At 65.8% G+C, this 55,935-nt stretch carries 58 protein-coding genes (2 of these 58 only partly in view); 6 read left to right on the forward strand and 52 right to left on the reverse strand.

The genetic code is table 11. The annotated features are described in order from the left end of the window. Positions 1–820, forward strand: partial view of a C13 family peptidase gene (locus tag CIW53_RS14335; protein WP_149365400.1) — the 3' portion only. 188 nt of this gene lie to the left of the window's left edge; the window shows 820 of its 1,008 coding nt (coding positions 189–1,008); its start codon lies beyond the left edge, outside the window; the stop codon is at positions 818–820. 55 nt (positions 821–875) lie between these two features. Here the strand turns inward: CIW53_RS14335 and CIW53_RS14340 are convergent, their stop codons facing one another. The 19 genes from CIW53_RS14340 to CIW53_RS14430 all read right to left on the reverse strand — a co-directional run bounded on the left by CIW53_RS14340 (position 876) and on the right by CIW53_RS14430 (position 15,109). Continuing rightward, complete coding sequence (locus CIW53_RS14340; RefSeq protein ID WP_149365401.1) at positions 876–1,235, reverse strand: DUF4386 domain-containing protein; 360 nt, start codon at positions 1,233–1,235, stop codon at positions 876–878. A 358-nt stretch (positions 1,236–1,593) separates the two neighbouring features. After that, the gene (locus CIW53_RS14345; RefSeq protein ID WP_343192552.1) at positions 1,594–1,947 is read right to left on the reverse strand and encodes a GFA family protein; all 354 of its coding nucleotides are present in this window, start codon (positions 1,945–1,947) and stop codon (positions 1,594–1,596) included. Positions 1,948–1,985: 38 nt separating this feature from the next. Further along, entirely contained in the window at positions 1,986–2,678 is a 693-nt protein-coding gene (locus tag CIW53_RS14350) for a phytanoyl-CoA dioxygenase family protein (protein WP_149365403.1), read from the reverse strand. Positions 2,679–2,786: 108 nt separating this feature from the next. Then, positions 2,787–3,416 (reverse strand): bifunctional phosphoribosyl-AMP cyclohydrolase/phosphoribosyl-ATP diphosphatase HisIE, encoded by a 630-nt coding sequence (hisIE, locus tag CIW53_RS14355; protein ID WP_149365404.1) that lies wholly within the window; start codon positions 3,414–3,416, stop codon positions 2,787–2,789. A gap of 20 nt (positions 3,417–3,436) precedes the next feature. Next, positions 3,437–4,207 carry an imidazole glycerol phosphate synthase subunit HisF gene (gene hisF / locus CIW53_RS14360; protein WP_149365405.1) on the reverse strand — a complete coding sequence of 257 codons (771 nt, stop codon included), beginning with the start codon at positions 4,205–4,207 and terminating at the stop codon, positions 3,437–3,439. Continuing rightward, a complete protein-coding gene (gene hisA, locus CIW53_RS14365; protein WP_149365406.1) occupies positions 4,201–4,929 on the reverse strand; it encodes a 1-(5-phosphoribosyl)-5-[(5-phosphoribosylamino)methylideneamino]imidazole-4-carboxamide isomerase in 729 nt (242 codons plus the stop codon). Before hisA ends, hisF begins: the two co-directional genes overlap by 7 nt. Further along, a complete protein-coding gene (hisH, locus tag CIW53_RS14370) occupies positions 4,926–5,516 on the reverse strand; it encodes an imidazole glycerol phosphate synthase subunit HisH (protein ID WP_149365407.1) in 591 nt (196 codons plus the stop codon). The genes hisA and hisH overlap by 4 nt, the downstream gene beginning before the upstream one ends. Further along, a complete protein-coding gene (gene hisB / locus CIW53_RS14375; RefSeq protein WP_149365408.1) occupies positions 5,516–6,586 on the reverse strand; it encodes a bifunctional histidinol-phosphatase/imidazoleglycerol-phosphate dehydratase HisB in 1,071 nt (356 codons plus the stop codon). Before hisB ends, hisH begins: the two co-directional genes overlap by 1 nt. After that, positions 6,583–7,713, reverse strand: coding sequence for a histidinol-phosphate transaminase (hisC, locus tag CIW53_RS14380; RefSeq protein ID WP_149365409.1), 1,131 nt, complete (start codon positions 7,711–7,713; stop codon positions 6,583–6,585). Before hisC ends, hisB begins: the two co-directional genes overlap by 4 nt. Then, positions 7,710–9,017: a histidinol dehydrogenase gene (hisD, locus tag CIW53_RS14385; RefSeq protein WP_149365410.1), complete on the reverse strand. Its 1,308-nt coding sequence runs from the start codon at positions 9,015–9,017 to the stop codon at positions 7,710–7,712. The genes hisC and hisD overlap by 4 nt, the downstream gene beginning before the upstream one ends. Further along, complete coding sequence (gene hisG / locus CIW53_RS14390; RefSeq protein WP_149365411.1) at positions 9,014–9,907, reverse strand: ATP phosphoribosyltransferase; 894 nt, start codon at positions 9,905–9,907, stop codon at positions 9,014–9,016. The genes hisD and hisG overlap by 4 nt, the downstream gene beginning before the upstream one ends. Continuing rightward, on the reverse strand, positions 9,904–10,242 hold the full coding sequence (locus CIW53_RS14395) for a YerC/YecD family TrpR-related protein (protein ID WP_149365412.1): 339 nt from the start codon (positions 10,240–10,242) through the stop codon (positions 9,904–9,906). The genes hisG and CIW53_RS14395 overlap by 4 nt, the downstream gene beginning before the upstream one ends. A 344-nt stretch (positions 10,243–10,586) precedes the next feature. Further along, the gene (locus CIW53_RS14400; RefSeq protein ID WP_149365413.1) at positions 10,587–10,748 is read right to left on the reverse strand and encodes a 30S ribosomal protein THX; all 162 of its coding nucleotides are present in this window, start codon (positions 10,746–10,748) and stop codon (positions 10,587–10,589) included. Between the two features lie 65 nt (positions 10,749–10,813). Further along, positions 10,814–11,758 carry a cation diffusion facilitator family transporter gene (locus CIW53_RS14405; protein ID WP_149365414.1) on the reverse strand — a complete coding sequence of 315 codons (945 nt, stop codon included), beginning with the start codon at positions 11,756–11,758 and terminating at the stop codon, positions 10,814–10,816. A 64-nt stretch (positions 11,759–11,822) separates the two neighbouring features. Then, positions 11,823–12,257, reverse strand: a complete 435-nt coding sequence (locus CIW53_RS14410) for a MerC domain-containing protein (RefSeq protein WP_149365415.1) — start codon at positions 12,255–12,257, stop codon at positions 11,823–11,825. A 92-nt stretch (positions 12,258–12,349) separates the two neighbouring features. Next, the gene (locus tag CIW53_RS14415) at positions 12,350–12,859 is read right to left on the reverse strand and encodes a transcriptional repressor (protein ID WP_149365416.1); all 510 of its coding nucleotides are present in this window, start codon (positions 12,857–12,859) and stop codon (positions 12,350–12,352) included. A 30-nt stretch (positions 12,860–12,889) separates the two neighbouring features. After that, complete coding sequence (locus CIW53_RS14420) at positions 12,890–13,168, reverse strand: hypothetical protein (protein ID WP_149365417.1); 279 nt, start codon at positions 13,166–13,168, stop codon at positions 12,890–12,892. A gap of 35 nt (positions 13,169–13,203) precedes the next feature. Then, on the reverse strand, positions 13,204–14,604 hold the full coding sequence (gltX, locus tag CIW53_RS14425) for a glutamate--tRNA ligase (RefSeq protein WP_149365418.1): 1,401 nt from the start codon (positions 14,602–14,604) through the stop codon (positions 13,204–13,206). 70 nt (positions 14,605–14,674) lie between these two features. Next, positions 14,675–15,109: a DUF4399 domain-containing protein gene (locus CIW53_RS14430; protein WP_149365419.1), complete on the reverse strand. Its 435-nt coding sequence runs from the start codon at positions 15,107–15,109 to the stop codon at positions 14,675–14,677. A 144-nt stretch (positions 15,110–15,253) separates the two neighbouring features. On the opposite strand from CIW53_RS14430, the gene CIW53_RS14435 reads away from it, so the two are divergent. Continuing rightward, positions 15,254–16,414 carry a glycosyltransferase family 1 protein gene (locus CIW53_RS14435; RefSeq protein WP_149365420.1) on the forward strand — a complete coding sequence of 387 codons (1,161 nt, stop codon included), beginning with the start codon at positions 15,254–15,256 and terminating at the stop codon, positions 16,412–16,414. Next, positions 16,383–16,946, forward strand: a complete 564-nt coding sequence (locus CIW53_RS14440; RefSeq protein WP_149365421.1) for a phosphatase PAP2 family protein — start codon at positions 16,383–16,385, stop codon at positions 16,944–16,946. Before CIW53_RS14435 ends, CIW53_RS14440 begins: the two co-directional genes overlap by 32 nt. 441 nt (positions 16,947–17,387) lie before the next feature. Here CIW53_RS14440 and accD read toward each other — a convergent pair whose 3' ends face one another. From accD to CIW53_RS14585, 30 genes are all read right to left on the reverse strand, one after another. Next, entirely contained in the window at positions 17,388–18,257 is an 870-nt protein-coding gene (gene accD, locus CIW53_RS14445) for an acetyl-CoA carboxylase, carboxyltransferase subunit beta (protein WP_149365422.1), read from the reverse strand. Positions 18,258–18,307: 50 nt separating this feature from the next. After that, positions 18,308–19,108, reverse strand: coding sequence for a tryptophan synthase subunit alpha (gene trpA / locus CIW53_RS14450; RefSeq protein ID WP_149365423.1), 801 nt, complete (start codon positions 19,106–19,108; stop codon positions 18,308–18,310). 129 nt (positions 19,109–19,237) lie between these two features. Then, on the reverse strand, positions 19,238–20,449 hold the full coding sequence (trpB, locus tag CIW53_RS14455) for a tryptophan synthase subunit beta (RefSeq protein WP_149365424.1): 1,212 nt from the start codon (positions 20,447–20,449) through the stop codon (positions 19,238–19,240). Between the two features lie 145 nt (positions 20,450–20,594). Next, on the reverse strand, positions 20,595–21,218 hold the full coding sequence (locus CIW53_RS14460; protein ID WP_149365425.1) for a phosphoribosylanthranilate isomerase: 624 nt from the start codon (positions 21,216–21,218) through the stop codon (positions 20,595–20,597). Continuing rightward, positions 21,215–21,982: a tRNA pseudouridine(38-40) synthase TruA gene (truA, locus tag CIW53_RS14465; protein WP_149365426.1), complete on the reverse strand. Its 768-nt coding sequence runs from the start codon at positions 21,980–21,982 to the stop codon at positions 21,215–21,217. Before truA ends, CIW53_RS14460 begins: the two co-directional genes overlap by 4 nt. A 107-nt stretch (positions 21,983–22,089) precedes the next feature. After that, a complete protein-coding gene (locus CIW53_RS14470) occupies positions 22,090–24,414 on the reverse strand; it encodes a FimV/HubP family polar landmark protein (RefSeq protein WP_149365427.1) in 2,325 nt (774 codons plus the stop codon). Between the two features lie 345 nt (positions 24,415–24,759). Next, positions 24,760–25,059 carry a hypothetical protein gene (locus CIW53_RS14475; RefSeq protein WP_149365428.1) on the reverse strand — a complete coding sequence of 100 codons (300 nt, stop codon included), beginning with the start codon at positions 25,057–25,059 and terminating at the stop codon, positions 24,760–24,762. A 2-nt stretch (positions 25,060–25,061) separates the two neighbouring features. Continuing rightward, positions 25,062–26,093 (reverse strand): aspartate-semialdehyde dehydrogenase, encoded by a 1,032-nt coding sequence (locus CIW53_RS14480; RefSeq protein ID WP_149365429.1) that lies wholly within the window; start codon positions 26,091–26,093, stop codon positions 25,062–25,064. A 35-nt stretch (positions 26,094–26,128) separates the two neighbouring features. Continuing rightward, entirely contained in the window at positions 26,129–27,118 is a 990-nt protein-coding gene (locus tag CIW53_RS14485) for a D-glycerate dehydrogenase (protein WP_149365430.1), read from the reverse strand. A 28-nt stretch (positions 27,119–27,146) separates the two neighbouring features. Continuing rightward, the gene (gene aroC / locus CIW53_RS14490) at positions 27,147–28,235 is read right to left on the reverse strand and encodes a chorismate synthase (RefSeq protein WP_149365431.1); all 1,089 of its coding nucleotides are present in this window, start codon (positions 28,233–28,235) and stop codon (positions 27,147–27,149) included. 93 nt (positions 28,236–28,328) lie between these two features. Further along, on the reverse strand, positions 28,329–29,627 hold the full coding sequence (locus CIW53_RS14495) for a cytochrome c oxidase assembly protein (protein ID WP_172969682.1): 1,299 nt from the start codon (positions 29,625–29,627) through the stop codon (positions 28,329–28,331). A 2-nt stretch (positions 29,628–29,629) separates the two neighbouring features. After that, positions 29,630–30,064 (reverse strand): hypothetical protein, encoded by a 435-nt coding sequence (locus CIW53_RS17695; RefSeq protein WP_172969683.1) that lies wholly within the window; start codon positions 30,062–30,064, stop codon positions 29,630–29,632. Positions 30,065–30,068: 4 nt separating this feature from the next. Next, positions 30,069–30,668, reverse strand: a complete 600-nt coding sequence (locus CIW53_RS17800; protein WP_149365433.1) for a cytochrome c oxidase subunit 3 — start codon at positions 30,666–30,668, stop codon at positions 30,069–30,071. Positions 30,669–30,671: 3 nt separating this feature from the next. Beyond that, positions 30,672–32,618 (reverse strand): cytochrome c oxidase subunit I, encoded by a 1,947-nt coding sequence (gene ctaD, locus CIW53_RS14505; protein ID WP_149365434.1) that lies wholly within the window; start codon positions 32,616–32,618, stop codon positions 30,672–30,674. An 11-nt stretch (positions 32,619–32,629) separates the two neighbouring features. Then, the gene (coxB, locus tag CIW53_RS14510; protein ID WP_149365435.1) at positions 32,630–33,649 is read right to left on the reverse strand and encodes a cytochrome c oxidase subunit II; all 1,020 of its coding nucleotides are present in this window, start codon (positions 33,647–33,649) and stop codon (positions 32,630–32,632) included. A gap of 13 nt (positions 33,650–33,662) precedes the next feature. Beyond that, complete coding sequence (locus CIW53_RS14515; RefSeq protein ID WP_149365436.1) at positions 33,663–34,223, reverse strand: c-type cytochrome; 561 nt, start codon at positions 34,221–34,223, stop codon at positions 33,663–33,665. Positions 34,224–34,232: 9 nt separating this feature from the next. Beyond that, positions 34,233–36,053 (reverse strand): PQQ-dependent dehydrogenase, methanol/ethanol family, encoded by a 1,821-nt coding sequence (locus tag CIW53_RS14520; RefSeq protein WP_197736663.1) that lies wholly within the window; start codon positions 36,051–36,053, stop codon positions 34,233–34,235. 425 nt (positions 36,054–36,478) lie between these two features. Then, the gene (locus CIW53_RS14525) at positions 36,479–37,402 is read right to left on the reverse strand and encodes a VOC family protein (protein ID WP_172969684.1); all 924 of its coding nucleotides are present in this window, start codon (positions 37,400–37,402) and stop codon (positions 36,479–36,481) included. After that, on the reverse strand, positions 37,399–38,304 hold the full coding sequence (locus tag CIW53_RS14530; RefSeq protein WP_149365438.1) for an SMP-30/gluconolactonase/LRE family protein: 906 nt from the start codon (positions 38,302–38,304) through the stop codon (positions 37,399–37,401). Before CIW53_RS14530 ends, CIW53_RS14525 begins: the two co-directional genes overlap by 4 nt. A gap of 11 nt (positions 38,305–38,315) precedes the next feature. Further along, on the reverse strand, positions 38,316–38,762 hold the full coding sequence (locus CIW53_RS14535) for a cupin domain-containing protein (protein ID WP_149365439.1): 447 nt from the start codon (positions 38,760–38,762) through the stop codon (positions 38,316–38,318). Next, positions 38,759–39,262, reverse strand: coding sequence for a DoxX family protein (locus CIW53_RS14540; protein ID WP_149365440.1), 504 nt, complete (start codon positions 39,260–39,262; stop codon positions 38,759–38,761). The genes CIW53_RS14535 and CIW53_RS14540 overlap by 4 nt, the downstream gene beginning before the upstream one ends. Next, a complete protein-coding gene (locus CIW53_RS14545; protein WP_149365441.1) occupies positions 39,259–40,860 on the reverse strand; it encodes a GMC family oxidoreductase in 1,602 nt (533 codons plus the stop codon). Before CIW53_RS14545 ends, CIW53_RS14540 begins: the two co-directional genes overlap by 4 nt. A gap of 101 nt (positions 40,861–40,961) precedes the next feature. Next, positions 40,962–41,825 carry a DUF1206 domain-containing protein gene (locus CIW53_RS14550; RefSeq protein ID WP_149365442.1) on the reverse strand — a complete coding sequence of 288 codons (864 nt, stop codon included), beginning with the start codon at positions 41,823–41,825 and terminating at the stop codon, positions 40,962–40,964. A 12-nt stretch (positions 41,826–41,837) separates the two neighbouring features. After that, positions 41,838–42,860, reverse strand: a complete 1,023-nt coding sequence (locus CIW53_RS14555) for an SDR family oxidoreductase (protein ID WP_149365443.1) — start codon at positions 42,858–42,860, stop codon at positions 41,838–41,840. Between the two features lie 380 nt (positions 42,861–43,240). Further along, positions 43,241–44,581: a glucoamylase family protein gene (locus CIW53_RS14560; RefSeq protein ID WP_149365444.1), complete on the reverse strand. Its 1,341-nt coding sequence runs from the start codon at positions 44,579–44,581 to the stop codon at positions 43,241–43,243. Further along, on the reverse strand, positions 44,578–46,014 hold the full coding sequence (locus CIW53_RS14565) for a beta-xylosidase (RefSeq protein WP_149365445.1): 1,437 nt from the start codon (positions 46,012–46,014) through the stop codon (positions 44,578–44,580). The genes CIW53_RS14560 and CIW53_RS14565 overlap by 4 nt, the downstream gene beginning before the upstream one ends. A 177-nt stretch (positions 46,015–46,191) precedes the next feature. After that, positions 46,192–46,833: a c-type cytochrome gene (locus CIW53_RS14570; protein ID WP_149365446.1), complete on the reverse strand. Its 642-nt coding sequence runs from the start codon at positions 46,831–46,833 to the stop codon at positions 46,192–46,194. A 5-nt stretch (positions 46,834–46,838) separates the two neighbouring features. Further along, positions 46,839–48,173, reverse strand: coding sequence for a cytochrome c (locus CIW53_RS14575; protein ID WP_197736664.1), 1,335 nt, complete (start codon positions 48,171–48,173; stop codon positions 46,839–46,841). A gap of 8 nt (positions 48,174–48,181) precedes the next feature. Next, on the reverse strand, positions 48,182–49,945 hold the full coding sequence (locus CIW53_RS14580; RefSeq protein ID WP_149365447.1) for a GMC family oxidoreductase: 1,764 nt from the start codon (positions 49,943–49,945) through the stop codon (positions 48,182–48,184). Positions 49,946–49,947: 2 nt separating this feature from the next. Beyond that, the gene (locus CIW53_RS14585) at positions 49,948–50,646 is read right to left on the reverse strand and encodes a gluconate 2-dehydrogenase subunit 3 family protein (protein ID WP_197736665.1); all 699 of its coding nucleotides are present in this window, start codon (positions 50,644–50,646) and stop codon (positions 49,948–49,950) included. Between the two features lie 127 nt (positions 50,647–50,773). Here CIW53_RS14585 and CIW53_RS14590 point away from each other — a divergent pair, with 127 nt between their 5' ends. Then, positions 50,774–51,682 (forward strand): Crp/Fnr family transcriptional regulator, encoded by a 909-nt coding sequence (locus CIW53_RS14590; protein WP_242451921.1) that lies wholly within the window; start codon positions 50,774–50,776, stop codon positions 51,680–51,682. Positions 51,683–51,734: 52 nt separating this feature from the next. Here CIW53_RS14590 and CIW53_RS14595 read toward each other — a convergent pair whose 3' ends face one another. Both CIW53_RS14595 and prmB read right to left on the reverse strand, forming a co-directional pair. After that, positions 51,735–52,292 carry a GNAT family protein gene (locus CIW53_RS14595; protein WP_149365448.1) on the reverse strand — a complete coding sequence of 186 codons (558 nt, stop codon included), beginning with the start codon at positions 52,290–52,292 and terminating at the stop codon, positions 51,735–51,737. Positions 52,293–52,295: 3 nt separating this feature from the next. Continuing rightward, positions 52,296–53,222 carry a 50S ribosomal protein L3 N(5)-glutamine methyltransferase gene (gene prmB / locus CIW53_RS14600; protein ID WP_149365449.1) on the reverse strand — a complete coding sequence of 309 codons (927 nt, stop codon included), beginning with the start codon at positions 53,220–53,222 and terminating at the stop codon, positions 52,296–52,298. Positions 53,223–53,396: 174 nt separating this feature from the next. On the opposite strand from prmB, the gene asd reads away from it, so the two are divergent. Together asd and CIW53_RS14610 are read left to right on the forward strand one after the other, a co-directional pair. Then, on the forward strand, positions 53,397–54,236 hold the full coding sequence (asd, locus tag CIW53_RS14605) for an archaetidylserine decarboxylase (RefSeq protein WP_149365450.1): 840 nt from the start codon (positions 53,397–53,399) through the stop codon (positions 54,234–54,236). Positions 54,237–54,365: 129 nt separating this feature from the next. Continuing rightward, complete coding sequence (locus CIW53_RS14610; protein ID WP_242451922.1) at positions 54,366–54,803, forward strand: hypothetical protein; 438 nt, start codon at positions 54,366–54,368, stop codon at positions 54,801–54,803. A 68-nt stretch (positions 54,804–54,871) separates the two neighbouring features. On the opposite strand, the gene CIW53_RS14615 is transcribed toward CIW53_RS14610, so the two are convergent. Then, positions 54,872–55,935 carry the 3' portion of a lytic transglycosylase domain-containing protein gene (locus CIW53_RS14615; RefSeq protein WP_149365451.1) on the reverse strand. It continues 412 nt past the right edge of the window, so only the last 1,064 of its 1,476 coding nucleotides appear in the window; the start codon falls outside the window, past its right edge; its stop codon occupies positions 54,872–54,874.

Below are 55,935 nucleotides of genomic sequence, written 5' to 3' on the forward strand. Positions count from 1 at the left end.
TCCCGAGCAGGCCCTCTATGCGCAGCAGCGAATGATGCGCGATGCACTGGCGGGACTCAGTCCGCGCGTACCCGGCAAACCGAACCTGTACCTGCTGACCTTCGCCGGTGACGGTGGCGAGGATGTATTCCGCAACGAAGCCGAGTACGCCGCGCGATTGTTCTCCCGGCGTTTCGGTGCCACCACCCACACCCTGGTACTGGAAAACAATCCGGCCACCCTGGCCACCCACCCGCTTGCCAACTGGAGCAATCTGGAAACCGCGCTCGCCGGCCTGACCAGGGTGATGCAGCCAGACCAGGACATCCTGCTGCTGTACGTCACCAGCCACGGCAGCGAAGATCACACCTTGCTGGTCGACATGGATCCACTTCCGCTGGACCAGATCGGCGCCCCCGATCTGGCCGGCATCCTGGCGACGCATCCGTTCAAATGGAAAGTGGTCGTCGTCAACGCCTGCTACTCCGGCGGATTCGTGCCACCCTTGCGCGGTCCCGGCACCCTGGTACTCACGGCAGCGCGCAGTGACCGCAGCTCCTTCGGCTGCGGCAGCGATTCGGACATCACCTATTTCGGCAAGGCCTGGTTGGTCGACGCATTGAACCGCACGCCGGATTTCATCGAAGCTTTCAAGCAGGCCAGCGGTGAAATCAGCCAGTGGGAGCAAAAGGACAAGCTCACGGCGTCCGAACCGCAGATCGATACCGGTCGCGGCATCGAGGCTCAGCTCACGCTGTGGCGCAAGGGTTTCACGCCCGGACCGAAGGTACCGTTCAATCCCGCGGCACCGGCACCGCTCAGCCCACCACCGACAAACTGATCGCGTGGCCAGCGCCACGCATGGATGACCATCAGCAACGACAGCACCACCTGGATCACGCCCAGCGTGATGTCCCGGAGGCATGGGTCAAAAGCCGCAATGCATCCAGCCGATGGTTCACGGCCCGCAGCGAGACCGGCACACCGACCAAGGCCAGCACCACCATAGCCATCGCCGCACCCCGATGTGCCGTCAGCAACCATCGAAACAGCAGGAACGGCAGCGGCACCATCATGAAAGCCGCGGCACCCGCACGGAACAGCACCTCGTGCGACACGATGTTCGCAAGCATTGCCCGCGGGTCGCCCGGCGCCACTATTTTTTCCGGCACGCAGCCTTGGCTGAAAAAGCCGGTCACGACCATCACGAGATAAACCGGCCCCGCCCAACGCGCGATCCTGCTTTCGTTGGCCATGCGAATTCCCGGCGATCCGTAGGTCATCCCGGCGGGCGTGAGTGGCCAGTGTCCGTGCAACAAATCGGGTTCATGAGTGCCGGAAGCAAGGCGAGATCGAAAGCGCATTCCGCCCCGGATTCGACGACTCGACGCGAAAAAGTGCTCGGAAAGCTCTCCTTGAGCGCACGGTCGCGGCCTGGATTCGCTCACTGCAGCGGGTGGTCGTTCGCGGCAACGAAGCTGACCGCAAGCCAGGCAAAGAACTCGTTGATCTGCCGGTTCTTCGGCACGATTCAGGCCTGCGTTACCTGAGCCCAAAGTCGGTCGCGTGCGCGGTGCGTCCGCCAGATCGAGTGGCTGGATGTCGCCTTGCGACTTACGCCATATGTTCGATGCCCGGCGGCATGGATACCCACGAATGCATTCGCTCTTCGTAGACCGAGACCGTCGGACCTGGGAACTTTGGGTCGGCAAAGGCGCCGACAGGAATGGCAACAGTAGCCTCCATCGCATCCGATATGTAGTAGACCGTGGATCCGCAATCAGGACAGAAGTGGAACCTGGCGCGAGACCCTTCGTCCCCCACCCGAACGTACTCGTTGCTTCTTCCGTTGGTTGTGACGACCGCCGATGAGAAACGTGCCTGGGCCCCGAAGACGCTCCCAGTTCTTCGTTGGCAAGCGAGGCAGTGGCAGACACTGACACGGACTGGCTCGGCGGTCACATGCACCTGAAGCTGGCCACAACTGCAATAAGCGATACGGTGGGTCAATCGATTTCCTTGACTGTCGTGAGTGCAAAGTCCAGCGGATCGAAGCGGCCGGTCGTGTCCATCCGTATGTCGCGGAGCTTCGCCGTTTCAAGATGTGAGGCGTGGAGCAGCTCGGCAAAATACCCGATCAGGATGGAACGACGACGTGCGCCCGTCGAGTTCACGCTGCCCGCATGCACCAGATCGGCATCAAACACCAGGATGTCGCCAGCAGAGCCTGAGAGCTGCACTGATTGGGACTCGTCATTGAAATCGAACGGCGGGTCGCCCTCCACCGGGCGATGGCTGCCGGGGACGATGCGGGTCGCGCCGGTCTCGGGGCCGAAATTGTCGAAATAAGCCAAGGCGCTCACCGTATCGCCGGTTCGATGAGCCGAGGAGTCGCGGTGCAGCCTCTGATGTCCGCCACCGGCCAAGGGCTCACGACCTTCCACCTGCGAAAGAAAGAACCGTTCACCGATAAGCTCGCCGACCACGTCCAGCATCTTCGGCAGGCGGCACACGGCCTGGATCTTCGTGTCGAGGTCCACCAGCGAGTGACGCCAGCCCGCCGTGCGCGGTACGGACCATTGGTGCGATGGTTTCACGCCCGCGTCGAACGTGGCGCGAAGCTCATCCAGCCACTCGACCGGGATTGCTCGACGGAGCAGGACATAGCTGTCCCGATGCAGTTGCTCGCGATCAACCATCGGCCATAACCCCCACTTCTTCGCCAAGCAAGCCGGCACGCATGTTGCGCAAGCCGGCCAAGCGCCGAAAGAGGACAACACAGACCGGCCCGGAGCGATCCACGATCGTTACCCGATCCGATGCCTGTCCGCCAGCACGTCCACGGCATCGGCAAGCGACAATCCCCTTGCCCGCAAGACTACGATGAGATGGAAGATCAGATCGGCAGCCTCGCCCAGCAGGTCGCCATCGCCCTGGACTACCGCAGCCAGCGCCGTCTCCACGCCCTCCTCGCCAACCTTCTGCGCGATCCGGCGAATGCCGCTCTCGAACAACATGGTGGTGTAACGACCCTCGGGCCGCTGGGCATGTCGCTGCGCCACCAGCGCATCGAGCTCGGCGAGAAAACCCAGCGGTGGCCGCACTTCGGCGCTGTCGCCGAAGCAGCTCGAGGTTCCCAGGTGGCAGGTCGGGCCATGCGGCTCGGCCCGCACCAGCAAGGTGTCGGCGTCGCAGTCGATGCGGATCGACTTCATCACCAACACGTGCCCGGAGCTTTCGCCCTTGGTCCACAGGCGTTGCTGGCTTCGGCTGTAGAACGTGACCTTGCCGCTGGCCTGCGTCTGCGCCAACGCTTCGGCATTCATGTAGCCGAGCATCAACACCTCGCCGCTGCGCCAGTGCTGCACGATCGCCGGCAACAGGCCATCGCCCTTGGCCCAGTCGAGGCGGTTGAAATCGGTACGAGAATCGATCATCGCGGATTGTCCTTCGGTGCTCACGAGCGGATCGCCACGCCCTGTCTGTGCAGATAATGCTTGAGTTCGGGGATCGCGATCGCGCCCGAATGGAACACGCTGGCCGCCAGCGCACCATCCACATCAGCCTCGATGAAAGCATCGCGGAAATGCTCCAGCGCACCGGCGCCGCCAGAAGCAATCAGCGGCACGTGGCAGATCGTGCGTGCCATCGACAGTTGTTCCAGGTCGTAGCCAAGGCGCACGCCGTCGCTGCCCATGCAATTGAGCACGATCTCGCCGGCGCCGCGTTGCTGCGCTTCGACCATCCAGTCCAGCGTGCGGCGTGGCAATGCCCGGGTCTTCGAGGTATCGCCGGTGTACTGGCGAACGTGCCATTGCCCATCGGCATCGCGCAATGAATCGACGCCGACCACCACGCACTGCACGCCGAATGCGGCAGCCAGTTCATCGATCAGCACAGGGCGTTCCAGTGCAGGCGAGTTCACCGAGATCTTGTCCGCGCCGGCATGCAGCACAGCGCGGGCCTCGTCGACCGAGCGGATGCCGCCAGCCACGCAGAACGGAATATCGATCGCGCGGGCGACTTTCTCGACCCAATCGCGGTCGACGCTGCGTCCCTCGGGACTTGCGGTGATGTCGTAGAACACCAGCTCGTCCGCACCTTCATCGCGGTAGCGCAGCGCCAGTTCGACGATCTCGCCCATCACCACGTGATCGCGGAAGCGCACGCCCTTGACCACCTTGCCGTCGCGCACGTCCAGGCAGGGAATGATGCGGCGGCTCAGCATGCCAGCGCCTCCTCGACCGTGAAGCGGCCTTCCAGCAGCGCGCGACCGAGAATCACGCCGCGCGCGCCGGCTTCGCGCGCCGCACGGATATCGTCCAGCGACCGCACGCCGCCGGAAGCCTGCACCGCCAGTTGCGGCACGCTGCCGGCAAGATGGCGATAGAGATCGAGGTTGAAGCCGGCCAGCATGCCGTCGCGGTCGATGTCCGTGCACAGCAGATGGCGCGCGCCGCGCGCGGCGAACCACGGCGCCAGCTCGTCCAGCGTACGCGCCTCGGTTTCGGTCCAGCCGGCGCTGGGCAGGGTCCAGCGGCCGTCGATACGGCGCGTGTCGAGCGCGAGCGTCAGCCGTTCCGCGCCATGCTTGTCCAACCAGCCTGCCACGAGTTCGGGATCGCGGATCGCCACGCTGCCCAGCACCACGCGCTGCACGCCGGCGTCGAACAGGCGCTGCAAGTCCGGCTCGTCGCGCACGCCGCCACCGGCCTGGACCTGCATGCCGTACGCGGCAATCGCCCTGATCACCGCGAGATTATCGAGCTGGCCCGAGCGTGCGCCATCCAGGTCGACGAGGTGCAGCCAGCGCGCACCGGCATCGGCATAACGTTGCGCCAGTTCGCGCGGATCGGCCGCATACGTGGTCTGCTGCGCGTAGTCGCCCTGCTTCAGGCGCACCACCTGGCCGCCGCGCAGGTCGATTGCGGGGATCACGTCGAAGTTCATAGTTCGAGGAAATTCCTGAGAAGCTTCGCGCCGACGGCAGCGGAACGCTCGGGATGGAATTGCATGCCGTAGTAGTTGTCGCGCGCGATCACGGCGGAAAACGCCCCACCGTAATCGCTGGTGGCGAGAGTCCAGTCACTCGCCGGCACCGCATAACTGTGCACGAAGTACGCCTGTTCATCGGCAGCCAGCCCGGCCAGCAAAGAATGCGCCTGCTTTGCGCTCAAGCGGTTCCAGCCCATGTGCGGCACGCGCAAGCCGGGTGCTTCGGCGAAACGGCGCACCGGCAACGGAATCAGCCCGAGGCATCCGGTATCGCCCTCCTCCGAATGCGCGCACAACAGCTGCATGCCCAGGCAGACGCCGAGCACCGGCTGGCTCAGCGAACGCAGCAACCCGACCAGACCCAGCTCGCGCAGCCGTGCCATGCCGGGGCCGGCAGCACCCACGCCGGGCAGGATCACCTTGTCGGCGGCGCGGATCGTCGCCGCGTCCGCGGTCAGCTCGGCATCCACGCCTAGCCGTTGCAGCGCGTAACGCACCGAACCGATATTGGTGCCACCGGCGTCGACCAGGACCACGCTCATCACAGCGCGCCCTTGGTGCTGGGCAGCTCGCTGCCCTCGCGGCGGATCGCCTGGCGCAGCGTACGCGCCACCACCTTGAAGCAGGCCTCGACCATGTGGTGCGCGTTGTCGCCGCGCACGCTGAGATGCAGGTTCGCGCCCAGGCTCTCGCACAGCGAACGGAAGAAATGCGGCACCAGTTCGGTCGGCACCTCGCCCACGCGCTCGCGCGGGAAGCTGCCCTCGAACACGAAGTACGGCCGGCCGGACAGGTCCAGCGCCGCGCTGGCCTGCGCTTCGTCCATCGGCAGGGTGAAGCCGTAGCGGCCGATGCCGCGCTTGTCGCCGAGTGCCTGCCTCAAGGCGCCACCCAGCGCCAGCGCGCAGTCCTCGATGGTGTGGTGCTCGTCGATGTGGGTGTCGCCGTCGCACCGCAGCTCCAGCGCGAAGCCGCCGTGCTTGCCGATCTGCTCCAGCATGTGGTCGAAGAAACCCAGCCCGGTGTGTACCTTCGGCTCGGCCACCCGATCCAGATCGACGCTGACCGTGATGCGGGTTTCCTTCGTGTTGCGCATCGCCGTGGCCGTGCGCGGCGCGTCCAGCAGTTGGTGCGCCAGCGCCTCCCAGTCGAGTCCGCGCGAGCCTACGCGAATACCGCGCACGCCAAGATTCGCGGCCAACTCCAGGTCCGTCTCGCGATCGCCCACCATGGCCGACGCTGCGCGGCTCCAACCATCGTCGGCGAGGTAGTGCCGCAGCAGGCCGATGCCGGGCTTGCGCGTGTCGAGACCTTCATGCGGGAAGCTGCGGTCGATCAGCACCTCGCGGAAGCGGATGCCTTGCGAGGCGAGGATGCGCAGCAGCAGTTCATGCGGCCCGGTGAAATGCGGCTCAGGGAAGCTGTCCGTGCCCAGGCCGTCCTGATTGGTCACCATCACCAGCTCGTAGCCGGCCGCGACGAAGCGCTGCAGCGCAGCGATCACGCTTGGCAGCAGGGCCAGCTTCTCGTAGCTGTCGATCTGCTCGTCGGCTGGCTCCTCGATCAGGCAGCCGTCGCGATCGACGAAGAGGATTTTGCGCCTCGGGTTCATGTCGATCCGTCGACAGAAGCCCGGCCATCCATGGCCGGACTCTCCAGAAAAGCCGCTCCACTGGCAATGCCTCGATCGGAGGTCAGCATGGCCAGCACCCGATCATTCTCCACCGGCGTACCGATGGTGATGCGCAGCGCATCGCCGAGATTCGGGTAGCGGCGCACGTCGCGCACCACGATGCCGGCGGCGAGCAGGCGCTGGTAAGCGGCGCCGGCATCGTCGAAGCGCACGGCCAGGAAATTCGCCTGCGACGGCAACACCTCGCGCACCCCGGGCAGCCGGCGCAGCGCCATCTGCATCCGCGCGCGTTCCCCGCGCACGATGCCGATGCGCTCGCGCGCGTTCGCCCGGCCCCAGCCGGACAAGGCCAGCAGCGCCGCATCCACGCTCGGCAGCGGCAACGGGTACGGCGCCATGATCCGGCGCAGCAGCGCGATCACCTCGGCGTCCGCCAGCAAGCTGCCGATGCGCACGCCGGCCAGCGCCCAGGCCTTGGACAAGGTGCGCAGCACGGCAAGGTTGTCGTAGCGATCGATCAGGTCCGCCACGCTGCCCGCGTCGCAGAACTCCACATAGGCCTCGTCCACCACCAGCAAGGCGCGACCGCTCAGCGCCTGTACCAGCCGCTCGACCGCGGCGCGCGGCACCGGCTGGCCGGTGGGGTTGTTCGGGGTGCAGATGAAGACCAGCTTCACCGCCGGGGTCAGCGCTGCCAGCACCGCGTCCACGTCCAGGGTGAAATCCGCAGCCAGCGGCACCTCGACGACGCCTGCGTCCTGCACCCGCGCGCATACCGCGTACATGCCGAACGTCGGCGGCTGGATCAGGATCGCATCGCGGCCGGCGCGGCAGAACGCGCGCACCAGCAGGTCGATCGCCTCGTCGCTGCCGCGGCCGACCAGCAACTGTTCGCACCGCACGCCGTAAAGTGCGGCCAGGGCATCGACCAGGGCCGCGGGCTGCGGCTCGGGATAGCGATTGCAGCCGAGGCCGTCGTCGCCCACCGGTGCCCACGCCGACTCGTTCGCGTTGAGGAATACATCACCGCCGCTTGCCTCCATCCGCGCCGAGGAATACGGCTGCATCGCGCGGATCTCCGGCCGCGCCAGATCGAGCACGCTCATGACCTTGCCTCCAACGTTGCCAATCGCAAGGTCACCGCGCGGCGGTGCGCCTCCAGTTGTTCGGCCGCCGCCAGAGTCGCCGTGCACGGACCGATATTGCGCAAGCCTTCTTCGCTGACTTCCTGCACGCTGATCTGCTTCTGATAGCTGGCCACCGACACGCCGCTGTAGCTGCGCGCATAGCCGTAGGTCGGCAGCACATGGTTGCTGCCGCTGCAGTAGTCGCCCACCGATTCGGGCGTCCACTGGCCGAGGAAGATCGAGCCGGCGCTCTCGATGCCGTCGAGCAAGGCGCGCGGCGCGGCCACCTGCAGGATCAGGTGCTCGGGCGCATAGCGATTGCTTACTTCAACCGCCTGCGCCAGCGAGTCGACTGCGATCAGCCGGCTCTGCGCCAGCGCCTGGCGAGCGATCGCGCCACGCGGCAATTCGGCGCACTGGCGTTCGACCTCGACGGCCGCCTGATCCAGCAATCCGGCGGACGGGCTCAGCAGGATCACCTGCGAATCCGGCCCGTGCTCGGCCTGCGACAGCAGGTCGGCGGCGACGAACACGGGGTTCGCCTCGGCGTCGGCGATCACCAGCACTTCCGACGGGCCGGCCGGCATGTCGATCGCGGCGCCGTCCGGATCGGACGACACCTGCAACTTCGCCTCGGTGACCCAGGCATTGCCGGGACCGAACAGCTTGTCGCACTTCGGCACGCTGGCGCTGCCGTAGGCCATCGCGGCGATCGCCTGCGCGCCGCCCAGCTTGAACACCTTGTGCACGCTGGTAAGGCGCGCGGCATACAGCACCGCTTCGTCGCAACGCCCGTCGGCGCGTGCGGGCGAGCAGAGCACCACTTCGCGGCAACCGGCGATATGCGCCGGCACGCCCAGCATCAGGGCAGTCGACGGCAGCGGCGCGCTGCCGGCCGGCACGTACAGGCCAACCCGGCTGATCGGGCGCAGCATGCGCTCCACCCGCACACCGGGCGCGGTATCCACCGCCACCGGTTGCGGTGCCGCCGCACGATGGAACAGTTCGATGCGTGCGGCCGCCTCGCGGATCGCCGCCTTCAGGGCCGGATCGAGAAAAGCCTCGGCCGCCGCGAACTCGGCCTCGTCCACTTCGATCGCGTCCAGTGTGCAGCGGTCGTATTTCGCGCTGAGTTCGCGCAGTGCCGTGTCGCCGTGCTCGCGCACGCTGGCGATGATCTGCTCGACGCCGTGGCGCAATTCATCCGCGCGCGACTGCGCGGGCCGTGCTAGCGCATCACGGCGTGCGGCTTCGTCCAGCACGTTCCAGTCCAGGCGCTTCATGCCAGCATCTTCTCCACCGGCAGCACGAACATCTCGCGCGCACCGGCCTTCTTGATCTCTTCCAGTTGCCGCCAGCTCACCTCGCCGGCGCACAACGCCTGCAACATCAGCTGGTCCGGCTGGCCGGCCACCGCCAGCAGGGTCGGCTGCGGACCGCCCGGCAGCAGGCGGGTGACCGCTTCCAACGTGTGGCGCGAGGTCTGCAACAGCAGCAGGCGCGATTCGCGCACCTGGATCACCCCGTCCAGCCGCTTCAGCAGCAGCTCCAGCATGTCGCCGCGCTCGTCCACCGGCAGGGTCAGCGGGCCTGCCAGCACGGCCTCGCTTTCAAGCAGCACATCGGCTTCGCGCAGCTGGTTCGCCACCAGGGTGCCGCCGCTCTGCACCAGATCGCAGATCGCGTCGGCGGTGCCCAGCTTCGGCGCAATCTCGACCGAACCTGTCAGGGTCACGACGCCGGCACTCACGCCCTGAGTGCGCAACCACTCGCCGAGCAGACCGGGATAGGAAGTGGCGATACGCCGCCCCTCCAGTTGCCGTGGCTCCTGGTAATCCAGCTCCTGCGGCACTGCGATCGACAATCGACAGCGGCCGAAACCGAGCGACCGAAGCTCGGCCAACGGCTCGGTCTCCAATCCGGCGGTCAGCTGAAATTCGTTCAGCACATTGCGCCCGACGATGCCCAGATCGCATACACCTTGCGCGATCAGGCCAGGGATGTCGTCGTCGCGTACCAGCAGCAGATCGACCGGCTCGCCTTCGCCGAAGCAGAACAGCTTGTCGCGACTCTGCCGGAAGGTCAGGCCACAGCGGGTGAGCATATCCAGCGCCGGCTCGGTGAGTCGACCGGATTTCTGCATGGCGATGCGCAAGCGGTCACGCGGCTTCATGCCCCTGCCCTTTTTGCCGCGAGCGATTGCCGCCGGGCCGCCCGTGCCGCAGCCGCCAGGTAACCGCCGCTGCCCTGGTTGAGATAGCGCGCCACCCGCCCGATCGTGGTGATGCTGACCGCGGTGCGCTCGTGGATCTCGCGATACGACACGCCCTCCAGCAGGTACGGCACCACCCGCCAGCGGTCCACCAGCACTTCAAGCTCTGCAGGCGTGCACAAGTCGTTGAGGAACGCGCCCATTTCGCTGGCGTTCTTCAGCGACAACAGCGCCTCGTAGAGGCTCTGCTCGGCAGACTCGACGGGGGTCTCTGGATCCAGCGATCGACGTTTCATAATGTACTAATGCATTAACACAGTGGCATGAAGCATACATGCCTTTTGGCAGCGCGGCAAATCCGGAGCGATTCGTGCGGGAACGAACATCGGAAAAACATGCAAGGCCCCGGGCTCCGCATTTCCGAAGGCCCCGAAAAACCCGATGACGTAAAAAGGCGGTTGGTCGAGATTCCCTTCTCTGCCGGCTCGTCGCAAGCGCGAGTGGGGCAGCGAATCCCGCGCTCGGTCGCGGATGCCGACGCCCGGTCGCGCACACCCCACCTGCGGAGAGCGGCCCTGCCCCAGAAACAAAAACCCCGCCGAAGCGGGGTTTCGTCAGTCTGATGCGGGCGTTGGCCGGCTCAGGCCGATTTCTTTTTCGGCGCGGCCTTCTTGGCAGCAGCCGGCTTGGTCACGGTCGGCTTGGCACCCACCACAGCCGGCGATACGCCGTGCGCACGGGTATTGCCGTAGCTGCCGCGATAGGTCTTGCCGCGACGGGTCTTGCGATCGCCCTTACCCATGGGAACTCCTTGATTTGTTGGATGAACGGTCGACCATCATAGCAGTGCCGGCGCAAACGCCATAGTCAGGCGTGACCGTGCCCGGCGCAGCGCTCGCTCCGATCCGGGCACTCGCCGGGATCGACCTGCACGGTCACATGCTGAATATCGAACCGCTCCAGCAACAGCCGCTTGATCGCCCGCAGGGCCTGCGTGCCGTCGGCGTGTTCATGCAGTTCGGCATGCACGGTGGCCATGCGCGAACCCGAGGCCAGCTGCCATACGTGCAGGTGATGGATGTCGCGGATGGCGGGATCGGCACCGCGCAACGAGGCTTCCACCGCCGCGGCATCCAGCCCCTCGGGAACGCCCTCCAGCAGGATATGCGCGGACAACCGCAACAGCCGCCACGCGCTGTTCAGAATCAACAAGGACACCAGCAACGACAGCACCGGATCGGCCCACAGCCAGCCGAACCAGCGAATCGCCAGGGCAGCCAGCACCGCCGCCAGCGAACCGAGCAGATCGCCCAGCACATGCAGGCTCGCCCCGGCGAGGTTGACGTCGTCATGTGCGTGCCCGTGCAGGGTGCGCAGTACCAGCGCGTTCACGAGCAAGCCGACGACGGCCACCACCAGCATCACTCCGGACAGGATCTGTCCCGGGTGCAACAGGCGGTTGACCGCCTCGTAGACGATCCAGCCCACCAGCACGAACTGGCTCAACGCATTGACGAAACCGACCAGCACTTCCATCCGGCCATAGCCGTAGCTGCGCCGGGCGTCGGCCGGCCGGGTCGCCATCCATGCGCCGATCACCGCCAGCAGCAGCGCCAATGCGTCGACCATCATGTGTCCTGCATCGGCCAGCAAGGCCAGCGAACCGGACCACGCGCCGCCGATCACTTCGGCCACCATCATCAGTACGGTCAGCACGAACGCGAACAGCAGCTTGCGGCTGCGTCCGTCGCCCGAATCCGCATGCTCGTGCGGATGTAGATGATGATGCTGGTGAGAGTGGGCAGTGTTCATGCGTGCATGCTAGGAACGGCGGCGGTCGTTACACAATCACCTGCCAACACGCAGTGCATTGCGTTCAGTGCGCGCATTGCGGGCCATGCACGTGATCGGCACCCTGGCGGCTGTCCCGGCGCAGATTCACGAAATGCGCGCTGGCCAGCAGCAGGCCGCCGCAGGTCACCAGCACACTGTGCAGGACGACCGAATAGTTCTCGGCATAAGTGACGCCGAGCAGCAACAGGGCCAGTCCCGGAGCAGCCAGCAACAGCGGCAGCGGCTGCTGGTGACGACGGAATCCGCGGATCAGCGCGATCAGCGCCAGCGCACAGGCGAACAATACGAAACCGCGCTCAAACCCTTGATCGGCCAGAAACTCCAGGCCCAGAAACGGCAGCAACGCCAGCACGAACGGCAACAGCGCACAGTGGATCGCGCACAGGAACGAAGCCGTTGCACCTATGCGATCGGCCATTTGCCACCAGCGGGATTTGTTCGAATGCCCGGTATTCATCGACCTGCACCGGCGCCGCCAGACGTGGCGACTCGTGACCGTTCGACACCATGTTACTTTATAACACTGAACAACGCCACAACCCGGAAAACTCAGGCCTTGTGGCAATGCTTGCAGGTGCCATGCACTTCCAGCGTCTGTGCCTGCGGACGGAAGCCGAGCGCCTTCGCCTGCGCCTCGATCAGTTCGGCGACCCGGTCGTCACAGACCTCCTGCGCGCTGGAACAGGTGTCGCAGATCAGGAACGGCACCTGGTGCGCTTCCGCCGGATGGTGGCAGGAAACGAACGCATTGATCGATTCGAGCTTGTGAATGAAACCGTTCTCGAGCAGGAAGTCGAGCGCACGGTAGACCGTGGGCGGTGCCGCGTTGCCGTGTTTCTCGCGCAACTGGTCGAGCAGGTCGTAGGCCTTGACCGGCTTGCGCGCGGCCGCGATCAGTTCCAGCACTTCCTTGCGCAGCGGCGTCAAGCGCAGCCCGCGCTCCTCGCTGGCGTGTTCCACCGCGCGCACGAAGCCCTTCGCATCGTGATGGTGCGGATGCGGCGTGTGCGGGCTGTTGGTGGCATCGTGACTCAAAGCAGGCACCTCGTTGTTGATCATACACCGCCATCCGCAACGACCCGGACGGGTTCAGCGCGGCAACGGCGGCGGTCCCGCGTGGGGTCGCCGACGGGGTTTCAGCAGGATCACGATCCAGCCGATCGGCCCCAGCACCCAGGCCCACAACGCACCTTCGAGCGTGCGGCCGCGCCACCAGCCGAGCGCTGCACCCATGGCGACGAACAGCAGGCTCCACCAGAACATGGCTGCCCAGGGCATCATATTCAACAGGTTGAGAAACACTTGCCAGAACGCGCCCGGCGCATCGGGATCGACGCCCTGCATCGCCCTGGCGAGCAAGTCATCCATGCCGATGCCAGTGCGCCATCGACATCAGCGCAGGCTCAACCCCGCGCCATGGCAATGGCGGCGTCGATGCGCCGCAGCGCCTCGGCGCGGCCTGCCAGATGGATCGTCTGATCGATCGACGGCGATACCTGGGTTCCGGTCATCGCCACCCGCAGCGGCTGCGCGATCTTGCCCATGCCCAGCTCGAACTTCGCGGCGAGCTGCTCGATCACGCGATGGATCGGCTCTGGCTTCCACTCGCACTCGGCCAGCAGCGGCTTCGCAGCCGCGAGCACGGCGACGGCGCTGTCGTTCTTCAGATGCTTGGCGACCGCCTTGTCGTCCCATTCGGAGATCGGCGCGTACCAGACTTTCGCGCGCTCGGCCATTTCCTTCAGCGTGTGCACGCGATCGCGCAACGCCACGATCACGTCGGCCGGCGCCGGCCCATTCGTCGCATCGATGCCGGCGCGTTGCAGGTGCCACTCGAACTCCGCCACCAGCGTCTGCGGCTCGTCGGTTTTCAGATAGTGCTGGTTGAGCCAGGCCAGCTTCTCGGTGTCGAAGCGCGAAGCCGCCTTGTTGACGTCGGCGATATCGAACAGCGCGATCATCTCCTCGCGCGAGAATATCTCCTGGTCGCCATGCGACCAGCCCAGCCGCACCAGGTAGTTCAGCAGCGCATGCGGCAGGAAGCCATCGCCGCGGTAGTCCATCACGCTGACCGCACTGGTGCGCTTGGACAGCTTCTTGCCTTCCTTGTCGAGGATCATCGGCAGGTGCGCGAACTCCGGCACCGGCGCGCCGAGCGCCTTGTAGATGTTGATCTGGCGTGGCGTGTTGTTGACGTGGTCGTCGCCGCGGATCACCTCGGTGATGCCCATGTCGATGTCGTCGACCACCACCGCGAAGTTGTAGGTCGGCCAGCCGTCGGAGCGGAAGATGACCAGGTCGTCCAGCTCGGTGTTGCTCCACTCGATGCGGCCCTTCACCTTGTCGTCGAATACCACCGAACCCTCGCTCGGGTTGCGGAAGCGGATCACCCGGTTGGGGTCATCACGGCAAGGTTCGTTGCGGTCGCGGTAATGACCGTTGTAGCGCGGCTTCTCGCCCTTGGCCATGGCGGCCTCTCGCATCGCCTCGATCTCGGCCTTGCTCTCGTAGGCGTAGTAGGCCTTGCCAGCCGCGACAAGCTCATTGGCGACCTGCTTGTATCGCTCGAGTCGCCGGGTCTGGTAGAACGGGCCTTCGTCGGCGTCCAGGCCAAGCCAGTGCATCGCATCGAGAATCGCCTTCACCGCTTCGTCGGTGGAACGCTCGCGATCGGTATCCTCGATGCGCAGGATGAACTGACCGCCGCGACGACGCGATTCCAGCCAGCAGTACAGCGCGGTGCGCGCGCCGCCGATGTGCAGGAAACCGGTGGGGCTGGGAGCGAAGCGGGTGCGTACGGTCATCGGGATATCAGCAGCGTGAAGGCGAAGCTGCCGATTTTAACCGATCTGCCGTACGCGGCCCGCGTTCCGGTCACTTCACGTGGATGGTGATCTTCTTCGACACCAGCGCCGGCTCGAACGGCACGTGATTCTGGTCGCCCAGTTCCAGTTGCAGGGTATGCGTGCCAGGTGCCAGCTTCAGCGTGGTCTGGGTCTGACCGCCGCCGAAGTGGATGTGATTGGCGTCGGCAGGAATCGGCTGGCCGGCAGCGGGCAGCTCCTTCACGTCGACCAGCAGGTGATGATGCCCGGTGTGCTCCTTGCTCACTCCGGCCGGCGCCACGCCCATGCCCTTGAGGCCGAAACGCACGGTGACTTGCTGGCCCACGGTGGCGCCATCGCCGGGCGAGATGATGTAGACCTCGGCGCCGCTGGGCGCTTGGGTGGTCGGCAGCGCCGCCGCCGCGGCGGCAGTCAGTCCGGTCAGGGCAAGTGCAAGTGCAAGTGCAAGCAAGATGCGTTTCATCGCTCGATCTCCATCGGGGGAAGTTGGTCCAGTGTAAGCGCAGCTTCGCCATGGAGGTATCTGCACGTCATCGCCGCGTAACGCACCGGCCATGTCGTCGCCATGCGGGCCGGCGAAGCTGCGCCGGACCACACGGGTATCGTCATGCGCATCGGGATCGTCAGCGAAACCTATCCACCGGAGATCAATGGCGTCGCGCTGACGGTGCACAGCCTCGCCGCCGGCCTCGCCGCCCGCGGTCACGGCATCGACCTGATCCGCCCCCGCCAGCCGCAACCATTCGTCGGCGAAACCGGCATCGAGGCACTCGACGTGCCTGGTGGTGCGCTGCCCCGCTATCCAGGCCTGCGCTTCGGCCTGCCCGCCGGCCGCAAGCTCATGCGGCGCTGGTCACGCCAGCGCCCCGATGCCGTCTACGTCGCCACCGAAGGCCCGCTCGGCTGGTCGGCCATCGGTGCAGCCAGGCGACTGGGCATTCCGGTCAGCACCGGTTTTCACACGCGTTTCGACAGCTATGCCGACCACTACGGCATCGGTCTGCTCACCCCGCTGGTGCGCGGCTATCTGTGCTGCTTTCACCAACGGTCTGCCGCCACCCTGGTACCGACCGAAACGCTCGCACGGGAGTTGCACGACATGGGCATCTGCAATGCACGCCTGCTGCGCCGCGCGGTGGATACACAACTGTTCCACCCGCGCCGGCGCGATGACGACTTGCGCGCCACCTGGGGCGTCGATGCGATCACGCCGGTGGTCCTCTACGTCGGGCGCATCGCAGCGGAAAAGAATCTCGAACTCGCGGTGCAGACATTCCGTGCGATCCAGCAGCGGGTACCGCAGGCGCGTTTTGTCTGGGTCGGCGATGGTCCGGCCCGCGCGGCGCTGGAAGCGGAGCACCCGGACTTCATCTTTGCCGGCATGCAACGCGGCGAGGCGCTGGCGCAGCACATCGCCAGTGCCGACCTGTTTCCGTTCCCCAGCCTCAGCGAGACTTTCGGCAACGTGATCATCGAGGCGCTTGCCGCCGGCCTGCCCGTGGTGGCCTATGCCAATGGCGCTGCGCGCGAACACCTTGTCGACGGCGTCAACGGCTACTGCATCGAATCGGGCGATGCCGCGGCATTCATCCAGGCGGCGACCAGGCTGGCCGGCAATCCGGGCCTGATCCGGCATATGGGCCGCGCCGCCCATGTCGGCATGGCCGGCCTTTCACCGGATGCGGTGATTCGGGATTTCGAAACCCTGCTGCGCGAGATGGCCGAGGAGAACCTGCATGAGAACGCCACCATCGGCGCCCACATCTGAGTTGTTGCCCGGACCGCGCTTTGCGCTGGAGCGGCGGGTCTGCGTGATGGCCAATCACTGGGGTGCCCGACGCACGGTGGGTCTGTGCTTCGGCCTGATCAGCCGGCTCGGCGATGGCGTGTTCTGGTACGCGCTGATGGCCGTGCTGGCCCTGCTCGGTGGACAGCGCGGTGTCGCTGCGGCAATGCACATGGCGGCAACCGGACTCGCTGCCCTGTTGCTGTACCGCTTGCTCAAGCGCTGGACGCAGCGACCGCGCCCCTATCGCGCCTGCCCTGGCGTGATCGCGCACGTGCCACCACTGGATGAGTTCAGCTTTCCCTCCGGGCATACCTTGCAGGCAGTAGGTTTCAGCATCGTCGCGTGGGCGTGGTTTCCGCCGCTGGCGCCGTTGCTGCTGGGCTTCACTGCGCTGGTCGCCGCGTCGCGGGTGATCCTCGGGCTGCACTATCCCAGTGACGTGCTCGCTGCCATCGTCATCGGCAGTGGCCTTGGCGGCGCGTCGATATGGCTGCTGCCGCCGCTGGCGTGAGCGGCCGATCCGGGTCGGTGTGGGCACGATCTGCGCACGCCGTCACAAGATCCTTTGCACTCAGGCAGATAGCCTACTTGTCCACAGGCTTTACCGGTCGCGCTCCACAATCGCTGTGGAAAACTTTGCGCAGCCACGTCGCCATTGCTCAAAACGTCGACAATCCGTAGCAAGTGATTGTCGGCAAAGCCGATCGACGGCTTGTCCACAGGCTTGTACATGAGACACGCACAATCGCTGTGGAAAACCCCTGCCGCTCACCGTCATTCGTCGTGCGCAATCCTTGATCACCGCGTAGCAAGTGCTTGATGGCAAAGCGCCGCATCGGGCTTGTCCACAGACTTTACCGGGATGATTCCACAGCGGTTGTGGAAAACCCGTCCGCCGAAACGACGATGCCGCCTCGCGGCGGCATCGCTTCGCTGCAGCACCCACGACCAGTCAGGCCGCGCGCGGCACCTTCATCAGGATGCCGAGCAGGTCGGCCAGCTTGTCGCGCATCTCGCGGCGGTCGACGATCAGGTCGATCGCACCGTGGTCGACCAGGAATTCCGAGCGCTGAAAACCTTCGGGCAAGGTCTCGCGCACGGTCTGCTCGATCACGCGCGGGCCGGCGAAACCGATCAGCGCCTTCGGCTCGCCGATATTGATGTCGCCCAACATCGCGAGGCTGGCGGAGACGCCGCCGGTGGTCGGATTGGTCAGCACGCTGATGTACGGCACGCCGGCGTCGCGCAGACGCGCCAGCGCGGCCGAGGTCTTGGCCATCTGCATCAGCGAGAACAAGGCCTCCTGCATGCGCGCCCCGCCGGTGGCTGAGAAGCACACCAGCGCGCTCTTGTCGGCCAGCGCGCGCTCGGCGGCGCGGGCGAACTTCTCGCCGACCACCGAGCCCATCGAACCACCCATGTAGGCAAACTCGAACGCCACTGCCATCAGCGGGCGGCCCTTGAGCTTGCCGCTCATCGCGACCATCGCGTCTTTTTCGCCAAGCTTCTTCTGCGTCGCGATGATGCGGTCACGGTACTTTTTGGTATCGCGGAATTTCAGCGGATCGGTGGGTTCCAGGCTGGCCCAGAGTTCCTGGGCGGAGCCTTCATCGAACAGCGCATCCAGGCGCATGCGCGCGCCGATGTAGTGGTGATGGTCGCACTTGGGGCAGACCATCAGGTTGCGCTCCAGCTCCGGCCTGTACAGCACGGTGCCGCAACCGCCGCACTTTTCCCACACGCCTTCCGGCACCGAGCCCTTGCCGCCGTTCGTGCCTTGCGGGCGGGTGCGCGGGTTCATGATTTTCTGCAGCCAGTTCATCGCATCACCCTGCCATTCGTGCGCGCCGCCATGGGCAGCGTTCTTGTTGTTCAGTGCGCGTCGAGCGCGGCGCGGATCGGCGTGAGGAAAGCACGCGCCCGCGCAGTCATGTCGTCGGCGTCCATCGCCCCGGCCAGCCGCTCGACCAGCGCGCTGCCAATCACCACCGCATCGGCGAAACCGGCAATCGACTTCGCACTCGCCGCATCGCGGATGCCGAAACCGACCGCCACCGGTGCCTTCGCGCGAGCCCGGACATCGGCCACCCGCGCGGCGATGTCGCCGGTACTCAAGTGTGCCGCGCCGGTGGTGCCGGCGAACGAGACATAGTACAGGAAACCCTCGGCCGACCCGCACAACTGCGCCATACGCGAGGGTTCGGTGGTCGGTGCGGCGAGCAGGATCTGCTGCAGTCCGACGTCACGCAGTTGCTGCAGAACGGCCGATTCCTCCAGCGGGCAATCCACCAGCAGCACACCGTCGACGCCGGCCTGCACGGCCTCCTGCGCGAAACGCGCATAGCCATGGATCTCGATCGGATTCAGGTAACCCATCAGCACGATCGGCGTGTCCGCATCGCGCTGGCGGAACGTGGCGACCCAAGCCAGCACGTCGGCCAGGCCCACGCCTCTCGCGATCGCCCGCTCGCTGGCGTGCTGGATCACCGGGCCATCGGCCATCGGATCGGAAAACGGCACGCCCAGTTCGATCAGGTCGGCACCGGCGTCGACCAGTGCGTGCATCAGCGTCACCATGTGCTCGAGCGACGGATCGCCGGCAGTGACGAACGGGATCAGCCCGGTGCGGCCGGCGGCCTTGAGCGCGGCGAAGCGACGGTCGATGCGGCTCATGACAGCGAGAAACGAGTGAAGAGGAATGAGAAACGAGTGCCCATGACCATGCCCTGCCGACGTCGTGAAGGATGACGATGTGCTGTTTGCCGTTCTCTCATTTCCCACTCCTCCACATTCTTTCCTCGCTCATACCTCGACGCCCTCGCGCGCGGCAATCGTGTGTACATCCTTGTCGCCGCGACCGGAGAGGTTGCACAGCACGATGCCGTCCTTCGGCAATTCACGCGCCAGCTTGATCGCCTGCGCCACCGCGTGGCTGGATTCCAGCGCCGCCAGGATGCCTTCGGTACGCGCCAGCAGGTGGAACGCCTCCATCGCTTCGTCGTCGGTCACACCGACGTAGTCGGCGCGGCCAGCATCCTTGAGGAACGCGTGTTCGGGACCGACGCCGGGATAGTCGAGGCCGGCCGAGATCGAATGCGTCTCGGTGATCTGGCCGTTGTCGTCGCACAGCACGTAGGTACGGTTGCCGTGCAGCACGCCCGGTCGGCCGGCCGCGAGCGAGGCGGCGTGATGACCCGTGGCCAGACCCAAGCCTGCCGCCTCGGCACCGACGATGCGCACGTCGGCATCGTTCAGAAACGCGTGGAACAGGCCGATCGCGTTGGAGCCGCCACCGACGCAGGCAGTCAGTACATCCGGCAGGCGGCCGTATTCCTCCAGCATCTGCGCGCGCGCCTCGCGCCCGACGATCGCGTTGAAATCGCGCACCATCAGCGGATACGGGTGCGGGCCGGCCACCGTGCCGATGATGTAGAAGGTGTCGGCGACGTTGGTGACCCAGTCGCGCATCGCCTCGTTCAGTGCATCCTTCAGCGTCTTCGAGCCGGAGGTCACCGGCACGACTTCCGCACCGAGCAGCTTCATGCGGTAGACGTTGATCTTCTGTCGCTCGATGTCGACCGCACCCATGTAGACGACGCACTTCAGGCCCAGCCGCGCGGCCACCGTGGCGCTGGCCACACCGTGCTGGCCGGCACCGGTCTCGGCGATGATGCGCGTCTTGCCCATGTTGCGGGCGACCAGCGCCTGGCCGACGGTGTTGTTGATCTTGTGTGCGCCGGTGTGATTCAGGTCTTCGCGCTTGAACAGGATGCGCGCGCCGCCAACGTGCTGCGACAACCGTTCGGCGTGATAGATCGGGCTGGGCCGGCCGACGTAATGTTTCAGGTCGCGGTCGAGCTCGGCGATGAAGGCCGGATCGTCGCGCAGGCGCAGGTAGGCTTCGGTGAGTTCGGCCAGCGGTGCCATCAGCGTCTCGGCGACATAGCTGCCGCCGTAGTTGCCGAAGCGGCCGTGCGCGTCGGGGTAGGCGTTGTAATCCACGATCGTGCTCATGTAGTCACTCGATGGGGTATGGGAGCGCACCCTGTGCGCGATGCTCTATGTAGATGCGGGAAGAGCATCGCGCACAGGGTGCGCTCCTACGGCAAGCAGCCATCTTAGCGGCAACCCCGGACGATTGGGATCGCGGGGCTCCGGTTTACTCCCGGTCGGCCGCTCGCACAGCGCGAATGAAGGCTTCCAGCTTGTCCGGATCCTTGATCCCGGGCGCCGATTCGACGCCGCTGGCCACGTCCACCGCCCACGGCCGCACCGCACGCACGGCAGCGCCCACGTTGCCCGCATGCAGTCCACCGGCCAGGACCACCGGCTGCGCCAGCGAGTCCGGCAACAACGACCAGTCGAACACTTTGCCGCTGCCACCGGCTTCGCCGGCGGCATGGCCGTCCAGCAGCAGACCGGCGGCATGCGGAAAATCGTGCAGGCGCGACAATGCCGCCGCGCCCTGGCCCATCGCGATGGCTTTCAGGAATGGATGGTCGAACTGCGCGCACCAGTCGTCATTCTCGTCGCCGTGAAACTGCAGCAGCGTGGGCCGCACGTCATCAAGTACCTGCCGCACCTGCGCCGCATCGTCGTCCATGAACAACGCCACGGTGGCCACGAACGGGGGCAACGCCGCGACGATCTCGCGCGCCCGAGCCAACGTCACCTGCCGCTTGCTGCGCGCGGTGAACACCAGCCCGACCGCATCGGCACCGAGGCGCGCGGCGAGCAGCGCGTCGCCGACCCGGGTCATGCCGCAGCATTTGATGCGGGTCATTGGCTCACCTGCGCAGGCAAGCCCCAGTGCGTTTCGTAACGCGGACCGACGAAGGTCAGCCCGGAGGCCGGCGCCGTCGGCCCGGCGACCTGCCGGTCACGGCCGGCCAGCAATTCGGCCATCCATTCGACGGGCTGTTCGTTGCGGCCGATCAGCAGCAGCGAGCCGACGATGTTGCGCACCATGTGATGAAGAAACGCGTTCGCCTCGATGTCGACGAGCACTTGTTCGCCCTCGCGCCGCACGCTCACTGCCAGCGCCGTGCGGCGTGGGTGGGCGGCCTGGCAGGACAGCGCACGGAACGCACTGAAGTCATGCTCGCCCAGCAGCGCCTGCGCGGCGACGTGCATCCGATCGGCGTCCAGTGGAAGGCGTTCCCAGGTGACGTAGCGCGCATCCAGCGCCGCTCGCACCGGGCGGTTGAGGATGTGGTAGCGATAGCGCCGGCTGCGCGCGGCATAGCGCGCATGAAAGCTCTCCAGCACCGGCTGCGCCCACAACACCGCCACGCTGGCGGGCAAATTGGAGCATGCGCCGAGGATCCAGCCGCGCATGTCGCGCTGCGCCGTGGTGTCGAAGTGCACGACCTGGCAACGCCCGTGCACGCCTGCATCGGTGCGTCCGGCGCAACTGACTTCGACCGGATGCGCCGCCACTTTCGACAGCGCCTGCTCCAGGCTGGCCTGGACACTGGGCCCCTGGCTCAGCCGTTGCCAGCCGAAGAAGTCGGTGCCGTCGTATTCGATGCCAAGAGCGATGCGCATGACGTTTGCAGGGGGCCGCGGGAAAGACGTAGAAGATTAGCAGCCCGCAACGAGGTCGGGCCGGCATGGCCGGCCCGACGGATCAAGTCATTGGCGCTACCGCGGGATCAGTGCAGATTCTCCAGCAAGCGCCGGGCGGTGTCCTGCTGCATCTGGCTGCCTTCCTTCATCACTTCGCCCAGCATCGAACGCGCGCCGTCGGCGTCGCCCATGTCCAGATAGGCGCGGGCCAGATCGAGCTTGGTGTCGATCGGGTCGTCGTTGAACTCGTCGGGGTTGCCATTGTGGTCGACCAGCGACGAGGTGTTTTCCGTTGCATTGAAATCCCAGTCCGATGCCGCTTCGGAGGGAGCCTCGTTCGACGCTTCCGTCTTGCGCGGCGCCACGACCGTTTCGTCCGATGCCGCCGCGTGATCGACGGCAGCTTCACTGCCTGCGGGCGTGCTCAGGTCAAAATTGAAGCTGTACTCGCTGACCTTCCTCGGCGCCGGCGGCACCGGCAAGGTCGACACGACGGTCGGCGCATCGCTGTCGTCGGCGTAGTCGTCGATATCGAATTCACGGCGCGCCTCGTTTTCCTCATACGCCGGCAACTCGGGCTCGGGGTGATGGTCGAACAGGGGGTGCGCCGGGACCAGGTCTTCGCCCATGTGGACGACGTCCTGCCACTCGTCCTGCTGCGGATCGGTGATGTGGGCGTGCATCGCCTCGGCAGCGGCCTCGAAATGTTCGACGTCGCGACGCGAGTAATACAGGGTGACCAGTTCCAGGTGCAGGTCGATGTCATCCGGATGCTCGGCCAGCTGGTCGAGCAGTTCCTCCTGATCGACGTCCGTGCCGTTGACGAGGTCCTGTTCGACCGATGGCTCCGAACCGAAGCGATCGGCCAGCGACGATTTCGAAGCCGATGCCGCAGGCTTGCGTCGACGACCGAGCATGGCCAGCAGGATCAACAGCACGATCGCACCGGCGCCGGCTGCCCAGGTCCAGGGCTGCATGTACCAAGGCTGCTCGAACGCAGCCGCGGGTTTTGGCTTGACGACCGAGGGCTTGGCCGCGGGCGACTTCGCCACAGCCGGGGCTGGCGCGACCGCCGTCGAAGTGGTTGCTGCGCTGGCGGATGCGGCCGAACCTGCCATCGCAGGTGCCGCGTTCGCATGAGCGACGGTGCCGGCCATTGCCGGGGCGGATCCTGCCTGGACCTGGGCTGGTGCCGAACTGGTGGCGGTTGCCAGCGGTGCGGCAGCGGCGGCAGTTGCGCTGCTCGCCGGCGTCGGGGACAAGCCGCCGGCCTTGCGCGCCGCCGCCAGCCGGGCCTGCAAGGCGGCGATTTCGCTGTCCTTGAGCGACAGCAGATGTTCGTTCTTGCTGTTGATGTCGGTCAGGTCTTTCAGCCGGGTCTTCAAATCGCTGCTTTGCTGCTGCAGGCTGGCGAGGCTTTCCTGGGTACGCAGCAGATCCTGGCGGAGGGCCGCGGCGGATTTGTCGCCCTTGCCGTTGCCCTGGCTTCCCGCACCATGCCCTTCTTTGGCCGGCACCAGTGCCAGCCGATCGCCGCTGTCGCTTGCGGTATTGTCCGGCGTGCCGGAAGCCGAAGCGCGTGTCGCTGCATCGGCGACCACGGCAGGCTTGCCCGGTGTCCCGGCACGCCAGTCGCTGTTCTCCCGGCGCACTTCGGCCATCGCCGCGGCAATCGTCATCGTCTGCGCTTCGGCGGCGGTCGGTACACGCAGGACCGCACCGGTTTTCAAGGCGTTGATGTTGTCGCGATAGAACGCATCGGGATTGGCCTGCTTCAACGCCAGCAGCATCTGCTGAACGTCGACGCCCGCTGGTGCCGTGGCGTGGGCAATTCCCGACAGCGTCTGGCCACGCTGGATCGGGCCGTACTGACCATTGGTGCTCGCAGGCCGGGTTGCCGCCGGGCGCGACACGGCAGCCACCGCCTGTCGTGGCGCGGCAGTCGTCGCCGGCGCCCGGCTTGCCGTATGCGAAGGAGCAGCGGGGGCGGGAGCGGCAGGGGCGGCCGCTGGCTGGCTGCCGGGCGGATCGAGCAGGATGGCGAATTCACGCACGGTCCTGCCGGCTTTGCCGTTCACTTCGATCAACAGGTCGAGATACGGGTTGTCCACCGCCACGCTGCTGGTGATGCGAATCACCGGATGGCCGCTACCGGCGCCAACGACGCTGAAGTGCAAGGGGATCGCAGTACGTCCGCCAACGATGCCGGCTCGGGCGAATTCCTCACTGGAAGCGAGCTGCACGGAGAGATTCTGCAGCTCGGCCGGGTTGGCCGGAGTCAGCGGAATCTCGGCCAGCAGAGGCTGCCCCAATGCAGACTTGACGCGAACCTGGCCAAGATCCAGTGCCAGTACCTGGCTACTGCCCAATGCCAGAGCGACCAGCATCGACAATTTCAACGAACGATTCATTACGTGTTCCCCCGAACGATCCTGGCGCCATGCGTGGTGTCGCCGCTGCGGCGGCCACTGCTCCAAACGAGGTGCCACTTTAGTTATATGCAGGCCAATCAACAATAGCTGCGGCGAATACTTGCAGCGCATTGCTGCAGTGTGTTCTCAGGCCTCACCCAAAATTCGACCACCGTAGCCAAGGCGTCGCCGGGCATCCCTGACCAGGTGCGTGATGGGCTAATCCGGGGAGTCCGGCAGGCCAAGTGTCCTGGATTTGGGCGCAGCGCGCCGCCGGCACGGACCCTGGATGGCCGGCTGCAGCAGGCGGCCATCTTTCCACAAGCCGTCATTGCAGCGGCACTTTCAATGGTGTCCGGTCGTCGGCTCGGCATGCAACGCCTGCAGTTGCTTGTGCAGCTCGTTGATCGCCTCGTCCTGCCGCTGCAGGCGCTCGCTGGCCTGCTTGCGATCGGACTCCTGGCGGGCCACGGCCTGCTGCAGTTTCTCGACATCCGCGCGATGCTGCTGCAGGCGCTGCCGGGCTTGCGGCAACGCGGCCCGGGTTGACGCCGAAACGGCCGCCTGCGCCACCGGGCCGCCGCCGGCCCAAACGGGAGATGCCGTCAACAAGGCGATCAAGCCCCAGAGTCGTGCATGGTGCATGGTCAGAGATAACCCTCGATCAGCAATTCGGCGATCTGAACCGCATTCAGCGCAGCTCCCTTGCGGATATTGTCCGAAACCACCCACAGATCCAGCCCTCGCTCATGCGAGATGTCTTCGCGGATGCGCCCCACGAACACCGCATCGTTGCCGGCCGCCTCGCCCACCGGGGTCGGATAGCCGCCCGGCTGGCGCTCGTCCATCAGCACCACGCCCGGCGCCTGCCGCAGCAGTTCGCGGGCCTCGTCGGCGGTGATCTTGTCGCTGGTTTCGATGTGCACGGCCTCGGAATGGCCATAGAACACCGGCACGCGCACCGCGGTCGGGTTGACCTGGATCGACTCGTCCTCAAGGATCTTGCGGGTTTCCCACACCAGCTTCATCTCTTCTTTGGTGTAGCCGTTGGGCTGGAAATCATCAATTTGCGGGATCACATTGAACGCGATCTGCGCGGGAAATTTCTTGCCCGGTTCCACGGTTTGGAAGTTCAGCAACGCCGCAGTCTGCCGTCCCAGCTCCTCCATGCCGGTGCGACCGGCGCCGGAAACCGACTGGTAGGTGGCCACGTTGATCCGCTCGATCTGCGCCGCCCGGTGGATCGGCGCCAGGGCCACCAGCATCTGCATGGTCGAACAGTTCGGGTTCGCGATGATGCCGCGGTTGGTGTATTGGGCGATGGCATGGGGATTCACCTCGCTGATCACCAGCGGGATGTCGTCCTGGTAGCGGAACTCCGAAGTATTGTCGATCACCACCGCACCGGCCGCCGCCGCACGCGGCGCGTGCTCGCGGCTGACCGAGCCGCCGGCCGAGAAGAACGCAATGTCGACACCCTCGAAATCATAGGTATCGAGCAGTTGCACCGTGATCTCCTCGCCGGCGAACGTGACCTTGCCGCCGGCCGAGCGCTCGCTGGCCAGGGGCACCAGCTCGCTGACCGGGAAATCGCGCTCGGCGAGGATCGCCAGCAACGCTTCGCCGACCGCGCCGGTGGCACCGACCATGGCGACCTTGTAACTGCTCTTCTGACTCATGGAGTGATTTGCTCAGGAATGAAGGATCGTGCCAGTCACAGCACGTTCGGGTTGAGGATGTTGGGTGGACGCCCGGCATGCTGGCCAAAACCGAATATGGCCAGCACATTGTCGACCGCCACCGAGGTCATGGCCCGGCGCGTTTCGGTCGTGGCGCTGGCGATATGCGGGCTGAGCACGACATTGTCCAGTGCGAGCAGGCCGGGGTTCACTGCCGGCTCGCCCTCGAACACGTCCAGCGCGGCACCGGCCAGCCGCCGCTCGCGCAAGGCCGCGGCCAGCGCGGCATCATCGACGATGCCGCCACGGGCCACGTTGATCAGCATCGCCGTCGGTTTCATCAGTGCCAGTTCGGGCGCACCGATCGCGTGTCGCGTCTGCGCGGTCAACGGCAGCACCAGCATCAGGAAATCCGATTCGCGCAACAGCTGCTGCTTGTCGACGTAGCGCGCGTTGCAGGCGCGTTCGTCCGCCTCCGGCAACGGCGAACGGTTGTGATAGAGCACCGGCATGCCGAAGCCGGCCGCGCGACGCGCAATGGCCTGGCCGATACGCCCCATGCCGAGGATGCCCAGCGTACGGCCGCGCACGTCGGTGCCCAGCCATGCCTTGAATTCGGTGGCATGCCAATGCCCCGCGCGCAGCCAGCGTTCGGCTGCACTCATTCGCCGCGCCACGCCCAGCATCAACGCCCAGGCGTAGTCCGCCACGCTCTCGTTGAGCACGTCGGCGGTGTTGGAGACAGCGATGCCGGCTGCGCTAAGCGCGTCCAGATCGAGGTTGTCGTAACCGACGCTGAGGTTGGCGACGATGCGCAGCCGCGTCGCACCGGCAATTTCCGCCGCGCCGATGCGCTCCTTCAGGCCCACGATCGCCGCGTCCTGTCCGGCCAGCCTGGCGGCCAGCTCGCTGCGGCTGAACGCCACTTCCGCCGGCTCGGCCGTTACCTCGAAGTACGGTTCGAGCCGCGCGATGACGCCGGGAAAGGTGGGACGGGAAATCCAGACGCGCGGCTTGTCACTCATCGGCAGGGTTCCGCTTCGCAGCACTCGGTCACGGGATACGCGGCATCACCGCGCCCACGTCGCCACACTGCGCACGATGACGCAACGCATGGTCCATCAGCACCAGCGCCATCATCGCCTCGGCGATCGGGGTGGCACGGATGCCGACGCAGGGATCGTGGCGGCCCTTGGTCACCACTTCCACCGCCTCGCCGGCCAGGTTCACGCTGTGGCCGGGGATCAGGATGCTGGAGGTGGGTTTCAGCACGATCGAGGCCGTCACCGGCTGGCCGCTGCTGATGCCGCCAAGAATACCGCCGGCATGATTGGACGTAAAGCCGTCCAAATACATTTCATCGCGGTGTTCGCTGCCGCGTTGGGCGACCGCGGCAAAACCATCGCCGATCTCCACGCCCTTGACCGCGTTGATCGACATCAGCGCGCCGGCCAGGTCGCCGTCCAGCTTGCCGTAGATCGGTTCGCCCCAGCCAGGCGGCACGCCATCGGCGACCACGTTGACACGCGCGCCGACCGAATCGCCGGATTTGCGCAGCGCGTTGATGTAGGTCTCCAGCGCCGGCACCTGCGCCGTGTCGGGCCAGAAGAACGGGTTCTGCTCCACCGCGTCCCAGTCGAACGCATCCGGCACGACCTCGCCGATCTGCGCCAGGTAGCCGCGCACCCGCACGCCGTGGTGCTCGGCCAGCCACTTCTTGGCGACCACCGCCGCGGCCACGCGCATGGTGGTCTCGCGCGCCGACGAACGCCCGCCACCACGCGGGTCGCGGATGCCGTACTTCTGCCAGTAGGTGTAGTCGGCGTGACCGGGCCGGAAGGTCTGCTCGATCTCGCCGTAATCCTTGCTGCGCTGGTCCGTGTTGCGGATCAGCAGCGCGATCGGCGTGCCGGTGGTCTTGCCTTCGTAGACGCCGGAAAGAATTTCCACCTCGTCCGACTCGTGCCGTTGAGAGGTGTAGCGGCTGCGGCCGGTAGCGCGACGATCGAGGTCGGTACGAAACTCCTCGGCACCGATCGGCAACCCCGGCGGGCAACCATCGATCACGCAGCCGATCGCCGGGCCGTGGCTTTCGCCAAACGTGGTAACGGTGAAAAGCTTGCCGAAGGAATTGCTGGACATGGGCATCGGGACGTCGGGCGGGAGCCCGCACAGCTTAACCGCGATGGCGAACCGTTGCGCATCGACCGAGTGGCAGGGATCGGCGGCCAACCGCTATTGCAGGGTATACAGATACGCCGCGATATCGCGTGCGTCGCGTTCGGTCATGCCGGTATTCGGCATCGCATTGCCGGGCAACACGCGCTGCGGGTCGCGCAACCACATCATCAGGTTGTCGGGATTGTTGTGCAGCATGCCGGCGATATACGCGCGCTGGCCGAACTGGGTCAGCGGCGGCCCCACGGTGCCGCTCGCCTGCGCCACGCCGGGCACCGTGTGGCAAGTGCCGCAGCCGTAATGCTGGATCAGGGCCGGACCGCGCGCGGGCTGCGCGCCGCTGATCTGCCACGGCGAAGTCGCCGCCTTGTCGTGACACCCGCTCAACGCCAGCACCGCGAGCAGCAGCGAAAGCGTGCCCACACCCTGCAGCGCGCGGGTTCGTCGACCCGCCCTCATCGCCGTCACCGCCTTGCGCTCGGCGTCATGCAGCCAGGCCACGAACAACACCGCCATGGTGCCGGTGTAAACCAGGCCGGCCGGTACCCACATGATCAAGCCCGCCAGCTGTTGGTCTTCCAGCAGGCTCAGTCCCCACGCCAAGGTGGTGTGCGCGTGTGCCAGATACACCGGCCGCGTCGCAAAGGTGAGGATCGCGCCGAGCAGGCCCATCTGCATGCCGAGCGTGCCGACAAACAACAGGCTCGATCCGTAGTCGAGCTGGCGCCGCCCGTACGGCGCCAGCACCAGCGACCAGAACGCCAGCGCGGTGAGGAAGAAACACAGATGCTCGCCGGCATGCACCCAGGCGTTGTCGAGCGCCCAGTCGTACGGCCCGGGCAGATGCCAGAACCATAACGCGAAGCTGGACAACACCCATACCGCCAACGGCCGCATCAGGAAGCGGATGCCGCGCTGCACGCCGGGCGCGCCCATCCAGAAGCGCCCGATCGAGCGCCGGGCCGGCAGCTCGAACGCCCACAACCACGCGGTCGCCGGCCGGCCCCACACCAGCAAGGGCGGCGCCACCAGGATCAACAGCATGTGCTGCAGCATGTGCGCGGAAAACAATTGATCGTCCAGCGCATCCAGCGGTGAGATCAGCGCGACGAACAAGACGCCGATGCCCGCGGCGAAAGCGGCATAGCGCCCGGGGCCGAACACATGCTCCCGCGCGCCGGCATCCATCCGCAGCAGCCCGCGCACGTAGCCGAATACTGCGACGGCCAGACTCGCCAGCACCCAGCCTTCCCAGTTCCAGCCCAGTTGCCCGATGGTGGCGCCATGCGCCATTGCCGGCGCCGTGCGCGCCGCGCAGGCCAGCGCAAGCAACAGCTGCAGCCATCGCGCTGGCATCGTCAGCCGCTGCATAACGGCACCAGCAGGATGGCAGCCAGGGTGAACACCAGCGCGACCAGAAACAGTCCGCTGCATAGCAGACCGCACATCGCCATGAATCGCGTGCGCCCTTCGCCGCCGTGTACCGAACCGGGCTTCTCGTCGTGGGTGCGGCGCCAGCTGCGCCAGGCCACCAGCCCGGCGGCGATGCCGATGACGATGGCCACCAGGCTCATCGCCAGCAGAAAACCCCAGGTGCCAGTCCATAGCGGCACCGCCAGCGGCAAGTAGCGCGGAAAACATTGCTGACCGCTCAACGCGGTGCCGGCCAGCAATTCGATGTTCCAGGCCAGCGGCGCGCCGACGATACCGAAGCCCAGCGCCAGCATGCCGACGCGTTGCCGGTGCGGTGCCGGATGCGCGATGTTGGTGAATGGCAGGCGCGGCTCGCTCATGGCATCACCCCAGCCGCGGCGCGATATAGAACGTGAAGAACACCGCCAGCCAGACCACCGTGACGAAGTGCCAGTAGATCACCCCGATCGACACGGCCGAATGACGGTTCTCGTCGAAATAGTCGAAGCCCGTCCACAGCAGCAGCACCGCCAGGATCAACAGGCCGACCAGCACATGGGCCAGATGGAAGCCGGTGATGGTGAAGTACAGCGAGCTGTAGACACTGCTGCTCAAGGTATACGGCTTGCCGGCCCACTCGATCCCTTCCAGCACGATGAAGGCGATGCCCAGCAGCAACGACAGCAGCAGCCCCGCCACCAGTTGCCAGCGGCGCCCGCGTTCGATCCCGCGCTCGCCCCACCACATCGTCACACTGCCGGCGATCAGCACCAGCGAGCCGGGAATCGCCAGGGTCAGGCTCGGCGCGCCGTTCGGCGGCCACGGCGGCGGCGAATGCGAGGCCAGGTAGAAGTAACTGAACAGCAGATACGCGAACAACGTGGCCTCGGTCGCGACCAAGGCCAGCATGCCCCACCAGCCGGAGGCGTCGCGGCCCTTGCTGCCCACTGGCAAGGTGGTGCTTGAAATGGCGATTTCAGTCATGGCTCATCGCTCGATCTGGCTGAGTTTGCGTTGCGGCCACAGCCACGTGATCGTGGCCAGCAAGGTCAGCAGCACGCCCGCGCCGACCGCCCACCACGCCTGCGCCAGCAAGCCCACGAACAGCAGGGTCAGCGCCAGCGCCAGCAGCAGCGGCGTATAGGTGTCGCCGGGCATTTTCAGGATCACCGCCGGCTCGGCGTCAAGCATCGTGGTGCCGATGGTTTCGCGGCCGTGATCGAGCAGCAGGCCTTCGTGAATCGTGCTGCCTCCAGTGTCCTCGTCGTCGTCCATATAGCCTTCCCACAGCGGGTAGCGACTGGCCACGTTCGGGATCACCGCAAAGTTGTACACCGGTGGCGGCGACGACGTCGACCATTCCAGCGACGGGGCGCCCCACGGATTGCGGCCAGCCGCCTTGCCGCGCTTGAGGCTGATCCATACGTTGACCAGGAACATCGCGATGCCGATCGCGAACAGGTACGAACCCAGCGTCGCCACCATGTTCCACGAACCCCAGCCCAGTCCGCTCGGATAGGTGTAGACGCGCCGCGGCATGCCGGCCAGACCGAGGATGTGCATCGGAAAGAAACCGACATTGAAGCCGATGAACATGATCCAGAAGCTCCACTTGCCGAGGCGCTCGCTCATCATCCGGCCGGTGATTTTCGGGAACCAGTAGTAGATGCCGCCGACCACCGGAAACACGTTGATGCCGATCAGTACATAGTGCAGATGCGCGACCACGAAATAGGTGTGGGTCAGCTCCAGGTCCACCGGCACCGAAGCGGTCATGAAGCCGGACACTCCGCCGATCACGAACAGCAGCACGAAGCTGGAGAAATACAGGAACGCGGTGGTGAACACCGGCCGGCCGGTCCAGATCGTGGCGATCCAGGCGAACACCGCCACCGCGCTGGGGATCACGATGACCATGCTCGACGCGCTGAAATACGACAGCGACATGACCGGCAAACCGGTCGCGAACATGTGGTGCGCCCAGACGCCGAAGCCGAGGACCATGGTGGTCACCGTGGCCAGGGCCACCGCGGTATAGCCCACCAGCGGACGACGACAGAACGTCGGCAAGCCATCCGAGACGATGCCCATCGCCGGCAGCACGATCGCGTAGACCCATGGGTGGCCAAACATCCAGAACAGGTGCTGCCACAGCAGCGGCTGGCCACCGGCGGAGACGTCGAAGAAGTGCGTGCCCAGCTGCCGATCCATCCACAGCATCAGGAACGCCAGGCTCACCGCCGGCACCGCGAACAGGTTGCCAACCGACGCGGTCAGCGTGCCCCAGACCAGTATGGGTACGCGATTGATCGACATGCCCGGCGCGCGCGTGCGGAACAGGGTGACGATGAAGTTGATCGAACCAACCGTGGTCGACACGCCCAGCAACACCATTCCCAGCGCGTACACGTCGATGTTCGGTCCAGGATTGAACTCGCGCGACGCATACGGCACATAGTTGAACCACCCGTCGTCGGGTGCCTTGCCCATCACGAAGCTGGCGTAAAGGAAAATGCCTGCGAACAGGAATACCCAATACGAAAACGCATTGAGGCGCGGAAACGCCATGTCGCGCGAACCCAGCAACAACGGCCACAGATAATTGCTGAAGCCCGACAGCACTGGCAGCGCGTACAGGAAGATCATCGTCACGCCGTGCATGGTGAACAGCTGCGCGTACTGTTCGGCCGACAGCAGATGGCCGTCCGGCGTCGCCAGCTGGGCGCGCATCACTGCCGCCTCCAGCCCGCCGATCAGCAGGAACACGAATGCCGTCAGCAGGTAGCGTTTGCCGATTTCCTTGTGGTCGACGGTGGACAACCAGCCGCGCCAGCCGCCCGGCCCTTCCCAGTTCTTGCGCAGCGTATCCGAGCTCGGCGACGCATCCGTTGCCTGGGCGATGACCGGAGCGCGATGGGTTTCAGTCCTGGTCACGGGCGCATCCCTTAATGCAGCGTCTGCAGGTAAGCCATCAGCGCGGCCAGCTGCGGGCCGGACAAGGTCTGATCGGGCATGCGGCTGCCGGGCTTGACCGACTGCGGGTGGACGATCCAGCCGGCCAAGTTGCCCGGCGTGTTGGACAACACACCGGCGGCCAGCGTGCGTCGGCTCATCAGATGGCTGAGATCCGGCCCGACCAGCCCGCCCGCGTTGCTGCCGCGGATGGTATGGCAGGCCGCGCAGTGCGACTGGAACACCCGCGTTCCATGCTGCTGCTCCGGCGTCGCCGGCCTCGGCGCATCCGCCAATTGCGATTCCTGCCATGCGCGGAAATCCGCAGGGCTCTGCGCGATCACCTGCAACGCCATGCGCGCATGCTCGGTGCCGCAGAACACCGCGCACTGGCCGCGATAGACGCCCGGCTGATCCGCCTGCAACCAGGTGACATTGGTCTGGCCGGGGATCACGTCGATCTTGCCGCCCAGCTTCGGCACCCAGAACGAGTGGATCACATCGGTGCTGGTCACCTCGAAGCGCACCGGTTGCCCGACCGGGATGTGGATTTCGTTGGCGCTGGTGAACGTGCGCGAGGGCTGTTCAGTGTCGTAGCGCAGCGCCCACCACCATTGCGATGCGCTGACCTGCACGGTCAGTGCCGGCCTGCTGGAGGGATGCGCCACGACCGCAGTCACCACCAGCGTCCAGATCATCGCGCCGATCAGCACCAGCGAGGAAATGCCGACACCGATGTAGATCCAGGCCATGCCACCGGCATCGCGGCGCACCGCCAGCGCATTGGGATCGCTGAGCCTGCGCGGGCCGCGCCGACGGAAGATGCCGCCCAGCAGCAGCAGGCCGACGATCACCACCACGCTGACCGAGATGATGCCTAGCCCCCATCCGAGACGGGTCACCGGGTAACCAGCCGGGCCGAACGTCCGCAGATACGACATCGGCGTGGCTGCCCACGCGTCGTGGGAAAGCGTCAGCGCAAGCCCGACCAACAGCGTGCGGCCTGCTTTCATCGACGCGTCCTCATCACTGGATCTCGTGCGGTCGCGACGGCGGGGGCGTGGACGCCTCGGGCGCCACCTGCTCGCCGGGCACGTCACCCTCGCGGGCATGCCGGTAGTCGGACACCGGCATAGTGCCGCCGAACGACTGGATATACGCCACCAGTTTCCAGATTTCCCGTGGCGGCAACGCCGCACCCCACGCCGGCATGCCCTGCGGGCGGCCGTCGTGGATCGACTTGTAGATCTGGATCGGCAAACCGCCGTAGCGCCAGTAGGTGTCGGTCAGGTCCGGCCCCATGTTGCCCTTCGCGGTGTAGGCATGACAGCCGGCGCAGTTCATCTTGATGTAGAGCGCCTTGCCGGCGGTGATCGCCTGGGGATTGTCGGCATAAGGGTTGGCCGTCGACAGCGCCGACACCGGCGTGTCCGTGATGCCGGCCGGCTGACCCAGCGGCACCGCGGCAACTTCATCCGGTGCCGGCAAGTTGTTCGCCGGTGGTGGCGTGCTGCCGCCCTCGCAGGCGCTCAGCAGACAAAGCAGAGCGAGGGGAATCAGGGGGCGTGCTGAAGTCCGAAGTTTCATCGCGGCGCCTCAAGGCTTCGCACTGCTGCTGGACGCGGCCGGCATCACGCCGGCGCCCATGCCCACGGCATCGCCGTCGATCGAAAACACGTAGAGCGTGCCGCCGCCGGCCGGGAATCCCTTCAGCGACTTGTCCGCACGCACCGTCGCCACGCCACCGATACCGCTGTAGATCGCGATGTACTGGCGATGATCCGGGCCGAGGTAACTGATCGGCTGGCCGATCACGCCGGAGCCGAGCTTCTGCGACCACAGCACCTTGCCGCTGCGCGCATCGACCGCGCGGAACCAGCCGTCGGCGGTGCCGTAGAACACCACATCGCCGGCCGTGACCAGCGCGCCGCTCATGGTCATGAATTTTTCCTTGATCGCCCACACCTTCTTGCCGGTGGCCGGGTTCCACGCCATGAATTCGCCGAGGTTGCCGCCGGGTGCCGGGTGGCGAAGCATCTCCATGCCGTCATACGGCGTGCTGGGGATGTAGCCGGCCGGATGGTCGGTCAAATCCATGCAGATGTTGAAGATGCCGGCGTACACCAATCCGGTGCGCGGTGACGCCGCCGCCGGTTGCCAGTCCTTGCCACCGATGTCGGGCGGGCAGACGTTGTCGAGCTTGATGCCGGGTTTCGGTTCCTTGTCCGGATTGACGATCGGCTGGCCGGTCTTCATGTCGAAGCCGGTCGACCAGTTGAGATACGCGAACGGCGCGGCGACCAGCACCTCGCCGGTGAGGCGATCGATCGTGTACGCATAGGCGTTGCGGTCGAAATGCACCAGCACCTTGCGTACCTGACCGTGGATCGGCAGGTCCATCAGGAGGTCTTCGTTGACCGCGTCGTAATCCCACTGATCATGCGGCGTGGTCTGGTACGCCCAGCGCGCCATGCCGGTGTCGGCATCGCGCGCGAAAATCGTGCTAGCCCACAGGTTGTAGCCGGGTCGCTGCGCCGGCACGCGCGGGCTCGGGTTGCTGGTGCCGTAGTAAATGAGGTTGCTGTCCGGGTCGTAGGAAATCCAGCCCCATACCGAACCCGCGCCGTGTTTCCACATGCCGGCCGGCCACGTGCTGATGCCCAGGTCCTTGCCCTTCATCCAGCCATAGAACGGCTTGAAATCCGCACCGATCAGATCGCGCTGGTCCGAGCCGGTGCTGTATGCCCGCCACAATTCCTTGCCGGTATCGACATCGAGCGCGGCGATCCAGCCCTGCACGCCCATCTCGCCGCCGCTGTTGCCGACGAAGACCTTGTTGCCCACCACCAGCGGCGCCATCGTCATGGTCGCGCCGGTTTTCAGGTCGTCCATCCTGGTGCGCCAGACCTCCTTGCCGGTCTTCGCGTCCACCGCCACCGTGTGATCGTCGAGCAGGTTGTAGATCAGCTTGCCGTTCGCATACGCCACGCCGCGCGTCACTGCGTCGCAACAGGCCTTGCCGATCGCCGCGGGCGAAGGATTGGGTTTGAACGTCCACTTGATCGAGGCACCGGGCTGGGTCAGATCCAGTGCATAGAGCATGTCCGGAAAAGGTGTGACCACATACATGGTGTCGCCAATCACCAGCGGCGCGGCCTCGTGGCCATGCAGGGTGCCGTCGGAAAACGTCCACGCGACGCGCAGCTTGCCGACGTTGCCGGTGTCGATCTGATGCAGCGGGCTGTAACGCGAGTTGGCGTAGTCGCGTGCCTGGCTATGCCATTCGCCAGCCGGATCGTTCGGCGCGAAATTGATGGTGGCGCCGGAGAGACTGGTTGTCGCGGTCGCGGCGGCTGGCGGCGGCGCGGCCGCCTGTACGGCGCACTCGGCGCTCAACACGAAAAGCCATGCGGCCACCCCGGGCATCCAGCGGTTTTTCAATGCCCCGCTGCCCATGACGGAGCGCCTGATCGACACCCCGGAATCCACCCCGACACGATCGGCAAGTCTTGCTCGTGGCATGGCGACCTTCCCTACTGACGGCGTCTGGTTCCTCATCATAGAAGGCGCCCGCCACCCCGCTCTGTGTGCCAGCGTACATAGCCGCCGCAGAATGTTGCGCTGGCGTGAGTGCGCTCGTTCATGATCTCGCTTTGAGCGCAGACGCGTAGCGCCGAAGTCGAAGGGCAGCGGCACCGGCGGCGCATCGACTTCCTCGCTCCTCAAAGCCACGGCCAAAATCCATGGCCGTTCCCCGCGTACGCTTGCTGACGCAAGCTACGCTCGGCACGAACGGGTTCCAGGTTAGCTACGGCGCCAATCAGGTGAAGTTTCGGGCGACTTCACGCACACAGCAGCAGGCAATGACCGCTCGGATCGCGCACCAACGCCGCGTGGCGATCGCCTTGCATCGTCACGATGCCGGGCGAGACGAACTCCACCTTCTCGGCGCGCAGGGCTTCAACCAGCGCCGGCAGATCTTCGACCTGCAGCACCAGACGATCCGCCACCACGTCGTTGCTGCGCGTTTCGGCTGAAGACGACCGTCCGCCAGGCTGGCGATAGCCAAGCAATTCCACATGCGGTGGCCCGGCCATGGCGGGCTGCAGCGCAACCACGTCGACCAGATCCCCACGCAACCGGTCGAGCCGCTGTTGCGCCGGGCCGCGGTTGAGCGTGCGCGAGGCGACCGCGAAACCCAGCACCCGCGTGTAGAAATCCACGCTCGCCTCGATATTGGCAACGTCGATCGCCGAGTGGTCGATGCCCAGAAAGACCCGGCTCTTTTGCTGCCACGCCGGATCACCACTGCCGACCGGAAACTGGATCAGCTCCAGCGGATGCCTGTCCGGATCCCGGAATTTGTACGCTGTTACGGAGCCACTGCGCGGCGGCAACGGCTGCGGGCCATCCTCGCTGATCGGGATGAACGCATGGCGGCAAAGCCCGGCAAACGCCGCGTCCATGTCGCTGACCACGATCGCGATGTGCTGGAAGCACAGATCGGCCGCATCACTGAGCACCGGATAGGGGCGGCCATACGGCGTGAACGCGACCAGCTCCAGTTCCTGCAAGCCCAGCCGCAGCGTCACCGCGCGCGTGCGCACCCCGGCCACGCCCATCAGTTCGGCCCAGGCGGCAGTGTCGTGCGTGGCTTCCCTGATGACCTCGAAATCCAGCGCATCGCGATAGAACGCCACCGCCCGATCGAGGTCGGAGACGGTGCGACTGATGCGCCGCAGGCGTCGCACGCTGCCGCCTGTCACGGACGCTCCGCCCCGCGCCGATTGACGTACATCGCGTACAGTGTGTGCGAACCACAGATGAACAGGCGGCTGCGATGACGCCCGCCGAAGGTCAGATTGGAGACCACGTACGGCACCTTGATCCGGCCCAGCAACGCGCCGGACGGATCGATGCAATGCACGCCATCGCCGGCACTGCTCCAGACGTTGCCGTCCTCGTCGCAACGCAGGCCGTCGGTGAAGCCGGGCTGCACCTTGTGGAACACACGTGCATGGGAAAGCTGCGCGCCGTCGTCCGCCACGTCGAACACGCGCAGGTGTTGCACCGGGTCAGTGGCAAACGGCACGCCGCTTTCGGACACATACAAGCGGCGCTCGTCCGGTGAAAAGCACAGGCCGTTCGGGCTCTGGAAATCGTCGGCAACGACATGCAGCGATCCATCGCGGGGATCGAAGCGGTACAGGTTGGCCGGCAACTCCGGCTCGCGTTTGCCGCCTTCGTAGTCGGTCACGATGCCGTAGTGCGGATCGCTGAACCAGATCGTGCCGTCGCTCTTGACCACCACGTCGTTCGGCGAATTCAACCGCTTGCCCCGATAGCGGTCGACCAGCACGGTGACGCTGCCGTCCAGTTCGGTACGGTGGATACAGTGGCGCAGATGCGAACATCCGATCAGCCGCCCTTCGCGATCGCGCGTGTGGCCGTTGGCGTAATCGGAGGGTTGCCGAAACACCGAGACGCCGCCGGATTCGGTCCAGCGCATGATCCGGTTGTTCGGCACGTCGCTGACCAGCAGGCATTGCAGATCGGCAAACCATACCGGCCCTTCCAGCCAGCGAAAACCTTCGGCGAGTTTCTCCAGCGGCGCGTTCGCCAGCACGAACGATTCAAACCGCGGATCGATGATGTCGATGCCATCCATACCCGACTTCCCTACTTGAGGTGACACGGTTCGCGTTGTGGCGGCACATGCAGTTGCACCGTCATCAACACTGCCGGGGTGTCGCCCACCGTGCCGGAGCGGTGGCCCTTGCGGCCGTCGCTATCCTTGACGCACTGCTGATCCTCGCCGAGCGACAACTCGCCCACGCCCATCTCGACCCGCGTGCCATCCATCGCTTCCACCCACCAGCGTCCGGATACCGGCACGATCCATTGCGGCGCCGGGTTCTCGTGCCACTCGCCGACCCAACCGACCGGCAGCACGCAGAACACCACGGTCGCCTCGCTGCGTTCCTGTTTGTCGTTCCATTGCGGCGCCGCGTCACCGACACTGCCGAGCTCGAAGCGATGCAGCGCGCAGCGGGTCTGATGGCTGACGCCGTGCGCATCGGTGCACAGATGCCAGTAAGCGAGGTTGGGGGCAGCGGGGGCGGTCATGGCGTATTCCTGTCGGATGAAATCGCGCCGGTCGCGGAATGCTCGGGTGCGGCGGCAGCCGGGGCAGACGACAGCGGCTGCCTGATCACGCGGGTGACGGGTACAAAACCGGCCATGATCACCACCAGCAGCAAGCCACCGGCGAGCCCGAAGTTCTTCAGGAAATCCCAGAAGTGCCGGCGCCCCTTGCTGTCACCTGGCGTCCAGAAATCGGCGAATGACCAGAACGGGTGATACAGCACCGCGGTCACCACGCAAAAGCCGGACAGCACGAAGGCGGCCAGCCGATCGTGCCAGCCCAGCACGATGCAGGCGGGCGCCAGCAGCTCGATCACGATGGCGATCACCACCAGCACAGCGCCGCCCGGCACAAACGACGACTCGGCCTGCTTCAGCGCGTCTTTCCAGTACACGATCTTGTCCAGCGCGCTGAACGGAAACAGCATGACCAGGAAGATGCGCGCCAGCAGCGGCACGGCGGCGAGATTCCACCAGCTCATGCGCGAGCCTCGGTGACGGTGGCGCCGACGCCCAGCCGCTTCGCGATGATGTCGGCCACGCGCAGCGCGTTGGCGATGATCGTCAGGGTCGGGTTCACCGCGCCGATCGAGGGGAAGAAACTCGCATCGGCCAGGTACAGGTTGTCCAGTTCGTGCGCCTTGCAGTCGAGATCGAGCACGGACGTGGCCGGGTCGGTGCCGAAGCGCGCCGTGCCGGCTTGATGCGCGGTGCCGCCGATGGGGATGTCCTTGCCCAGATAGAGCTTGCGTTCCAGCAGGTGCGGATGGGCGTGCGCGGCGTCCATCAGATGTTCGAGTTTTACGCGCAGGCGCTGGTGCGCCTCCGTGTTGTTCTCGGTCAGTTCGAGCACCACGCGGCCATCAGGGTCGATGCGGATGCGATTTTCCGCTCGCGGCAGATCCTCGCTCATCAACCAGAAATCCAGCGCATGCCGCGCCATCACCTCGAACGGCATCTTCGGCACCCAGCTCAGCCAGTCCGGCAGCGCTTCGGCGCGAATCTGCGCGGCATGCGACTTGCCCATCATCTGGATCAGGCCGAGCGGATATTTCCAGTCGTCGGCACCGAAGTAGTAGTCACTGACGCCCAGCGTCTTCTGGAATATGGTGTCGTTCGGTTCATGCGCCAGCGCCATCAGCACCGACTGGTTGTGGCGCATGTAGTTGCGGCCGAGTTGATCCGAACCGTTGGCCAACCCGTGTGGATGCCGGTCGTTCGCCGAACGCAGCAACAGCAGCGCGGAACTCAAGGCGCCGCACGCCACCACCACGATATCGGCGGAATAGCGCTCCGTCTTGCCAAGGCGTACTACCTCGACCGTACTGACGCGGCGACCGGAAGCATCGGTGTCGAGCCGGCTCGCATACGCGTTGGTCAGCAACGTGACATTCGGATGCGCCGCCAGCATCGGATCGACGCACATGACCTGCGCGTCCGCCTTGCCGTTGAGCAGGCACGGAAAGCCATCGAACGTGTCGTTGCGGAACCAGGGACTGGTCGGCGTCGCCACGCCGTCGGTGGTTTCATCGAGCAGGACGCCCAGCGGCAAATGGAACGGATGCAGCCCTTCGCGCGCGAAGTTGTCGCTCAGCGCCTGCACGCGTGGCTCGTGCGCCACCGCCGGGTACGGATACGCATCGGGCGAGGCGGGCTCCAGCGGATCCTCGCCGCGCTGGCCGTGGACGTGGAACAGCTGCTCCGCCTGCGTGTAGTACGGCGCAAACGCGGCGTACTTCAGCGGCCATGCCGGCGAGATGCCGTCGCCGTGTTCCACCGCCTCGAAGTCGCGCTCGCGCAGGCGGAACAGCGCCGCGCCATACACCTTCGAGTTGCCGCCGACGAAGTAATGCAGCCCCGGGCGAAACGCCTGCCCGTCCTTGTCGTACCAGGTTTCCTGCGCCTGATAGGCCGCGTCGACAAACACTGTCCTGGCATTCCAGTTCGCCTGCGAGCGCGGCAGGTAGTCGCCGCGTTCGATCAGCAGGATGCGCTTTCCGGACGGTGCCAGCCGGTGCGCCAGCGCCGCGCCGCCGGGGCCGGTTCCGACCACGATGACGTCATAGTGGTCAGCCGGCATGTGCCACTCCCGACGTTGCCGTCAACGGTGTTTCGACGCCCATCGTTTCTCCTGAGACTTCATTGCAAATCTCCTGATACAGAAACTGCGCTCGCGTGCGCTCAAGCCACATGAATGACGCGAAAGCGCGCCTTGGCGATCTGGAACAGCCCGTACGCGATCAAGCCGGATGCCACCGCGCCAAGCAGCCACGGGCCGTACGGCTGGGCCTTCAAGGTGGACAGCGCGCCGGCGACACCGGTGGCTTGGGTCGCGTCGTAGCGCCAGGCGGCGTGTACGAGAAACAGGCCGACCAGCGCGAACACGATGCCGCGTGCCACGCATCCGAGCACGCCCAGCGCCACCAGCGGAATACGCAATCGCGTGCGGCTCAGATCCAGGTCCTTGTCTCTGACGCCGGTAGCGGCGCGATAGAACTGGAACAGTCCGAACACCACGATGCCGATGCCTGTCACCGCGACCGCCCAACGCCCGAGCGGCAGCTGCATGATGCGCGCGGTCCAGCGCGCTTGTGTCTGGCCGTGGTCGGCACCGCCGCCGGCGCTCAGCACGTGCCATGCCGCATCACCGACCAGCACCGCGTGCAGCGCCGCGTTCAGCAGACAGCCCAGCCGCGCAGCGATGCGTTTCACACCCCAGCGATCGTGCCGATGTTCCGGATCGAACAGAGCCTGCGCGCCCTGCCACAACACGAACGCCGCCAGACCTGCCGCCAGTACAGCCAACATCGCTTCGCCCAGTGGCGCCTTGCCGAGCGTGGCCAACGCACCCTTGGAGCCTTGCGGTCGCTGGCCCGGCTCGAACGCGACGACCAACGCAAACCCGCCGATCAACACGTAGACCAGGCCCTCCGCGACATACCCGCAGCGCGCCATCCAGCGCAGCCAGCAGGCGGGCTTGCGCGCGTCGTGGCCGCTCTCCGTCGGCAGGTTCCCGGCGCGGTGCATCGGCGCAACGGCGTTCATCGAGACCCATGCTCAACGACGCGCGCGGCGCACGCCGGCCCAGAGCATCGCGGCAACGCCCACGCCGGCGAGCAACAACCACCTACGCTGTTCGACCGCCCACACCTCGACGCTGCGTGCCTGCGCCCGCGCGTCGAAGCGGCCATGCGTGCCCGGATCGCCGCTCACCGGCTCGAACAGATTGTCCGGTCGCTGGTGGTTGTCCGGCTCGTCCAGAATCTGCTGGCCGCGGTAGCCGGTTCGCGCGAGATAAAGATCCACCCAGCCGGGCGCGAACTTCTGTGCCCATTCGGCGAGCAGGGTCGGCGCACCGACGGCCACCTGGCGGCGCTCGTGGCAACTGGCCCAGACAATCGCGCGCGCTGCCACTTCCGGCTGGAAAATCGGCGGCACCGGTTGCGGCTTGCAAGGCATGCGGTTGCGCGCCCAGCCGAACTGCGGCGTGTTCATCGCGGCCAGTTGCACCGCGGTAACGCGCACCTTGCTGTGATCATGCTTGAGTTCGCTGCGCAGCGAATCGGTGAAGCCGGTAATCGCGTGCTTGGCGCCGCAATACGCCGACTGCAGCGGAATGCTGCGGTACGCCAGCGCCGAACTCACCTGCACGATCACGCCGCGGTCGCGTGTCAGCATGCGCTTAAGCGCGGACATGGTGCCGTTGACATTGCCCAGGTAGGTAACCTCGGTGACCCGCTTGAACTCGTCCGCCGAGATCTCCTTGAACGGCGCGAAGATCGTGACCATCGCGTTGTTGACCCAGATATCGATCGGGCCGAGCGCTTCCTCGATCGCGGACGCGACTTTGTCGACGGCGGTGGCATCGGCCATGTCCACGGCAAAGGTCGAGGCATGGCCACCGGCGTGCTCGACTTCGCGCCGGGCCGAGTCCAATCCTTCCTGGCCGCGCGCGAGCAGTGCGACGTGCGCGCCGCGTTTGGCGAATTCGATCGCGGTGGCGCGGCCGACGCCGGCCGAGGCGCCGGTGACGACGACGACCTTGTGCCTGAGGTCACGTTGTCGGGGCAATGATTTCATGCTTTTTCTCCAATGTTTTTTGCGGTGCGCGCCCTGTACGGGCTGGGCATCCGGTGGCGCTGCAACAGGAAGTCAGCGACGTTCATGGTCATGATGCAAAGCCTCCGTGGTTCATCGACGGCAACGGCTGCACCATCCGCAGCAGCGGCGTCGGGACACAAGACGGGCATGTCTGCGCGAGGGTGCCCACCGACGGGTGGCTGCCCGACGCCTGGCCTCTCTCTCCCACCGAAGAAACCCATGGCGCCGTCACGGCGTGGTGCGATGGCGGAGGGGCGCTTGATGCCGCAACTCCACGATGTTGCCTCGCCTGTCGTGAAGCGAATGAAAATTCGTGCGCATGATGGCCTCTGCCGAGGTCGTCCATGTCGGTACGCACTTCAGTGCTGCGCCAGCCAGCCGCCGCTGAAACCGGCGCGTTCGAGGCCGCGACGGATGTACGGACAATCGCGCATCAGGCGCCAGACGAAGTCGTTTCGATAGTTCTCGATCATCACCACGATCGGTCCCTGGTTGAGTCCGAAATGCGACGGCGACAGCCAGCCGAGGTCGCCGCGCTGGGGATGCAGGGTCGGATTGAACGACGCAGTGAAGCCAAACGAGTTTTCGGGATCGCAGGTTTGCACGGCCAGATACTTGAGCGTCGGCATCACGATGTCCGGCGCGAACGGCAACGAGGCGATCGACGCCCACGGCGCGACCATGCCGTCGTCCGGGCCATACGGCGCACCACGCGCGCGATAGCCCAGAAACCTCCGCTCGCGGCCGTGAACGCGCTTGTGCAAGGGGCCGGGACCGTCACTGGCGGTCAGCCCCCAGCACAGGCCGTGATAGTTGCGAAACTTCTTCGGATTGCGCCGGGCGTATTCCTGATGAACCCAGGTCGCGCGCCGGCTGTTCTCGAAATAGTCCAGATCCTTGCCGGCCATGTAGGCGTCGCGGATGCCACGAAAATCGATCCACAGATGCGAGAACTGGTGGATGAACAAGGGGCCGGCGTAGACATATGACAATCCGTAAATGCGCTTCCAGCGATAGCCGGACAACCACTGCGTGTACGCCGCCGGGCTCACCGCATGCGTCGGCGAACCGAGCGCCAGCACGTACAGCACCAACGCTTCGCTGTAGCCGATCCAGCGATGCCGCATAAAGCCTTTCTCCGGCGTCCACGCCAGCGCGAACGCGGCGCCGCCGTTCTGCATCCAGCGCCAGTCGACGCGACCATAGATGGCCACCGCGCGTGTGCGGACTTCCTGCTCCAGCGCGTCGCCGCCGGAAAAATAGCGCGCGGCGAACAGCATGCCGGCCAGCAACAGTGCAGTGTCGATCACCGAGAGCTCGCTTTCCCACACGCGCTCGCCGGTGGTCATGTGCAGGAAGTGGAAGAAGAAGCCCTTGTAGCCGGTCGCGTTGAGCTTGCCGTCGTGCTGGGCCGCGTCGAAGAAGCGCAATGCAGCCAGGGTGAGGACCAGCGCATCGGCGCGACTCATCCAGCCGTGCTCGACCGCGATCGGATACGAGGTCAGCGCGAAACCCACAACGGCGATGCTGCAGGGACTTTCCGCGACGCTGGAATCCGCGACCAGTCCGTTGCCGCGGTTCACGTATTCGCTGAAGAAGTGGAAGGAATCGCGCTGGATGCGCTCCAGCAGCGCCGACTCCTCCGTCGGCAGATCGGTGGCCGGGTGCGCCGCGCGTGATGGCGAAGCCGCCTTGGTCATTCGGCAAACTCCAGCGTGACGCAGGCGATCCCGTCCAGCGGCACGTCCAGATGAAAGATGATGCCGTCATGGGTGTTCTGCACTGTGATCACTTCGCGACGCAGTTCGGACGCGGCGTGCAGCGCGGCCAGTTCGGCCGGATCAGGGTATGGCGAACTGCCCAGCGCCTCCCACAGTCGCCGCGGGTTGCAGTGGTCTTCGTCAATCCGCTCCAGCCACGCGACCACCGGTGCTGCCACCGCATGCAGACGCACGCTGACGGTTTCGCGCTGGATCGGATGGCCCGGGAACGCACGGTTCACCAGCAGCACGGCGATTCGCCGCGCTTCACGGACGACCCAGGCATCGACGGTGGCGTGCTCGCCGGTCACCGTCAGCCGCTCGTGGCCGAGACGATGCAGCAACTGGAACGCACGGTAGCTCGGCTTGGCGATGCCGTGGATGGTCAGCAGGCCGAAGCCGCCATGGAACGGTACCGACGAGAAATAGTTTTCGGCGAAGATGTCGGAGAACGTCCAGTAGCTGTAGCCCTTGACCAGGTCGGCCACGTCGAGAAAACTTTTCAGGATGAACGCGGCCGCATACGGTTCATCGTGGCGATGGAAAAACGGATTCGACGAACTGCTCCACTCGGTGTAGTACACCGGCTTGCCGCGGGCCGCTTCGACCGTGCCGCGGGTGCGCTTGAGCAACACGTCGCGGCTGGCCAGCGACAACTGCTTCTCGGTGTCGTCGCCGGGTTTGCCCAGCGCGTCGGTCGGATAGTGGTGGGTGGAAATGAAGTCCGCCGGCAATCCTTCGCGCTCGCAGAAATCCACGAAGTCCTTGATCCAGCCATCGCTGGCACTGGCCGGGCCGCCGACCTGCAACTGCGCATCGACCGCCTTGATCGCCTTGGCGGTGGTTCGATACAACTCGAAATAGCCGTCCTGACCGCCGCTCCAGAACGCATCGAGATTCGGCTCGTTCCACACCTCGAAAAACCATTGGCGCACCTCGTCCACGCCATAGCGGGTGACCCAATGGTCGACCAGGGTGCGGATCAGGGTGCCCCACTGCGCGTAGTCCTTCGGCGGCGTGATGTCGCCCTGGAAACTGAATACGGTTTTGTCACCGGACGCCAGCGCGGTCGGCATGAAACTCAACTCGACGAACGGGCGCATGCCGATGCCGAGCAGGAAATCGAAGATCTGGTCGGCGTTGAAGAAGCCGTACAGCAACTCGCCCTGCTCGATCAGCACAGTGCCCATGCCGTCGGACAGGATCGCGTGGAAGCGCACATGCCGACAGCCCAGCTCGGCATGCGCCTTGCGCATCTGCGCCTGCCAGTCGGCGCGCAGCGCCAGATGCGCGCGGCCACTGCCGATGGTATGCGACCACACGTGCGCGAGCGGCGTGCCGTGCTGCTGCAGATCGCAATCGAATTGAGTCATGGATTTTTCCCGGGTGACGGTGGATGCGGCCAGGCGGTGCCTGCTTTCACCCCTACTAAATGCGCCCTTCGACAGGCTCAGGGCGAACGGTGCATGGGCGACTGGAATTCGATGCCAATCTGAGCCTGTCATGCCAGGCGGATGATGCGCGGCCGGAAGTCGGCACCTCACCGACTCTCAGTGCAGGTCCGTGATGTACTGCGCGACCGCGTCGATCTCCTGGTCGGAAAGATCGGACGAGATGTTGCGCATCATCGCGTTGGGGTTGCTCAGGCGACTGTCGGAACGGAACGCGCGCAACTGCGCTTCGAGGTAGTTGGTGTGCTGCCCGGCGAGTCGGGGGAACTCCGGCGGCAGGCCGTTGCCATTCATCGCATGGCAGGACGCGCAGGCCGGTACGTTTTTCGAGTCAATGCCGTGGCGGTAGATCGCTGCACCCTGGCGCAGTGCGGCCGAATCAGGCCAGGGATCGGGGTTCGGTTGCGCCACCTGTTGCGCGAACCAATCAGCTGCCACATGCGCGTCAGCATCGCTCAGGCCCACCGCAATGCCGCTCATCACACCGGTGCGACGCTGCGTCTTGAACGCGATCAATTGGCGTTCCAGGTACGGCGCGCCTTGGCCAGCCAGCGACGGCACACTGGGATCGACGCTGTTGCCGTAGCCGCCATGGCAGGCCGCGCAGACGTGGGTGACGATGGGCGGCGCCACCGCGGCTTTCGCCGCGAACAAGGCGCTCGCACTCGCGGCGACGCCGGAGGTGGCGACGATGACGATCGCGAGGGTGGCCAGCGGCCGCGTGAGCTTGGGCGACTGCATGGGCTTCAGTCACTCCCTTGCCGCACCGGTGCATCGGGATGGCGGGTGACCTTGTCGCGCGAGGGACGGTCCGACGGTTCGATGTCCTTGCGTACCTCGCCCACCGTGTCGGCATCGACCAGTGGCGCGCGGTTGCCCCACGCGTGGCGGATGTAGTTGACGACATCGGCGATCTGGTGATCGTCCATTTTCCAGCCGAAACCGGGCATCGCCAGCCCGGTCGGTTTCGACGCCGGCGCGGCCATGCGCGCACCGGCCAGCACGACGTGGATGACGGTGCCGGGGTCATCGGCCTGAATTGCGGAGCTTCCGGTCAGCGGCGGAAACACCTTGGCCACGCCGCGGCCGTCGGGCATGTGGCAGGCGGTGCAGTTGTCGATGTACAACGCTTGCCCGCGCGCCAGCGCGTCGGCGCCGAGGGCGTCGGTGTCCGGCGGCGACTTCGACGGCGCATCGGGGCGATCCTTCAGATAGACGGCTATTGCGGTGAGATCCGCCTCGGTGAGGTATTGCGTCGAGTTCATCACGACTTCGCTCATCGGACCGGCGCTGGCTGATTTCGCGTTCGCGCCGGTTTTCAGGTACTCGACGATCTCGGCGACCGACCAGCCGCCCACGCCATCGCGCAGATTGCTGCCCAGGCCCGGCGCGTACCAGTGCGACCCCGCGTTGCCGCCATGGAACGGCTGGCTGGTCTTGCTGCCACCGAGCATGTTGATCGGCGTGTGGCAGGCGCCGCAATGACCCAGCCCCAGCACCAGATAGGCACCGCGGTTCCACTGCGCGGATTTGCCCGCATCGGCCTGGTATTCGCCCTTGTCGAAATACAGCGTGTTCCAGCCGAACATCGCGCCGCGCCAGCTCAGTGGCCACGGCAGCTTGTTCGGCGTGTCATCCTGATTGACCGGCTTGAGCGTGGCCAGATAGGCGCGGATCGCATCGACATCGGCACGGCTGACCTTGGTGAACCACGGATAGGGAAACGCCGGATACAGATGGCTGCCGTCCTTGCTGATGCCCTCATGCATGGCCCGGTAGAAATCCTGCTCGGTCCATGCGCCGATTCCGGTGTCCTTGTCGGGCGTGATGTTGACCGAATAGATCACCCCGAACGGTGTCGGGATCGCCCGTCCTCCGGCATAGGGCTGTCCGCCAGCTTTGGTATGGCAGGAAGCGCAGTCGCCTGCGTCGACCAGGTAATGCCCGCGCGCGACCTGCGCAGACGCTGTCGGCGCTGGCGCTGGCAGCGCAGGCGCCATCGTCGTGACTTGCGCGAGCACCACGCCGGCGCCCAGGGCGAACACGCCGACGAGGGCACCGATGGCGTAACGCGTGCGCACGGCCGCTTTCACACCTGCACCAGCGGGCCGGGATTCTTGAGGTACTTGTCGCGGATAGCGGCGGCCGCCCAATAGGTCAGCGCCGCCACGGTGCCGGTCGGGTTGTAGCCGGCGTTTTGCGGGAACACGCTGGAGCCCATCACGAACACGTTCGGCACATCCCAGCACTGAAGGTATTTGTTCACCACGCTGGTCTTCGGATCGGCACCCATCGCGCAACCGCCGGTGTTGTGGGTGGTCTGGTACGGGATGATCGAGTAATGGCCGGTGCGCGGTTTGGCGTGGAACGAGCGCGGCTTCATCGCCTGCGCGATCAGCGCCGCCTTGTCGGTGAGAAAGCCCGACATCTTGTGTTCGTTGGGGTGGAAATCGAAGGTCAGCCGCAGCAGCGGGTCGCCGTAGATGTCGCGATAGGTGGGATCGAGATCGAGGTAGGAGTCGCGATAGCTCATCACGCTGCCATGCGTGGCGATGGAGGCGCTCTTCAGGTAATTGTCGGCCATCGCCTTCTTCCAGCCGGCGCCCCACTTGGGCGTGCCTTCGGGCAGCTGGTGTTGCAGGATCGGCCGGCCGCCGGTGCTCCACAACGCGATGTAACCGCCACCGACGAAACCCTCCGGGCCGTGATCGAAATTGTCGCCGTTGAACTCGTCGATCGCCTGCCCCAGCGCACCGGCACCCATGAACGGATTCATCAGCTCGTCGAGGAACACGTCGACCGACGAGGTGATCTGGTAGGCGTAGTTGCGCCCGACCACGCCGGTATTGGTTTTCGGATCGTACGGCTGGCCGATCTTGGAGAGCAGCAGCAGCAACGCATTGTGCTGGGCGAACGCGCAACAGATCACCAGCGCCGCCGGCTGCTCGAACACTCGACCCTGCTCATCCACATAGGTGACGCCGGTCGCGTGCTTGCCGCTGCTGTCCAGGTTGATGCGGGTGACGTCGGCGCCCGCGCGATACGAGAAATTCGGCTTCTTCAGCAACACCGGCAGGATCGTAGTCTGCGGCGAGGCCTTGGAATAGTTGCCGCAACCGAACCACTCGCAATAACCGCAATACGTGCACGGCCCCATCTGCACGCCGAGCGGGTTCGTATACGCCGCCGAGGTGTTGGCGGCCGCGCAGGGAAACGGCTGAAAGCCCACGCTGCGCGCGGCCTTGTCGAACAGCACGGTGGCATGACTGCGCTTGAGCGGCGCCAGCGGATAGCCGCGCTGGCGCGGGCCCTCGAACGGGTTGCCGCCGATCTGCAACTGCCCCTGGATATTGCCCGCCTGCCCCGACACGCCGCACAGGTAATCGAACGCGTCGTAGTGCGGTTCGAGCTCGGCGTAGGTGATGCCCCAATCCTGGATCGTCATGTCCGGCGGAATGAAACTCTTGCCGTAGCGCTGTTCGGTATGGCTGCGTATCACGAAATCCTCGGGCAGGAAGCGCCAGGTCTGGCCGTTCCAGTGCACTCCGGCGCCACCGACCCCGACGCCGGGCAGGAACGAACCCAGATGGCGCATCGGCAGCGCAGTCTGGTCCATCGAATTGCGGAAGGTCAGCGTGTCGCGCGCCGGTTCCTGGAACAGTCCGTCACGCACGGCATAGCGCAGTTCGTCCTGGATCTGGGTGGTGGCGAAGTCGGGCACGGTGTCGCGAAACTTGCCGCGCTCCAGCGCCAGCACCTGCATGCCGGCATCGGTCAGTTGCTGGGCCATGATCGACGCGGTCCAGCCAAAGCCGACCAGCACCACATCGACCGGCTTGAGTCGGGTCGCCATGCTCAGCCTTCCCGCAGCAAGCTGCCGTCGCGACCGAGGATGCCCACCGTCGGTTGCTTATACGGTTTGCCGTATTGCTCGATCTCGGCGACGTAGTTGTAGCGTGGGCCGGGGAAGCCGACCAGTTTCCAGCCGGCAAACTGGTAGTTGCCGCCATACATCGGATCGGCCAGGAAACCCTCGACGGTATTGCTCAGCAACATCGTGAAGAACGCCTTGGCCGGCACGTCGGCCAGCTTGATGTCGCCGCCTTCCAGTCCGTGCAGGACGTCATCCTGTTGCACGGCGGACAGCTCGACGAAGGACTTCTGGTGGTTCTGGCGACACCAGTCTTCGATGTTGCCGATCGCGGTTCGATACAACTCGGCCGGCGTCAATTTGAGCTGGTAGCCCTGCTCGTCGGTGCCCTTCTCCCACGGGCCCTGCATGTACCAACGATGCGCGTGGCCGTAAGGTCCAGCCAATTGCCGGTCGATGAACAAGGCGACATGCGCGCCGCCGGCACCGAGGCCGTCTTCCTCGTCGGGAATCAGCCGCGCGGTCGCCGCCTCGACCCAGCGCTGTTCGGCTTCGCTGAAGAAACGCCGCGCGATCGGCCCGGACGCGCGGGCGTCCTCGTGCTGGCCGCAGCCGACCACACCCACGACCGGCAGCACCAGCGCCGCCTTGATCAACGAGCGGCGCGACATCGGGATACTCATCAGCCAACTCCGTCATTCACCGTGATGCGCTGACTGTGCGGCGGACATGTCCGCGGGTTCCGTTCGCCAGCGCACATAGGGCGGCAGCGTGTGCATGTCCGGTTGGGTACCCGCAGACCGGCCTCGTTTGACGCCACCGATCCACAGAAAACACGTTGGCATCACGGTTCAGGCGCGTCTAATGTTCTGCCCGTCGTCGAGCCTAGGCGACCTGCTGTCGTACTGTTTCTGGCCGCCTGGAGCAAAAATGCCCGATGCCGCTGACCCTAGTTGCAATGCGTTGCTTGCAGCACTTTCAACGGTGGCTTACGCGCGGCTTTCCCCGCACATGGAACCCGTGCGCCTGTTGCGCGATCAGAGGATTCACGACCCCCACGTTCCCCAGCGCCAGGTCTATTTTCCCATCGACTGCATCGTTTCCCTGCAAACCGTACTCAGCGATGGTTCGTCCGATGAAATCGCGATTGTCGGCAACGAAGGCGTCGTGGGCATTGCCGTGGTCATGGGCAGTGACAGCGCGCCCAGTCGTGCACTGGTGCGCCGCGCCGGCCATGCCTGGCGCATCAAGGCGGAGTGCCTGCGGCATGAATTCCAGCGCATCGGCGAACTGCAACTCGCGCTGTTGCGCTATTCCCAGGCCTTGTTGACGCAAATCGCGCAAACCGCCGTCTGCAACCGCCACCACATGCTGGATCAGCAATTGTGCCGCTGGCTGCTGATGACCCTGGACCGGTTGCCATCCAACGAACTGACCGTGACCCAGGAACAGATTGCCAACATGCTCGGCGTGCGCCGCGAGGGGGTGACCGAGGCTGCCGGCAAGCTGCAACGCGCCGGCGCGATCCGGTATAGCCGCGGCCGCATCGACGTGCTGGATCGGCGCAAGCTCGAAGAATCCGCCTGCGAATGTTACCGGGTGGTCAGCCGCGAATGCAGCCGCCGCTTGCCGCCGCCGCTATCCATCGCGGAGCCCGCTGTTGAACGCCAGCGGCAGGAGCAAGTACTGGAACGACCCTTCCGCCTGATGAATGCGTGAGCGGGATGTTCATGCTGTCGGTCGGTCGACTGCACCTGCGACCCTGGTGCTTTCAGCCGCGATGAATCGCCGCCCCGGGACCGCTCAGCCACTCGCGTGCGAGCATCGCGAAGATCACGTCATCCACCCACTCCCCGCGTAGCCACAGGCTTTCGCGGTGATGTGCCTCCTGGCGCATGCCCAGCGCACGCAGCATCGCCACGCACGCGAGATTGCGCGGATCCACCGACGCGTGGATGCGATGCCGGCCGAGCTGCCCGAACACGAACGCGAACATCGCCCGCACAGCCTCACTGGCGTAGCCGCTGCCCTGATGTGTCGGGGCGATGCTGATTCCGAATTCGACCGAGTCTTCGGCCTGTTCCGGCAGGTTCACACCGACATCGCCGATCAGCTGGCCGCTGTCGCGCAGGCGAATCGCGCGCTGGAACCAGCCCGAGGCTTGCGGTTGCGTTGGCTGCGCCGCGATGAAGTCGCGCGCCGCCGCCACGTCGACTGGACACCAGCCCTGGAAGCGCGCCACCACCGGATCGGCGCGATACGCGAACAGGGCCTCGGCATCCTGCGGGCGCAGCGCGTCAATCCGCAACCGCGCCGTGGCCAGTTCCATCGCTCAAGCCGGACGGCGTGCCGCAGCCGCCGCACGGATCGCCGTCGCGTGCTCGACCAGGTCGCGCCGTTCCAGGGCGAAGATGCCCATCTGGCCGACCTTGAACTCGATCCAGATGAACGGAACCTCCGGCAGCAAGGCAGCCAGCGCGTGCTCGCTCTCGCCCACCTCGACGATCAGCAGGCCATCCTCGGTGAGATGGTCGGCCGCCTCGTCGAGCATGCGCAGGCACAGATCCAGGCCATCGCGGCCGGAGGTCAGGCCCAGCTTCGGCTCGTGTGCGTACTCGCCCGGCAGCGCGGCGTATTCGTCCTCGGTGACGTACGGCGGGTTGGAGACGATCAGGTCGTACTTGCGTCCGGCCACGCCGGCGAACAGGTCGGACCGGATCGCCTCGACGCGATCCTCGACGTGCTGGAAAGCGATGTTCTCGCGCGCCAGCGACAGCGCCTCGTCGCTGATGTCGACGATGTCGACCTGCCACTCGGGGTTGTACTCGGCCATCGCGATGCCGATGCAGCCCGAGCCGGTGCACATGTCCAGCGCCCGCTCGATGTGGCGCTCGTCCAGCCATGGCGCGAAGCCCGACTCGATCAGCTCGGCGATCGGCGATCGCGGCACCAGCGCACGGCGGTCGCTCTTGAACTTCAGCCCGGCGAACCAGGTTTCGCCGACCAGGTAGGCCACTGGCAGGCGCTCGGTCACGCGGCGCTCGATCAGTGCCAACACGTTCGCGCGCTCGGTCGTGGTGAGCCGGCCCGCGCCGTACGCCGGCGGGATGTCCGGCGGCAGGTGCAGGCTGGCCAGCACCAGATGAGTAGCCTCGTCGATCGGATTGTCGTGGCTGTGGCCGAAGGTCAGCCCGGCAGCCGAGAAGCGGCTGGCACCGTAGCGGATGAAGTCGATGATGGTGGCGAGTTCGGCGGTCACGGCAACACCCGAAACGGAAGGGCCGGCAAGTATAGCTGCCGCCTGAGGGCCGGAGAGCGAGGAGTGAGTGAAGAGGAGTGAGGAGTGAGCGAAAGCAGTTCGTCGGCGGCTTGCCCTCTTTTCTCTCACTCCTCACTCCTCTCCACTCACTCCCAGCCCCGTATACTTCGGCGGATGACTTTCAACGTATTCCTGCAGTACATCCTGCCGCACCGCGCGCTGTCGCGAGTGGTCTACTGGGCCACGCGCTGGACGCTCGCGCCGTGGAAGAACTGGCTGATCGCCACCATCGTGCGCAACTACGACGTGAACATGGCCGAGGCGGCGCAGCCCGATCCGCTGGCCTACCAGCACTTCAACGCGTTCTTCACGCGCAAGCTGAAGCCCCACGCGCGCCAGGCCGATGCCGACCCGGCCGCCCTGCTCTCGCCGGCCGACGGCCGCATCAGCCAGGCCGGCACGATCGTCGACGGGCGCATCTTCCAGGCGAAGGGGCAGGAATACACCGCCGCCGAACTGCTCGGCGGCGACGAAGCCGCGGCTGCGCCGTACCGCAACGGCCGCTTCGTCACCGTCTACCTGTCGCCGCGCGACTACCACCGCGTACACATGCCGCTGAAAGGCACGCTGAAGGAAACCGTGCACGTGCCCGGGCGCATCTTCAGCGTGGCGCCGTTTGCGGTCGCGGCGATTCCTCGGTTGTTCGCGCGCAACGAGCGGCTGGTCTGCCACTTCGAGGGCGAGCACGGCCCGTTCGTGGTGGTGATGGTCGGTGCGATCCTGGTCTCGTCGGTGGCCACGGTGTGGGACGGCCTGGTGATCCCGCCGTACGCGTCGTCGATCCGGCGCAAGTCGTTCGCCGGCCAGAACATCACGCTGGACCGCTTCGCCGAGATGGCGCGCTTCAACATGGGCTCCACCGTGATCGTGCTGCTGCCCGACGGCACGGCCTCGCTCGATCCGCTACAGCCGCAGCAAGCGGTACGGGTCGGCGAGCGGCTTGGTCATCGCTGAATCCTGCACGGAAAACTGACGCCAAGCGTCATTTTGTGACGCCCTAGGCGCAATTCCGGAAAGCACCCCGCTACGCTCGCGTCTGCTGTCGTGCCGTCAGGGCCGCTCATTCCAGCGTCGAGGGGACTCATGCAAATACTCACTCCGTTCTTCGTGATGATGCGGGCGCGCCAGCTGGGCCGCCAATTCCGCGATATCGAGCGCAGCATCCGGGCGCTGCCCAGGCGCAGCCGCGAACGACTCAGCCTGCTCGCCCTGCGCGAGATCGGCCAGGCTTCGCGCAGCGACTTTCCGCATCTGTACGGCACTGCCCCGGAGACGCGTTTCCTGCCTTGGGGCCAGGGCACCGATGCGGGCTACGAACGCGCCAGCTCGAACAACAGCGAAGTCGCGTTGCGCGGCATCGCGCTGTGGCTCGCGGTGGTCTACCACGAAACCAAGAATTCACCGCATGCCAGCCTGCAGCCGCAACATCGGCAAGTCATGCAGCTGCTGCGCGAGCTGAAGGAAGTCCACGGCAGCGGCCACACCGTCGAAAGCTGGATGAACGACACCGCCGCTGCCTGAGTAGTTGCAGCAGCCGGGCGTGAGCAGCAGCAACGCCCGCTGTCCGCCCAAGCCCTGCCCTCACTCGCTCAGTGGCACGCCGGCAGCGTCAACACCTGCCCGGCGCGGATCCGATGATGCTTGAGGCCATTCATCTCGGCCACTTCCTGCACGCTTGAGCAATGCAGCTTGCGCACGATGCTGATCAGCGACTCGCCGCGACGCACCTTGTAGCGCCGGGCGCTCGCGGCCACCGGCGGCGCCACCGGTGAGGTCACCACCGGGACGACGGCGTGATGCAGGTCGCCGGCCAGGATCGGCCATGGACCATCGACGCAACGCGACGCGTAGGCACCCTCGAGATTCTTCGGCAAGGCCAGCCGCGCACCCGCCGGCTGGGTCACTTGCGGGTCCAGCTTCGGGTTGAGATTGCGCAAGGTGCGGAACCAGCCGTCGCTCATGCCGCCGGCAGAACCCAGGCAGACGGTCAGTTCGGACAGCGATGCCGGCCGCTTCAGGATGACCGAGCCGGGCGCACCGTCGATCTTCGGGAAACGCAGGTTGTAGCTTTCCGGATGCAGGAACAACCATGCCGCCGCCAGCACCGACGGCACGTAGTCACGGGTTTCCTGGGGAAGCGCGTCGTAGATGCGCGGATCGTAGAAACTCACCGAAGTGTCGTCGCCGACCAGTCGGCCCATGCGCCCTTCGCCGGTGTTGTACGCGCCGATGGTCAGTTCGAGGTTGTCGTTGAACTTGCGCAGCTGCTCGTTGAGGTATTCGGCATTGGCGCGGGCCGATGCCGCCGGATCGAAGCGCGTGTCGAAGCCGTTGTCGGTGCCCAGGCCGAAACGCATGCCGGTGGCATACATGAACTGCAACGGCCCGGCCGCGCCCGAACGTGACACCGCATGCACCTTGCCGCCGGATTCCTTCGCCACCATGCCGAACAGCAGCGCTTCGGGCAGGTCCGCCTTTTCGTACTGCGGCCACATCTCGAAACGCAGGTGTTCGTAGTTGACGTACGCATCCATCAACTGCGGCCGCCACTGGGTCAGCCACATTTCCAGCGCGGCCTTGACCGGCCCATTCATCGCGATCAACTGGGACAGCTTCTGCCCGTGCAGCAGGGTCACACTGCGTTGCGCCTGCG

Source organism: Rhodanobacter sp. T12-5, assembly GCF_008329435.1.
In the GTDB taxonomy this organism is placed as follows: domain Bacteria; phylum Pseudomonadota; class Gammaproteobacteria; order Xanthomonadales; family Rhodanobacteraceae; genus Rhodanobacter.

Bases quoted from the DNA above. Each gene is read 5' to 3' on its own strand.
- CIW53_RS14495 (WP_172969682.1), bottom strand. From the start codon at position 29,627: ATGCCAGCGCGATGGCTGCAGCTGTTGCTTGCGCTGGCCTGCGCGGCG.
- CIW53_RS14420 (WP_149365417.1), bottom strand. From the start codon at position 13,168: ATGGATGACTTGCTCGCCAGGGCGATGCAGGGCGTCGATCCCGATGCG.
- trpA (WP_149365423.1), bottom strand. From the start codon at position 19,108: ATGAGCCGCATCGACCGTCGCTTCGCCGCGCTCAAGGCCGCCGGCCGC.
- hisIE (WP_149365404.1), bottom strand. From the start codon at position 3,416: ATGATCGATTCTCGTACCGATTTCAACCGCCTCGACTGGGCCAAGGGC.
- CIW53_RS14485 (WP_149365430.1), bottom strand. From the start codon at position 27,118: ATGAGTGACAAGCCGCGCGTCTGGATTTCCCGTCCCACCTTTCCCGGC.
- CIW53_RS14530 (WP_149365438.1), bottom strand. From the start codon at position 38,304: ATGGATGGCATCGACATCATCGATCCGCGGTTTGAATCGTTCGTGCTG.
- hisA (WP_149365406.1), bottom strand. From the start codon at position 4,929: ATGAACTTCGACGTGATCCCCGCAATCGACCTGCGCGGCGGCCAGGTG.
- CIW53_RS14515 (WP_149365436.1), bottom strand. From the start codon at position 34,223: ATGAAACTTCGGACTTCAGCACGCCCCCTGATTCCCCTCGCTCTGCTT.
- CIW53_RS17695 (WP_172969683.1), bottom strand. From the start codon at position 30,064: ATGAGCGAGCCGCGCCTGCCATTCACCAACATCGCGCATCCGGCACCG.
- CIW53_RS14410 (WP_149365415.1), bottom strand. From the start codon at position 12,257: ATGAATACCGGGCATTCGAACAAATCCCGCTGGTGGCAAATGGCCGAT.
- CIW53_RS14395 (WP_149365412.1), bottom strand. From the start codon at position 10,242: ATGAAACGTCGATCGCTGGATCCAGAGACCCCCGTCGAGTCTGCCGAG.
- CIW53_RS14595 (WP_149365448.1), bottom strand. From the start codon at position 52,292: ATGGAACTGGCCACGGCGCGGTTGCGGATTGACGCGCTGCGCCCGCAG.
- coxB (WP_149365435.1), bottom strand. From the start codon at position 33,649: ATGAAAGCAGGCCGCACGCTGTTGGTCGGGCTTGCGCTGACGCTTTCC.
- CIW53_RS14545 (WP_149365441.1), bottom strand. From the start codon at position 40,860: ATGCCGGCTGACCACTATGACGTCATCGTGGTCGGAACCGGCCCCGGC.
- CIW53_RS14475 (WP_149365428.1), bottom strand. From the start codon at position 25,059: ATGCACCATGCACGACTCTGGGGCTTGATCGCCTTGTTGACGGCATCT.
- CIW53_RS14470 (WP_149365427.1), bottom strand. From the start codon at position 24,414: ATGAATCGTTCGTTGAAATTGTCGATGCTGGTCGCTCTGGCATTGGGC.
- truA (WP_149365426.1), bottom strand. From the start codon at position 21,982: ATGCGCATCGCTCTTGGCATCGAATACGACGGCACCGACTTCTTCGGC.
- accD (WP_149365422.1), bottom strand. From the start codon at position 18,257: ATGAACTGGCTGCAGAAAATCATGAACCCGCGCACCCGCCCGCAAGGC.
- CIW53_RS14550 (WP_149365442.1), bottom strand. From the start codon at position 41,825: ATGAACGCCGTTGCGCCGATGCACCGCGCCGGGAACCTGCCGACGGAG.
- CIW53_RS14405 (WP_149365414.1), bottom strand. From the start codon at position 11,758: ATGAACACTGCCCACTCTCACCAGCATCATCATCTACATCCGCACGAG.
- CIW53_RS14480 (WP_149365429.1), bottom strand. From the start codon at position 26,093: ATGAGTCAGAAGAGCAGTTACAAGGTCGCCATGGTCGGTGCCACCGGC.
- hisB (WP_149365408.1), bottom strand. From the start codon at position 6,586: ATGAACCCGAGGCGCAAAATCCTCTTCGTCGATCGCGACGGCTGCCTG.
- CIW53_RS14430 (WP_149365419.1), bottom strand. From the start codon at position 15,109: ATGAAACGCATCTTGCTTGCACTTGCACTTGCACTTGCCCTGACCGGA.
- trpB (WP_149365424.1), bottom strand. From the start codon at position 20,449: ATGAGCACGATCGTGGATTACAACGCCTACCCCGACGCGCACGGCCGC.
- CIW53_RS14585 (WP_197736665.1), bottom strand. From the start codon at position 50,646: ATGAGTATCCCGATGTCGCGCCGCTCGTTGATCAAGGCGGCGCTGGTG.
- CIW53_RS14560 (WP_149365444.1), bottom strand. From the start codon at position 44,581: ATGACCAAGGCGGCTTCGCCATCACGCGCGGCGCACCCGGCCACCGAT.
- CIW53_RS17800 (WP_149365433.1), bottom strand. From the start codon at position 30,668: ATGACTGAAATCGCCATTTCAAGCACCACCTTGCCAGTGGGCAGCAAG.
- CIW53_RS14415 (WP_149365416.1), bottom strand. From the start codon at position 12,859: ATGATCAACAACGAGGTGCCTGCTTTGAGTCACGATGCCACCAACAGC.
- CIW53_RS14435 (WP_149365420.1), top strand. From the start codon at position 15,254: ATGCGCATCGGGATCGTCAGCGAAACCTATCCACCGGAGATCAATGGC.
- CIW53_RS14565 (WP_149365445.1), bottom strand. From the start codon at position 46,014: ATGACTCAATTCGATTGCGATCTGCAGCAGCACGGCACGCCGCTCGCG.
- CIW53_RS14570 (WP_149365446.1), bottom strand. From the start codon at position 46,833: ATGCAGTCGCCCAAGCTCACGCGGCCGCTGGCCACCCTCGCGATCGTC.
- CIW53_RS14540 (WP_149365440.1), bottom strand. From the start codon at position 39,262: ATGAGCTGGTGGAATCTCGCCGCCGTGCCGCTGCTGGCGCGCATCTTC.
- gltX (WP_149365418.1), bottom strand. From the start codon at position 14,604: ATGACCGTACGCACCCGCTTCGCTCCCAGCCCCACCGGTTTCCTGCAC.
- CIW53_RS14440 (WP_149365421.1), top strand. From the start codon at position 16,383: ATGAGAACGCCACCATCGGCGCCCACATCTGAGTTGTTGCCCGGACCG.
- aroC (WP_149365431.1), bottom strand. From the start codon at position 28,235: ATGTCCAGCAATTCCTTCGGCAAGCTTTTCACCGTTACCACGTTTGGC.
- CIW53_RS14350 (WP_149365403.1), bottom strand. From the start codon at position 2,678: ATGGTTGATCGCGAGCAACTGCATCGGGACAGCTATGTCCTGCTCCGT.
- CIW53_RS14400 (WP_149365413.1), bottom strand. From the start codon at position 10,748: ATGGGTAAGGGCGATCGCAAGACCCGTCGCGGCAAGACCTATCGCGGC.
- CIW53_RS14460 (WP_149365425.1), bottom strand. From the start codon at position 21,218: ATGACCCGCATCAAATGCTGCGGCATGACCCGGGTCGGCGACGCGCTG.
- hisG (WP_149365411.1), bottom strand. From the start codon at position 9,907: ATGAAGCCGCGTGACCGCTTGCGCATCGCCATGCAGAAATCCGGTCGA.
- hisF (WP_149365405.1), bottom strand. From the start codon at position 4,207: ATGCTGAGCCGCCGCATCATTCCCTGCCTGGACGTGCGCGACGGCAAG.
- hisH (WP_149365407.1), bottom strand. From the start codon at position 5,516: ATGAGCGTGGTCCTGGTCGACGCCGGTGGCACCAATATCGGTTCGGTG.
- hisD (WP_149365410.1), bottom strand. From the start codon at position 9,017: ATGAAGCGCCTGGACTGGAACGTGCTGGACGAAGCCGCACGCCGTGAT.
- CIW53_RS14555 (WP_149365443.1), bottom strand. From the start codon at position 42,860: ATGAAATCATTGCCCCGACAACGTGACCTCAGGCACAAGGTCGTCGTC.
- CIW53_RS14580 (WP_149365447.1), bottom strand. From the start codon at position 49,945: ATGGCGACCCGACTCAAGCCGGTCGATGTGGTGCTGGTCGGCTTTGGC.
- CIW53_RS14535 (WP_149365439.1), bottom strand. From the start codon at position 38,762: ATGACCGCCCCCGCTGCCCCCAACCTCGCTTACTGGCATCTGTGCACC.
- CIW53_RS14610 (WP_242451922.1), top strand. From the start codon at position 54,366: ATGCAAATACTCACTCCGTTCTTCGTGATGATGCGGGCGCGCCAGCTG.
- asd (WP_149365450.1), top strand. From the start codon at position 53,397: ATGACTTTCAACGTATTCCTGCAGTACATCCTGCCGCACCGCGCGCTG.
- CIW53_RS14340 (WP_149365401.1), bottom strand. From the start codon at position 1,235: ATGGCCAACGAAAGCAGGATCGCGCGTTGGGCGGGGCCGGTTTATCTC.
- hisC (WP_149365409.1), bottom strand. From the start codon at position 7,713: ATGAGCGTGCTCGATCTGGCGCGGCCGGAGATCCGCGCGATGCAGCCG.